This is a genomic window from Streptomyces sp. NPDC057307 (genome assembly GCF_042667665.1).
In the GTDB taxonomy this organism is placed as follows: Bacteria; Actinomycetota; Actinomycetes; order Streptomycetales; family Streptomycetaceae; genus Streptomyces.
The window spans coordinates 1-57,671 of record NZ_JBHUZM010000016.1; the positions used below are offsets into that span (position 1 = coordinate 1).

Annotated in this window: 46 protein-coding genes (1 of these 46 running past the window's edge); 21 read left to right on the plus strand and 25 right to left on the minus strand. The window is 71.6% G+C overall.

The genetic code is table 11. The annotated features are described in order from the left end of the window. Positions 1-30: 30 nt before the first annotated feature. Positions 31-549: a hypothetical protein gene (locus ACFUN8_RS09235; protein WP_383633820.1), complete on the minus strand. Its 519-nt coding sequence runs from the start codon at positions 547-549 to the stop codon at positions 31-33. A 142-nt stretch (positions 550-691) separates the two neighbouring features. Between ACFUN8_RS09235 and ACFUN8_RS09240 the strand changes: the two genes are divergently transcribed. Together ACFUN8_RS09240 and ACFUN8_RS09245 are read left to right on the plus strand one after the other, a co-directional pair. Then, entirely contained in the window at positions 692-3,868 is a 3,177-nt protein-coding gene (locus ACFUN8_RS09240; protein WP_383633822.1) for an alpha-N-acetylglucosaminidase TIM-barrel domain-containing protein, read from the plus strand. A gap of 758 nt (positions 3,869-4,626) precedes the next feature. Continuing rightward, the gene (locus ACFUN8_RS09245; protein WP_383633824.1) at positions 4,627-6,585 is read left to right on the plus strand and encodes a hypothetical protein; all 1,959 of its coding nucleotides are present in this window, start codon (positions 4,627-4,629) and stop codon (positions 6,583-6,585) included. A 22-nt stretch (positions 6,586-6,607) separates the two neighbouring features. On the opposite strand, the gene ACFUN8_RS09250 is transcribed toward ACFUN8_RS09245, so the two are convergent. Next, the gene (locus ACFUN8_RS09250; protein WP_383633826.1) at positions 6,608-7,039 is read right to left on the minus strand and encodes a hypothetical protein; all 432 of its coding nucleotides are present in this window, start codon (positions 7,037-7,039) and stop codon (positions 6,608-6,610) included. Positions 7,040-7,091: 52 nt separating this feature from the next. Here ACFUN8_RS09250 and ACFUN8_RS09255 point away from each other — a divergent pair, with 52 nt between their 5' ends. Next, the gene (locus ACFUN8_RS09255) at positions 7,092-7,841 is read left to right on the plus strand and encodes a TetR/AcrR family transcriptional regulator (RefSeq protein ID WP_383633828.1); all 750 of its coding nucleotides are present in this window, start codon (positions 7,092-7,094) and stop codon (positions 7,839-7,841) included. Between the two features lie 60 nt (positions 7,842-7,901). On the opposite strand, the gene ACFUN8_RS09260 is transcribed toward ACFUN8_RS09255, so the two are convergent. The 9 genes from ACFUN8_RS09260 to ACFUN8_RS09300 form a co-directional block, all read right to left on the minus strand. Further along, on the minus strand, positions 7,902-8,546 hold the full coding sequence (locus ACFUN8_RS09260) for a DUF4230 domain-containing protein (RefSeq protein ID WP_383633830.1): 645 nt from the start codon (positions 8,544-8,546) through the stop codon (positions 7,902-7,904). 230 nt (positions 8,547-8,776) lie between these two features. Further along, complete coding sequence (locus ACFUN8_RS09265) at positions 8,777-10,813, minus strand: ATP-binding protein (protein ID WP_383633948.1); 2,037 nt, start codon at positions 10,811-10,813, stop codon at positions 8,777-8,779. A gap of 109 nt (positions 10,814-10,922) precedes the next feature. Further along, on the minus strand, positions 10,923-16,265 hold the full coding sequence (gene pulA / locus ACFUN8_RS09270; protein ID WP_383633832.1) for a pullulanase-type alpha-1,6-glucosidase: 5,343 nt from the start codon (positions 16,263-16,265) through the stop codon (positions 10,923-10,925). A gap of 167 nt (positions 16,266-16,432) precedes the next feature. After that, the gene (locus ACFUN8_RS09275) at positions 16,433-18,139 is read right to left on the minus strand and encodes a carbohydrate-binding module family 20 domain-containing protein (RefSeq protein WP_383633834.1); all 1,707 of its coding nucleotides are present in this window, start codon (positions 18,137-18,139) and stop codon (positions 16,433-16,435) included. Between the two features lie 261 nt (positions 18,140-18,400). Next, on the minus strand, positions 18,401-19,477 hold the full coding sequence (locus tag ACFUN8_RS09280) for a LacI family DNA-binding transcriptional regulator (RefSeq protein ID WP_383633836.1): 1,077 nt from the start codon (positions 19,475-19,477) through the stop codon (positions 18,401-18,403). Next, positions 19,462-21,138, minus strand: a complete 1,677-nt coding sequence (locus tag ACFUN8_RS09285) for a glycoside hydrolase family 13 protein (RefSeq protein WP_383633838.1) — start codon at positions 21,136-21,138, stop codon at positions 19,462-19,464. The genes ACFUN8_RS09280 and ACFUN8_RS09285 overlap by 16 nt, the downstream gene beginning before the upstream one ends. 142 nt (positions 21,139-21,280) lie before the next feature. Continuing rightward, positions 21,281-22,162, minus strand: coding sequence for a sugar ABC transporter permease (locus ACFUN8_RS09290; RefSeq protein ID WP_383633950.1), 882 nt, complete (start codon positions 22,160-22,162; stop codon positions 21,281-21,283). After that, on the minus strand, positions 22,156-23,169 hold the full coding sequence (locus ACFUN8_RS09295) for a carbohydrate ABC transporter permease (protein WP_383633840.1): 1,014 nt from the start codon (positions 23,167-23,169) through the stop codon (positions 22,156-22,158). The genes ACFUN8_RS09290 and ACFUN8_RS09295 overlap by 7 nt, the downstream gene beginning before the upstream one ends. Before the next feature lie 29 nt (positions 23,170-23,198). Beyond that, positions 23,199-24,470: an extracellular solute-binding protein gene (locus tag ACFUN8_RS09300; RefSeq protein WP_383633842.1), complete on the minus strand. Its 1,272-nt coding sequence runs from the start codon at positions 24,468-24,470 to the stop codon at positions 23,199-23,201. A gap of 382 nt (positions 24,471-24,852) precedes the next feature. On the opposite strand from ACFUN8_RS09300, the gene ACFUN8_RS09305 reads away from it, so the two are divergent. Next, complete coding sequence (locus ACFUN8_RS09305) at positions 24,853-25,932, plus strand: LacI family DNA-binding transcriptional regulator (RefSeq protein WP_382559901.1); 1,080 nt, start codon at positions 24,853-24,855, stop codon at positions 25,930-25,932. Between the two features lie 74 nt (positions 25,933-26,006). Beyond that, positions 26,007-27,113 carry a phosphatase PAP2 family protein gene (locus ACFUN8_RS09310; protein ID WP_383633844.1) on the plus strand — a complete coding sequence of 369 codons (1,107 nt, stop codon included), beginning with the start codon at positions 26,007-26,009 and terminating at the stop codon, positions 27,111-27,113. 70 nt (positions 27,114-27,183) lie between these two features. On the opposite strand, the gene ACFUN8_RS09315 is transcribed toward ACFUN8_RS09310, so the two are convergent. Further along, a complete protein-coding gene (locus ACFUN8_RS09315; protein WP_383633846.1) occupies positions 27,184-30,258 on the minus strand; it encodes a bifunctional [glutamine synthetase] adenylyltransferase/[glutamine synthetase]-adenylyl-L-tyrosine phosphorylase in 3,075 nt (1,024 codons plus the stop codon). A gap of 200 nt (positions 30,259-30,458) precedes the next feature. On the opposite strand from ACFUN8_RS09315, the gene ACFUN8_RS09320 reads away from it, so the two are divergent. From ACFUN8_RS09320 to ACFUN8_RS09330, 3 genes are all read left to right on the plus strand, one after another. After that, on the plus strand, positions 30,459-30,971 hold the full coding sequence (locus tag ACFUN8_RS09320; protein WP_383633952.1) for a pyridoxamine 5'-phosphate oxidase family protein: 513 nt from the start codon (positions 30,459-30,461) through the stop codon (positions 30,969-30,971). 106 nt (positions 30,972-31,077) lie between these two features. Continuing rightward, positions 31,078-31,491 (plus strand): hypothetical protein, encoded by a 414-nt coding sequence (locus ACFUN8_RS09325; protein ID WP_383633848.1) that lies wholly within the window; start codon positions 31,078-31,080, stop codon positions 31,489-31,491. A 14-nt stretch (positions 31,492-31,505) separates the two neighbouring features. Continuing rightward, positions 31,506-32,264: a sulfite exporter TauE/SafE family protein gene (locus ACFUN8_RS09330; protein ID WP_383633850.1), complete on the plus strand. Its 759-nt coding sequence runs from the start codon at positions 31,506-31,508 to the stop codon at positions 32,262-32,264. 69 nt (positions 32,265-32,333) lie between these two features. Here the strand turns inward: ACFUN8_RS09330 and glnA are convergent, their stop codons facing one another. The 4 genes from glnA to ACFUN8_RS09350 all read right to left on the minus strand — a co-directional run bounded on the left by glnA (position 32,334) and on the right by ACFUN8_RS09350 (position 35,154). Beyond that, complete coding sequence (glnA, locus tag ACFUN8_RS09335; RefSeq protein ID WP_354607893.1) at positions 32,334-33,695, minus strand: type I glutamate--ammonia ligase; 1,362 nt, start codon at positions 33,693-33,695, stop codon at positions 32,334-32,336. A gap of 198 nt (positions 33,696-33,893) precedes the next feature. After that, a complete protein-coding gene (locus tag ACFUN8_RS09340) occupies positions 33,894-34,280 on the minus strand; it encodes a VOC family protein (RefSeq protein ID WP_383633852.1) in 387 nt (128 codons plus the stop codon). After that, positions 34,277-34,570 (minus strand): ArsR/SmtB family transcription factor, encoded by a 294-nt coding sequence (locus tag ACFUN8_RS09345; protein ID WP_383633854.1) that lies wholly within the window; start codon positions 34,568-34,570, stop codon positions 34,277-34,279. The genes ACFUN8_RS09340 and ACFUN8_RS09345 overlap by 4 nt, the downstream gene beginning before the upstream one ends. 56 nt (positions 34,571-34,626) lie before the next feature. Beyond that, a complete protein-coding gene (locus ACFUN8_RS09350) occupies positions 34,627-35,154 on the minus strand; it encodes a MarR family winged helix-turn-helix transcriptional regulator (protein ID WP_383633856.1) in 528 nt (175 codons plus the stop codon). A 159-nt stretch (positions 35,155-35,313) separates the two neighbouring features. On the opposite strand from ACFUN8_RS09350, the gene ACFUN8_RS09355 reads away from it, so the two are divergent. The 3 genes from ACFUN8_RS09355 (at position 35,314) to ACFUN8_RS09365 (ending at position 37,147) form a co-directional block, all read left to right on the plus strand. Further along, on the plus strand, positions 35,314-35,748 hold the full coding sequence (locus ACFUN8_RS09355; protein ID WP_383633858.1) for a hypothetical protein: 435 nt from the start codon (positions 35,314-35,316) through the stop codon (positions 35,746-35,748). Positions 35,749-35,828: 80 nt separating this feature from the next. Beyond that, positions 35,829-36,476 carry a DUF3105 domain-containing protein gene (locus tag ACFUN8_RS09360; protein WP_383633860.1) on the plus strand — a complete coding sequence of 216 codons (648 nt, stop codon included), beginning with the start codon at positions 35,829-35,831 and terminating at the stop codon, positions 36,474-36,476. Further along, positions 36,473-37,147, plus strand: coding sequence for a DUF305 domain-containing protein (locus ACFUN8_RS09365; protein ID WP_383633862.1), 675 nt, complete (start codon positions 36,473-36,475; stop codon positions 37,145-37,147). The genes ACFUN8_RS09360 and ACFUN8_RS09365 overlap by 4 nt, the downstream gene beginning before the upstream one ends. A 69-nt stretch (positions 37,148-37,216) precedes the next feature. Here the strand turns inward: ACFUN8_RS09365 and ACFUN8_RS09370 are convergent, their stop codons facing one another. Continuing rightward, entirely contained in the window at positions 37,217-37,711 is a 495-nt protein-coding gene (locus ACFUN8_RS09370; RefSeq protein WP_383633864.1) for a DUF5990 family protein, read from the minus strand. 111 nt (positions 37,712-37,822) lie between these two features. Between ACFUN8_RS09370 and ACFUN8_RS09375 the strand changes: the two genes are divergently transcribed. Together ACFUN8_RS09375 and ACFUN8_RS09380 are read left to right on the plus strand one after the other, a co-directional pair. Continuing rightward, entirely contained in the window at positions 37,823-38,242 is a 420-nt protein-coding gene (locus tag ACFUN8_RS09375) for a CBS domain-containing protein (RefSeq protein WP_383633866.1), read from the plus strand. Positions 38,243-38,367: 125 nt separating this feature from the next. Then, entirely contained in the window at positions 38,368-40,128 is a 1,761-nt protein-coding gene (locus ACFUN8_RS09380; RefSeq protein WP_383633868.1) for an NAD+ synthase, read from the plus strand. Positions 40,129-40,138: 10 nt separating this feature from the next. Here the strand turns inward: ACFUN8_RS09380 and ACFUN8_RS09385 are convergent, their stop codons facing one another. The 3 genes from ACFUN8_RS09385 to ACFUN8_RS09395 form a co-directional block, all read right to left on the minus strand. Continuing rightward, positions 40,139-41,170 (minus strand): endonuclease/exonuclease/phosphatase family protein, encoded by a 1,032-nt coding sequence (locus tag ACFUN8_RS09385; RefSeq protein ID WP_383633870.1) that lies wholly within the window; start codon positions 41,168-41,170, stop codon positions 40,139-40,141. Between the two features lie 193 nt (positions 41,171-41,363). Then, positions 41,364-42,089 (minus strand): TetR/AcrR family transcriptional regulator, encoded by a 726-nt coding sequence (locus tag ACFUN8_RS09390; RefSeq protein ID WP_383633872.1) that lies wholly within the window; start codon positions 42,087-42,089, stop codon positions 41,364-41,366. Positions 42,090-42,179: 90 nt separating this feature from the next. Continuing rightward, positions 42,180-43,820: a DHA2 family efflux MFS transporter permease subunit gene (locus tag ACFUN8_RS09395; RefSeq protein ID WP_383633874.1), complete on the minus strand. Its 1,641-nt coding sequence runs from the start codon at positions 43,818-43,820 to the stop codon at positions 42,180-42,182. A 175-nt stretch (positions 43,821-43,995) separates the two neighbouring features. Here ACFUN8_RS09395 and panB point away from each other — a divergent pair, with 175 nt between their 5' ends. From panB to ACFUN8_RS09410, 3 genes are all read left to right on the plus strand, one after another. After that, positions 43,996-44,856 carry a 3-methyl-2-oxobutanoate hydroxymethyltransferase gene (gene panB, locus ACFUN8_RS09400; RefSeq protein ID WP_383633876.1) on the plus strand — a complete coding sequence of 287 codons (861 nt, stop codon included), beginning with the start codon at positions 43,996-43,998 and terminating at the stop codon, positions 44,854-44,856. A gap of 164 nt (positions 44,857-45,020) precedes the next feature. After that, a complete protein-coding gene (locus ACFUN8_RS09405) occupies positions 45,021-46,055 on the plus strand; it encodes an ATP-binding cassette domain-containing protein (protein ID WP_383633878.1) in 1,035 nt (344 codons plus the stop codon). Further along, positions 46,052-46,912: an ABC transporter permease gene (locus tag ACFUN8_RS09410; RefSeq protein WP_383633880.1), complete on the plus strand. Its 861-nt coding sequence runs from the start codon at positions 46,052-46,054 to the stop codon at positions 46,910-46,912. Before ACFUN8_RS09405 ends, ACFUN8_RS09410 begins: the two co-directional genes overlap by 4 nt. 70 nt (positions 46,913-46,982) lie before the next feature. Here the strand turns inward: ACFUN8_RS09410 and ACFUN8_RS09415 are convergent, their stop codons facing one another. Further along, on the minus strand, positions 46,983-50,435 hold the full coding sequence (locus ACFUN8_RS09415; protein ID WP_383633954.1) for a BTAD domain-containing putative transcriptional regulator: 3,453 nt from the start codon (positions 50,433-50,435) through the stop codon (positions 46,983-46,985). Positions 50,436-50,855: 420 nt separating this feature from the next. Here ACFUN8_RS09415 and ACFUN8_RS09420 point away from each other — a divergent pair, with 420 nt between their 5' ends. Continuing rightward, complete coding sequence (locus tag ACFUN8_RS09420) at positions 50,856-51,656, plus strand: site-2 protease family protein (protein WP_383633882.1); 801 nt, start codon at positions 50,856-50,858, stop codon at positions 51,654-51,656. 22 nt (positions 51,657-51,678) lie between these two features. On the opposite strand, the gene ACFUN8_RS09425 is transcribed toward ACFUN8_RS09420, so the two are convergent. Then, complete coding sequence (locus ACFUN8_RS09425; protein ID WP_383633884.1) at positions 51,679-51,933, minus strand: hypothetical protein; 255 nt, start codon at positions 51,931-51,933, stop codon at positions 51,679-51,681. A 12-nt stretch (positions 51,934-51,945) separates the two neighbouring features. Then, a complete protein-coding gene (gene npdG / locus ACFUN8_RS09430) occupies positions 51,946-52,656 on the minus strand; it encodes an NADPH-dependent F420 reductase (RefSeq protein ID WP_383633886.1) in 711 nt (236 codons plus the stop codon). A 170-nt stretch (positions 52,657-52,826) separates the two neighbouring features. Here npdG and ACFUN8_RS09435 point away from each other — a divergent pair, with 170 nt between their 5' ends. Together ACFUN8_RS09435 and ACFUN8_RS09440 are read left to right on the plus strand one after the other, a co-directional pair. After that, complete coding sequence (locus ACFUN8_RS09435; RefSeq protein ID WP_383633888.1) at positions 52,827-53,492, plus strand: hypothetical protein; 666 nt, start codon at positions 52,827-52,829, stop codon at positions 53,490-53,492. A 43-nt stretch (positions 53,493-53,535) separates the two neighbouring features. After that, positions 53,536-54,870 carry an MFS transporter gene (locus ACFUN8_RS09440; RefSeq protein ID WP_383633890.1) on the plus strand — a complete coding sequence of 445 codons (1,335 nt, stop codon included), beginning with the start codon at positions 53,536-53,538 and terminating at the stop codon, positions 54,868-54,870. A gap of 147 nt (positions 54,871-55,017) precedes the next feature. Here the strand turns inward: ACFUN8_RS09440 and ACFUN8_RS09445 are convergent, their stop codons facing one another. Beyond that, complete coding sequence (locus tag ACFUN8_RS09445) at positions 55,018-55,245, minus strand: hypothetical protein (RefSeq protein ID WP_382559964.1); 228 nt, start codon at positions 55,243-55,245, stop codon at positions 55,018-55,020. 70 nt (positions 55,246-55,315) lie between these two features. Between ACFUN8_RS09445 and map the strand changes: the two genes are divergently transcribed. Both map and ACFUN8_RS09455 read left to right on the plus strand, forming a co-directional pair. Then, complete coding sequence (gene map, locus ACFUN8_RS09450) at positions 55,316-56,173, plus strand: type I methionyl aminopeptidase (protein WP_383633893.1); 858 nt, start codon at positions 55,316-55,318, stop codon at positions 56,171-56,173. A 182-nt stretch (positions 56,174-56,355) separates the two neighbouring features. Further along, on the plus strand, positions 56,356-57,021 hold the full coding sequence (locus tag ACFUN8_RS09455; protein ID WP_383633895.1) for a heme oxygenase (biliverdin-producing): 666 nt from the start codon (positions 56,356-56,358) through the stop codon (positions 57,019-57,021). A gap of 64 nt (positions 57,022-57,085) precedes the next feature. On the opposite strand, the gene ACFUN8_RS09460 is transcribed toward ACFUN8_RS09455, so the two are convergent. After that, on the minus strand, positions 57,086-57,671 hold the 3' portion of the coding sequence (locus ACFUN8_RS09460) for a PhzF family phenazine biosynthesis protein (protein ID WP_383633956.1). The gene runs 74 nt beyond the window's last position; 586 of the gene's 660 nt are visible here — the last part of the coding sequence; its start codon lies beyond the right edge, outside the window; its stop codon occupies positions 57,086-57,088.

Consider the following 57,671-nt stretch of genomic DNA (forward strand, 5'->3'; position numbering starts at 1 on the left):
GGCTCAGAGCCCGGCCGGCGCCGCTCGTTGTCAGCTCTTCTTCGGGTGCCCCGTGTGCCCCTCGGTGCCGTGGTCCTCGCCGCCGGTGCCGTGGTCCTGACCGCCCGAGCCGTGGTCCTCGCCGCCGGTTCCGGAGTCCCCTCCGCCCGAGCCGTGCGCCGGGGCCGTCTCGACCGTGCCGCCCAGCCGGCCGCGCAGCGACTCGACCACCTTCGCGTCGCCGCTGGCGACCCACTTCCTGCCGACGAGGTAGGAACCGCCGTAGTCGTTGGCCTCGTTGATCCACTCGCGCAGACCTCGGTCGGTCGCGAACGTGGTGAGGATGTATCTGCCGTAACCCGTCTTGCAGTTGGCCTGGCGCAGTTCGTCCGCGTCGGTCTGCACGTTCGGATCACACTCGGCCTTCTCGGCCAGCTGTTCGAGGCTCCCGGTCGCCGTCCTCGGCGCCTCGGGGGCCTCGTCGTCATTGGCTCCGCAGCCGCTCAACAGGGCCAGGGCCAGGGCCAGGGCCGGCACCACCAGTGCCACTCGGGGTCGCTCGGTACGCATTCGGCCATCGTGCCCTCTCCACAAGCCCCCGCGCGGGTGAACGACGCATCACATCGTTGCCCACCCCCCTCCTCGTCATTAGCGTGCGCTCCGCACGCACCTGTTGTCACCCCCCCCCGTAACCGAGGACAGAGGACCGCTGATGCCCGAGCTGCCGAGTCCCATCCCTCCTGCCACTCCAGCCGCCCTCGCCACTCCCGCCGCTCCCTCCCGGCGCGCGGTGCTGGCCGGTGCCGGTGCGATCGGCGTCGGTACGGCGCTGACCGCGCACTCCCCCGCGGCGGCCCGGCCCGCCGCGCCGCCGGCCACCGCCCGTGCCACCGACGCCGCGGTCACCGAGGCCGCGGTCACCGCCGCCGCCCGCGCCGCCGTGGGACGGCTGCTCCCCGGCCACGCCGACCAGTTCCGTTTCCGGGTGGTGCGCGGCGCCGAGCGGTTCCGGGTCGCCGGGTCCGCCGGCCGGATCGAGGTGTCGGGCACCGACGCGGGAGTCCTGCTCACCGGGGTGCACTGGTATCTGAAGTACGAGTGCGGCGCCCACCTCAGCTGGTCGGGCAGCCAACTCGACCTCCCCGCCACCCTGCCCGCGCCCCGCCGCTCCCTGGAGCGCTCGGCGACCGTACGGCACCGGTTCGCCTTCAACGACACGCACGACGGCTACACCGCCCCGTACGCCGACTGGCCTCGCTGGGAGCGGATGCTCGACCTCCTCGCCCTGCACGGCTGCAACGAGGTCCTCGTCACCACCGGCCAGGAGGCCGTCTACCACCGGCTGCTGACCGGCTTCGGCTACTCCGACACCGAGGCCCGCACCTGGCTCCCCGCGCCCTCGCACCAGCCGTGGTGGCTGCTCCAGAACATGAGCGCGTACGGCGGCCCGCTCTCCCCCGAGCTGATCGCCGCACGCGCCACGCTCGGCCGGCGGATCACCGACCGGATGCGCGAGTTGGGCATGTCGCCCGTGCTGCCCGGCTACTTCGGCACCGTCCCGGACGGCTTCGCCGCCCGCAACCCCGGCGCGCGGACCGTGCCGCAGGGCGACTGGAACGGTCTGCCGCGCCCCGACTGGCTCGACCCGCGCACCCCGGTCTTCGCCGAGGTCGCCGCCGCCTTCTACCGGCACCAGGGCGACCTCTTCGGCGAGGTGAACCACTTCAAGATGGACCTGCTGCACGAGGGCGGCAGCGCGGGGGACGTCCCCGTGCCCGACGCGGCCCGCGCGGTCGAGACCTCCCTCCACACGGCCCGCCCCGACGCGACCTGGGTGATCCTCGGCTGGCAGACCAACCCCGTACCGGCCCTGCTCGACGCCATCGACACCGACCGCGTGCTGATCGTCGACGGCCTGTCCGACCTGGACTCGGTGACGGACCGCGAACGGGACTGGGGCGGCGCGCCGTACGCCTTCGGCACCATCCCCAACTTCGGCGGCCGTACGACGCTGGGCGCCAACACCGACCGCTGGACGGCACGGTTCACCGCTTGGCGCGACAAGCCCGGCAGCGCGCTCGTCGGCACGGCGTACATGCCGGAGGCCGCCGAGCGCGACCCGGCCGCCTTCGAGCTGTTCAGCGAACTGGCCTGGCGGGAGGAGGCGGTCGACCGCGAGAGCTGGTTCCGGTCGTACGCCGATCTGCGCTACGGCGGCGAGGACGGCGCCGCGCGGGACGCCTTCGGCGTGCTCGCGGCGACGGCGTACCGGCTGACGACCGCCGACGGCCGCCCCGTCGACTCGCTCTTCTCCCGCCGCCCGTCCCTCACCTCGTCCGTCGGAACCGCCTTCGACACCGCCGAGTTCGACAAGGCCCTCGGCTCGCTGCTCGACGTGGCGGCGGGGCTGCGCGGCTCCGACGCGTACCGGCACGACGTGACGGAGCTGGCCAGGCAGGCGCTCGCCAACCGCTCCCGGCTGCTGCTGCCGCAGTTGCGCGGCGCCTTCCAAGGAGGCGACGCCGTCACGTTCCGCGCGCTGGCCGCGCTGTGGCTGAAGCTGATGCGGCTGAGCGACACGATGGCGGGCTGCCACCGTTCGTTCCTGCTCGGGCCGTGGCTGGAGGACGCCAAACGGCTCGCGACCAGCCCGGCGGAGGCCGCGACGCTGGAGTGGACGGCGCGCACGCTGATCACGACGTGGGCCGACCGATCGGCCGCCGGACAGCTGAGCAACTACGCCAACCGCGACTGGCAGGGCCTGCTCGCCGACGTCCATCTGCCGCAGTGGCAGACCTATCTGGACGAGCTGGCCGACGCCCTGGCCACCGGGCGGGAGCCGAAAGCCTTCGACTGGTACGTGGACGAGGAGGCGTGGACGCGGGCGCGCGGCGGCTATCCGGTGCGGGCGACGGGTGACGCGTACCGGACGGCCCTGCGCGTACGGGACACCCTGGCCGCCGCCCCGTACCAGGGCACCGTCACCGTCACGTCCGACCCGCTCGCCTTCACCCCGGGCGGCACGGGCACGGTGAAGGCCGACTTCCGGAACGTCAACGGGCTGCGCGGCACCGGCCCCGTCGACTTCGCCCTGACCGGCCCCGCAGCCCGGCCGGACGGCCCGACGCGCCTGCCGTCCGTCGACCCGGCCGGCACCGGGTCCGTCTCCTGGTCGGTGACGGCCCCCGCCGACCCGCTCACGACGCCACTGCGCCCGCTGCCGTACGCGCTGGCGCTGGAGTACGGGCCGAGCGGCGAGGAGCGCGTGAGAACCGCCCAGCGGGGCACGGTGTACGTCGCCGGGCCACTGGCGCCGGGCTGGCGCACGTACAGCAACAACGGCGCGGTGTTCGGGCAACTGGACGACCGCTTCGCGGTCAACGGCGGCGGCCAGGACCTGTGGCGGGGGACCACGCAGTTCGGCACGGCCTTCAAAGAAGGCGCGCTCGCGGACGGTGTGAGCGTGACGGTCCGGGTGGACGCGCAGGAGAACACGGGCGCGTGGGCCCGCGCGGGCCTCATCGCCCGCGACACCCTCACGACGCCGGGCTCCCCGGGCATCGTCAACCTGGCGGTGACGCCGTCCAACGGGGTGGTGCTGTCGTACGACACGTCCGGCGACGGCACGCTCGACACCTACCGGCGCATCACCGGCGTCACGGCCCCGGTACTGCTGCGACTGACCCGGGCGGACGGCCTGTTCACGGGCGCGTGCTCGACGGACGACGGAACGACCTGGCGAACGGTGGCCTCCGTTCCGGTCCCCGGCGCGTCCGGTGTCCAGGACGTGGGCCTGTTCATGAGCGCGACGAACGGGAGCAGCGGGCTACGGGGCACGGTCGAGTTCAGCGGGTGGGGGGTGTCGGGCGAGGGCACGTCCGGCAAGTAGCGCGGTCGGCTGGTGGCGGGCCGGGGGCAGGCGGCGTCGCGGGGCGCGTGCCCGGGGGCAGGCGGCGTCGCGGGGCGCGTGCCGCGCGCGTGAGCGTGCCTGTCGGCTCGCGCGAAACGCCCCGGCAGGGGGTCCGCCGCCCCCAGGGCGTGTCCGGCGGGCCGGGGCGGACGCGCGGCGAGCGACGTCGCGGGGCGCGTGCGCCCGCGTGAAGCGGCCGACGACAACGTCGTGTACGCATCTGTCGCGTCGCACGCGAGGCCCCCGGCGGACACGCCCCAACGGGTGTCTGGCCGGCCGGCGCGGAGGCGAGCGGCGCCGCGGGGCGCGTGCCACGCGCATGCGCAGCCGACGACCACGCCGTGAACGCGCGTGTCGCGTCGCACGCGAGGCCGCCGGTGCACCCTGTCTGGCGGGCCGGCGCGGAGGCGCGCGACGAGCAACGGAGGAGTCGCGGGGCGTGCGCCCGCGTGAGCGGCCGACGACCACGCCGGGAACGGGCCTGTCGCCCCGCGCGACACGCCCGGCAGGGTGTCCGCCGCCCGCAGGCCGGGGCGCGCGTCCGTCACGGAGCGGCTGTTGTCACGTCGCGTCGCGAGGCGACGACCCGTCCCCGCGAGGTCCAGGCGTCGCGGGCCCGGCGTCGTCCTGCGGGGACTCCGGGCGCAGCCGTGAAGGCGCCCGTGTGGCAAGGGAGTTGTGGGCCCCGGGTCGCGCCGTCGGGGTGACCATCCGACGAATCGATCGTTCTGCTGAACGTGCCCCCACCCGACGCCGCCACGGCCCCCGCGCCCACCTCCGCTCCCGCCCCCATCGACGTGGAGCAGGCCGAGGCCGCCCTCGTCGAGCACTATCCGCGGCTGGTGCGGATCGCCTATCTCGTGCTGCCTCCCGCCCTCGGCCGCAACCGCCGCGTGCTGACCGCCCACGCCGTCGTCCAGCGCTCGCTGCCGCGCAACCGCACAGCGGCGACGCCGGACGACGGATACGCCTACGTACGCGGCCGGGTGCTGCGGCAGGCGCTCGACGCGGGGCGGTCCCTGCGGCGCGCGGCGTGGCCCCGGCGGGCCCAACTGCCGCCGCTGCTGCCGCACGTGTGGGGCCTGCGGCTGTTCCCGCGCTCGGGCGGCGCCGACGAACTCGCCTTCGACCGGCGTCTGTCGGGCCTCTCCGGCGGCGCCAGGGCCGCCTTCGTACTGAGGGGGCTGGAAGGGCTGCCCGACAGGGACGTACGCCGGCTGCTCACCGCCGCCGGGGTCGAGGACCCGCACGCGGCGCTCGTGGAGGCCGACGGCATCGGTACGGAGGGCGTGGCGCTGCTGGAGTCCCCCGAGTACGACCCCTGTTCGCTCCAGGCCCGCCCCACCGATCTGCTGCGCCGGCGCCAGCACGTGCGCGCCGCCGTCGCGGGTGTCGCCGCCGTGGCCGTCTGCGGCGCGCTGCTCGGGCTGCCCGGCGACGGCTGGGGCGCGAACGGCGCCGCCGCCCCGTCGTACGCGCGCAACTCGGCGGCGGAGGCGGCGCTGGACCCGGCGAAGGTGCACCGCGTCCCGGAGGACGCCTGGCGGGCCTCGGCCCGTACGGACTTCTCCGTGTGGCCCACGCGCGGCGCGCTGGCCGGCGACCGGCCGCTGCTGCGGCGGGCGCTGGCGGTGTGGGCCAGGCCGGGATCGTCGGTGCGGGTCTCGTCGACCCCGGCCACACCGGTGGGGCCGCCGATGGGACCGGCGCAGCTGCTGTACGCGGGCGAGGTCGACCGGGCGCGGGTGGTGCTGCTGTACGACGGGCTGCGGATCGCCCGGTACGCGGAACCCCGCACCGGTACGGGCTCCGTGGCACTGGACTTCGCCCGGGTCGACGGGGCGTCGGCCGACACCGCGCCGGGCGCGGCCCCGGCCACGTACGCGCTGGTCGCCGGGCGCACGGACGGCAACGTGCGGTATCTGACGGCGCCCTGGGTGGGCGAGACGGCCGTACGTGATCTGCTCGACCCGACCGGTGCCGCGCGGCCCCTGCGGCGCGGCGCGGACGGTGTGACGGATCCGCTGCCGATGCCGGGCGCGACGCGGGAGTGCGGGGCCTGGGACGTGCTGGAAGTGGCGGAGAGCGGCGGCGGGGACGGCGCCGTGAGGCTGCTGTCCGACCTCGGCGAACTCACGCCCGCCCGGCTGACGTCGGGCCCGCCCTCGGCGCCCTCGGACGTGTCGGGGGGCGCGGCGCGCGCCGCCTGGGCGCGTACGGCGTGCCTGCTGCCCGCCGTACGCTCGCACGGCGTGCGAACGGTGAACTCCTGGCAGTACGCGAGCCAGAGCCTGCCCGAGTCCAACGGCGACGCGCGGTGGGTGTGCACCCGCGCGGAGACGTGGCGGGGCACGGAGAGCAGGGTGCTGGCGCAGTTCCAGCCGCCGTCGGCGAAGGCGGGGGCCAAGGCGAACGCGGGGGCGCCGAAGCCGGGGGCGATCGCGGCGCGCGCCGCGAACTCGTCGGCGTGCGGCGTACGGGAGCCGAGGGTGCTGGCGGGCGTGCTGTGGAAGTCGCGGGGCGGCCGGTGGTACGTACTGGCGGCCGGCAGCGACGAGTTCCGCTCCGTCCGTACGACGGGCGGCGTCAAGGGTGACGCACGGGGGCGGGTGCTCGCGGCACCGGCGAAGCCCGGTGACCGGGCGGAGCTGGACGGGCAACTGGCCGACGGCACCCGGGTGGGCGCGCTGCGGTGACGGGCGGGCCGCCCCCGGCCGGTCAGGGCAGGAGCAGCCAGTCCGTGGCGAGCGTCCCCGCGAGGCCGAAGCCGAGCACCCAGGTGGCGAGGCGGGTACGGCCGTTCCTGCTGAGTTCGATGACGACGCCGCAGAGGATCATCGCGAAGCCGTAGAGGCCGACGACCAGGACGGAGCTGCGGTTGGCGAGGCGTACGGCCAACAGGGCCGCCATGGTGACCAGAAGGACCGAGGCGACGACGACGCGGATACGGCGGGCCTGGCGTGGGGTGAGGGCGCTGTCGTCATGGCCGTCGGCGCCGCCGTCGTCGAGGTCGTCCGTGCCGTCGTCGGCGGGGTCGTCGGCGGGATCTTCCGCGACGGCCGGGACGGTGGCCGTCAACTCCCCCTCCGCCTCGGAGACCGGCCCCGGTTCCGGCTTTTCGGTGACCTCTTCCTGGTCAGATGCGCTCATGGTCGGCGAGCGTAACCGACAGGCCGAGGCAACCGACGGTTAGGCTGTTCATATGACGACCGGGGTGCGACGCAGAATGGGCGTCGAAGAGCGACGGCAACAACTGATCGGTGTCGCGCTGGAACTGTTCAGCCACCGCTCGCCCGATCATGTCTCCATCGACGAGATCGCGGCGGCCGCCGGCATCTCCCGGCCGCTGGTCTACCACTACTTCCCGGGCAAGCAGTCGCTGTACGAGGCCGCGTTGCGGCGGGCCGCGGACGAGTTGGCCGAGCGCTTCGTCGAACCGCGCGAAGGACCGCTCGGCGCCCGGCTGCTGCGCGTGATGACGCGCTTCTTCGACTTCGTCGACGAGCACGGCCCCGGCTTCTTCGCACTGATGCGGGGCGGTCCGGCAGTCGGTTCGTCCAGGGCCAACGCCATGATCGACGAGGTGCGGCAGGCCGCGTACGAGCAGATCCTGTCCCATCTCTCCATCCAGTCGCCGCCGCCCCGGCTGGAGCTGGTCGTGCGCTCCTGGGTGTCGCTCGCCGAGTCGACGGCGCTGCTGTGGCTGGACGGCCGCCGCATCCCGCGCGGCGACCTGGAGTTGCAGCTGGTGCACGACTTCGCCGCGCTGGCCGCGGTGAGCGCGGCGTACGACGAGGAGATGGCGCGGATCCTGCTGCCGGTCCTCGCCGACGAGCCGCCGGGCGGCCCGTTCGGCGATCTGGTGGCCCGCCTGACGGCCCTGGCGGCGACACTGCCGGCCGCGACGGCGCCTGCCGCGACACTGCCGCTGCCCGCCCCGCGTACGGCATAGGACGGCCTTAGGACGCAGGGCACGCAGGACACGCAGGACACACGAGGACAGTGGCGCCGGTCAGCCCGCCGTCCCGTAGACGACCGTCACTTCCTTGAAGCCGAGGGAGGTGAGCAGCCCTTGCAGCATGCTGGTGGTGTTCTTCTCCGCGCGCGTGGTCAGTCCGCTGTCCTTGGCGGCGTCCTGGATGTGCTTGGCGGCGAGCTTGTTGACGGCGCGCTCGTCGGCCGGGTTGTCGGAGAAGAAGTCACCGAGCCGGTCGAACAGCCCGCGCTGCTTGGACACGGCGTACGACCGGTCGGCGTCCAGCGTGGCCTTGCCCAGCTGGGCGTGCGGCAGCCGCAGCGTCGCGGTGGTGCGTTCCTTGTTGACCTGGACGTTCTTGTCGCCGATCCCGCCGAGATCCACGTACGACCCGACACTGCCGGCCCCCACGTAGAGCGTGCGGCTCCCCTTGATGGTGTCGGGAAGGAACTTGGCGTCCTTCTCCAGATCCACCACCACCTGGAAGTTCCCGGACGCCGCCTGGTACCGGCTGAGGTCCTGGATGGACTTGAGGAGGGTCGGTCCGGTCCGGTCGTTCGTCTCCTCGCCGAAGACGTCGTCGAATCCGGGCACGAGGTCGAGCCGGCTGCCGATGCCGAGCAGCACGACAAGCACCACGAGCCCGACGGGCAACTTGACCCACCAGGGCGCCCTCGACACGCGCGAGACGCGTGTCCTGCCCGGGCTCTGCGCGGGTTCTGGCTCTGGTTTCACGTCGGTGGACGTCATACCTACCGGGTTACCCGTCAGGCGGGGTTCACGCCACGACGAAGCCTGCAACAAGTTCGGGCAACTCCCGCGCATGATCGGGGCGTTGACGGTCCGGCCCCGGTCACGGCCGCGGGTTCGTCCCGGTCACGGCCCCCGTCACGGCGGCGGGTTCGTCCCGGTCATGGCATCGGCCCGCGCAGCGCCTTCTCCAGGCTGTTCGCCCTGTCCTCCGCCAGGCCCCGCCCGAACGCCGTCTCGTACGCCGGGTCGCCCACCGACTCGCGCGCGCTGCGCTCGCACTCCGCGCGGACCGCCGCCAGTTCCGGCGTGCCGCGCTGGGGGTGGCCGACCATGCGCCAGTAGGCCTGGCCCGTGCCGTAGACATGGGCGGCCCGTTCGCCGTCGCCCTGCGCGGCGACCGCCGCCGCCAGGAGGTCGAGACCCAGCGCGATGCCGAAGCTGTCGCGCAGTTGGTGCTTGCCCGCGAGCATCGAGCGGGCGTGGGTCTCCGCCTCGTACGCGTGGCCGCTCAGCAGATGGACCAGGGAGAGCTGGTAGTCGGCGTACGAGCGGGTCCAGCATTCGCCCCGTTCCGCGCACTCCTCGCGGAGGGTCGCCGCCTCCCTGCCCGCCTCTTCGAGCCGGCCGAGGCCGGTGAGGGCGAAGACACGGACGAGGCGGCAGCGCAGTTGGGAGGGGTAGGAGAAGCCGTCGCCCCCGACGGCGCTCAGCGCGCGGTCGGTCACCGTGTGGCCGGCCTGCGCGCGGCCCATCATCAGTGAGGTGAGGCCGAGGAGGTACGCCGCCGAGAGCATGGACTCGGGGTCCTTGTCCTGCCAGGCGGCCATGCTGCACTTCTCGCCGAAGCGGTGCGCGGCCTCGTGGTCGCCCTGGAGCATGACGGTCAGGCCCAGCGCCCACAGCGTGCGGGTGCGGTCCGGTCCGGGCGCGTCGTGGGCGGCGAGGGTGCGTTCCAGATAGATCCTGGCCTCGTGGAGGTGGCCGCAGCAGGTCCAGAAGAAGCCGACGCGGCCCGCCATCTCCTGGGCCGCCGCCGGGTCCGTGGCGAGGAAGTGGTCGAGGGCGTCGCACAGGTCGGAGTGGCTGTCGGCGATCCTGCCGTACCAGGCGATCTGGTCCCGGCCGAGCCATCCGGCGTGCGCCTCCCGGACGAGCGCGGCGAAGTGCGTGGCGTGGCGGTCGGCGAGTACGCGCTCCTCGCCGAGTTCGGCCAGCCACAGGGCGCCGTACTCGCGCAGCGTGTCGAGCATCCGGTAGCGGGTGCCGTCGCGCCGGAGCACGGAGCGGTCGGCGAGGCCGGTCAGGGCGCGGGTGACCTCGTCGGGGCCGAGCGGTCCGCCGGCGCAGACGGCCCGCGCGTCGGCCTCCTCGATGTCGCCGCTGAAGACGGAGAGCCTGGCCCACAGCAGCCGTTCCAGCGGCGCGCACAGTTCGTGGCTCCAGCCGATGGCGGTGCGCAGCGCGCGGTGGCGCCGGGGCCAGGCGGTCTGGTCGGTGAGGACGTCGAGGCGGGAGGTGAGCCGTTCGGCGATCTCCTGGACGCTGTTCTCGCCGAGGCGCGCGCAGGCGAGTTCGAGGGCGAGCGGGATGCCTTCGAGGCGGCGGCAGATCTCGTCGGCGGCGGCCGCGACGGCGGGTTCGTCGAGTGGGACGCCGGGCGCGGCCGTCGCGGCGCGGTCGCGGAAGAGGGCGAGCGCCAGGCCCTTCTCGTCGGGGCCGTCGAGCGGCAGGGGTGCCACTTCGACGCGTTCCTCGGCGGGGGTGCCGAGCGGCTGCCGGCTGGTGGCGAGGACGGTGAGGCCGGGTGCGGCGGTGAGGAGTTCGCCGGTGAGCCGGGCGCAGGCGTTCACCAGCCGTTCGCAGCAGTCGAGTACGAGCAGCAGCCGCTTGTCGGCGAGCCATTCGCTGAGTGCCTCGACGGGCATCCGCAGGGTGTGGTCGGCGAGTCCGACCGCGTCGGAGACGGTGATGAGGAGCAGTCGGTCGTCGGCGAGCGGCGAGAGGTCGACCCACCACACGCCGTCGGGGTACCGGTCGACGGCCCGGCCGGCGGCGCGCAGCGCCAGTCTGCTCTTGCCCACGCCGCCGGGGCCGGTGAGTGTGGTCAACCGGTTTGTCTGTAACGCGCGTTCGACTTCCGCCAGCTCGCCGGTGCGTCCTACGAAGCTGGTCGTCTCGTCGGGAAGATGTCCCACCACGGGGACAGTCTGGCCCAGTTGGGGACCAGGACCGCCGCCCATGGTGAGAATCAGTCAGAAAGGGACTTGTTTGATCACTGCCGGGTCGGGCCCGTGCCGGGGCCCGTCACCCGTCGGCCCGGAACACCGCCACCGTCCGGCCCGGCACCGCGAAGGTGCCCGAACTCGCCTCGTACGACGCCTTCTTGACCGTCGCGTCCGAGCCGCCGGCCTGCACCGGATGCAGCTCGTACGGCCGACCGGCGAGCGCCGTGATCCGCTGCCGCGAGGTGTCCGGGGTGGCGTTGAAGACCACCACCAGCTCCCCGAGGCGCATCGTGATGACGCCCGGTGTCTCGTCGGGGCCGGACAGCGGGAAGGAGAGCGCGGACTGGACGGCGCCGGTGGAGGAGAGGCGGAAAGCCGCCTCCGTGGTACGGATCCTCAGCAGATCCTGGTACGCGGCGGAGGCGCCGGTGATCTCCGGGCAGCCGGGTGTGATGCCGGGTGTCCCCAACAGGGGCTTGGCGTAGGGCCACTTGTCCTCGTTGTCGGCGGCGGGCGGCAGACCGCGCCCGAAGCCGTTGCCGTCCCGGCAGTCCCAGTTGATCGCGTTGAACCAGTCGCCGCTGTCGTACGAGTTGCGGTCCAGCGACTTGGAGCGGAGCAGGTCCGTCCCGGCCTGGGAGAGCGAGGGCCCCTGGGTGAGCGCCGCAGTGGCCATGGCGAGCACCTGCGCCCTGGCCCGGTCGGCGGCCGGGGTGGTGCGCGGGAGCTTGAACGCCAGGGTGTCGTAGAGGCTTTCGTTGTCGTGCGCGTCCGCGTAGGCGAGCGCGTCGCCGGGCGCGGCGGCGTAGCCGGCCGGGGCGCCGTTGTAGTCGACCTCGGAGCCCTTGACGGTGCGGCCCGCGCTGTCGGTGAAGGAGTAGTCGGCGAGATTGCCGGTGAGTCCGACCTTGATCAGGTCCTGGTAGTGCAGCAGCCTGGCCCGCTGCTGCGCCGGAGTGCCGTTCGCCGCCGAGGAGTTGGGGTCGGTGTAGAGCCCCGTGGCGAACCCCTGGACCCCGGGGTCCTCGTCGAAGGGGCCGCCGCCGCGTACCGCGTCGCGCGCCCGGTCGGAGAAGGTCGCGATCCCGGTGCCGGCCATGTTCTTCTGTGTGGCCTGGACGAAGCGGGCGTCACCCGCGATCTCGCCGAAGTCCCAGCCCTCGCCGTAGAGGACGATCGCCTTCCCGTCGACGCCGTCCTTGGCGACGGTCAGCGCGTCCAACGCCTCACGTACGGCGAGGATGTTGGCCTTGGGGTGATGGCCCATCAGGTCGAAGCGGAAGCCGTCGACCTTGTACTCCTTCGCCCAGGTGACGAGCGAGTCCACCACGATCTTGCCCATCATGGCGTTCTCGGGCGCGGTGTTGGCGCAGCAGGTGGACGTCGCCACGGTGCCGTCGTCGAGCAGCCGCTGGTAGTAGCCGGGCACGATCCGGTCCAGTACGGACTTGGGGTCCTGACCGGCGGCCACGGTGTGGTTGTAGACGACGTCCATCACGGTGCGCAGGCCGGCGCCGTTGATGCCCTGCACCATCCGCCGGAACTCCACGGTGCGCTTCGTGCCTTCGGGGTCACTGGCGTAGCTGCCCTCGGGCACCGTGTAGTGCAGCGGGTCGTAGCCCCAGTTGAAGCCGTCCTTGGCCGCCGCCTTCGCGACGCACGCCTGCTGCTCGTCGGAGTCGGGGGCGTACACGGACAGGTCGCAGGCCGGTTGCTGCTGGTCGGAGGGCTTCTCCGGGATGGTGCCGATGTCGAAGGCCGGCAGCAGATGGACGTAGGACGTTCCCGCGTCGGCCAGTCGGGCGAGGTGTTTCATGCCCTGGGACCCGGTGTCGGTGAAGGCCAGATAGCGGCCGGGGTGGTCGGAGGTGCGGTCGGCGATCGAGAAGTCGCGGACGTGCAGCTCCTGGATCTGGGCGTCGCGCATCCGGACGGCGGCGGGCTTCTTCAGCGTCGACCAGCCCTTGGGGGCGAGCTTCGGATCGGTCAGGTCGACGGCGAGGCTGCGGGCCGAGTCGGTGGTCAGGGCGGTCGAGTACGGGTCGGTGACCTTGTTGGTGACCATCTCGCCGACACCGGGTGCCCAGACGTCGACCACGTACCGGTACGGCTTGCCCGTCCAGTCGCGGGCGCCTCGCACGGACCACACGCCGCTGCGGTCGTCGCGCCGCATCGGCACGCTCCGGCCGTCGAGTTCGAGCGCGACCCGGCGGGCGGTGGGCGCCCACACCGACAGGATGGGGCGGCCGTCGCGGAAGACGGGCCCGAGCGAGGCGCGGGTCGCGTCGGTGGCGTACAGGTCGTCCAGAACTCCCGGAATCTGTACGCCGGTCGCGTCGAGCAGCGCCCCGTTGGCCGCGCGTTGGGTCGCGATGAGCTGGCCGCGCAGCGACTCCCTCACCCTGTCCCGGTCGCGCGGGTCGACGGTGAAGGCCGGAAAGTCCTTCAGATGCGGGTAGGTGGCCTTCTGCGCGTCGGTCAGCGTCCCGGGGGCGAGCCGCAGCCACTGCCCGGCCTTGGACAGCGCGCCGTTCTCGACGGTGATGCCGCCGTCGGGGGCGTAGACGAGCTGCTGGCTGGTGGCCCCGGTGGCCTTCACCTTCCATACGACGGTGTCGCGGTCGATCCACTGCGCCTCGGCCTTGCCGAGATCCGGCGTGGGTACGGCGCCGGCGGTCGGCAGCAGATACTTCGGCCGGCCGCCGAGCATCCAGACCTCGTTGCCGTATGTCGCCAGGTCGAGCGACTGGTCGGACGGCAGGTCCTTCTCGTCGCCCTTGTGCAGGATGTAGCTGAGCGACGTGGCGCCCTCGGCGAGCGGCACCTCGTACGTCACGCCGTACGCGTCCTCCTTCACCGGCAGCAGCGGCTTCGCCCAGTCGGTCGGGTCCTTGGCGCCGGTCCAGGTGTGCAGGCCCCAGCCGTCGTAGTCGCCGTCGGCCCGCTGGTAGTGCAGGACGGCCTTGGTCCTGTCCTGCGGCGGGTAGGCGCCGTCGGGTGCCTGCTCGCTCTGGCCGTCGGCGCCCTGCTCGATCCAGACCTCGCCTGTCTTGGCGAGGTCGACGGTCCGCTCGGGGCCGTCCGGTGTCCCGTCCTTGACGACGGTGTACGGGACGGCCGAGGCGCCCTCGGTGACCTCGACCCACGCGAACGCGCCGTACGCGTCACGGCCGGTGAACTGAGCTGTCCTGTCACCGGACTTGAGCTGCCAGCCGTCGTACTTCCCGTCGGGGCGCCGGTAGTGCACGATCGCGTGGTCGCGCTCGACCGCCGTGGGCGGCTGCGGCGCGGGCGTCTGTCCGGCGGTCGAGGAGGCGAGGTCCGAGGCGGTACGGCCCCGGCTGTCGACCACAACAGCCTTGTAGCGCAGGGGTGTTCCGGCGGCGACGTCGGCGTCCAGATACTGGGTGACCCGGTACGGGGCGTGGTCGGCGCTGCCGAGGGTGCGCCACTTGCCGTTGCCGGTCTGGGCGGCGAAGACGACGCGGTTGAGCTGTCCGCCGTCGACGTCCGCGCCGATCTCCACGGTGCCGGTGGCGCCCGCCTCGGGGGCCGTCAGGGTGATCGACGGCCTGGCGGCGGGCGGCGCGAGCGGTTCGGCGGCCCGCAGGACGAGCGACGACAGGGCCGGGACGGTGACCTCGATCGTGGTGTCAGCGCCGCTGCGTACGGTGTCGCCCGTGCCCGAACCGCCGTACAGGGTACGGAAGTCGGCGCGCGCCGATCCGGTCGGCACCCGCACGGTCTTCGGCGTCGCGGCGTTGTTCACGGCCACGACGTACTCGTCCTTCTTCCGCGCGTCGGTGCGGGAGAACGCGTACACGGAGTCCGCCGCGTAGCGCTCGGTCTGTACGCCGTCCCGCAGTGCCGGGTGGCTCTTGGTGAGCTTCGACAGTTCGGCGACGGACCGGTAGAGCGGGTGCGTGGGGTCGTACGCGTCGGAGGCGTGCGTCCGGTCGGTGCCGAGCTGGTCGTCGTCGAGATAGTCGGGGGTCGTGGAGGCGAAGAGGCTCTGGCGGGCGTCCTTGTCACCGCCGGGGCCGGTGAAGCCCTGCTCGTCGCCGTAGTAGATGACCGGGTTGCCGCGCGAGAAGAACATCAGCTCGTTGGCGAGGCGGGCGCGCTTGACCAGTTCGGCGTCGCCGGCGTCCGGGTTGTCCTGCTTGAGGAAGGTGCCGATGCGGCCCATGTCGTGGTTGCCGAGGAACGACACCTGCTCGTAGGCGTTGGCCTTGTCGGTGGTGTAGCGGTAGTCCTCGGCGAAGACGTCCGCGAGCCGCTCGGCGGAGGCGCCTTGGGAGGCGTAGGCGCGCGCCGCGTCCTGGAGGGGGAAGTCGAGCGTGGAGTCGAGCCGCCCGCGGGTCACGTACGGGGAGGTGACGGCGGTGTCGGCGGAGTAGACCTCGCCGAACATGAAGAAGTCGTCGCGGCCCCGCTTCGCGGCGTAGTCGTCGAGCGCGGTGGCCCACCGGGTCCAGAAGTCCAGGTCGACGTGTTTGACGGTGTCGATGCGGAAGCCGTCGATGTCGAAGTCGCGGACCCACTTCTGGTAGATCTCCGCCATCCCGTTGACGACCTCGGGCCGCTCAGTCCACAGGTCGTCGAGTCCGGAGAAGTCGCCGTACTCGGAGCTCTCCCCCGCGAACGTCGAATCACCCCGATTGTGGTACATCGTGGGGTCGTTGAGCCAGGACGGGACCTTCTTCTCGCCCGCCTTCGGGGCGGGGGTGTACGGGAACGCGTCCGTGTCGACCCGGCCGACGCCCTCGCGGTCGTCGAAGGGGCGGCCGTCCTTGTCGAGGTACGGATAGGCGCCCTTGGGGCGGTAGTTGTACGTCTTCTCCGCGTAGTCGACGGTGTCGGCGGTGTGGTTGGTGATGACGTCGAAGAAGACCTTCATGCCCTTGTCGTGGGCCTTGTCGATCAGCCTCGAAAGCTCCGCGTTGGTGCCGAAGTGCGGGTCGACCTGGGTGAAGTCGGTGATCCAGTAGCCGTGGTAGCCGGCCGACATGTCGTCGCCCGTGCCCTGCACCGGCTTGTTCTTGAAGATCGGCGCCATCCAGATGGCGGTGGTGCCGAGGCCCTTGATGTAGTCGAGCCGATCGGTGATCCCCTTGAGGTCGCCGCCCTGGTAGAAGCCCTTGTCGGCGGGGTCGTACCCGGTCTTCGTACGCGAACCGGTCAGCCCGCCGCGGTCGTTGGACCGGTCGCCGTTGGCGAAGCGGTCGGGCAGCACGAAGTAGAACTGATCGCGCGTCAGATCGTGGCGGGCGGGCTCGTCGGCGAGCCGGGCGTCCGACGGCGGGGCCGGGGCACGGGCGGCGACGGCCGGCAGCGCGGGCACCAGGGCCGCGCACAGGGCCGCGGCCACGACGGCGACGGCCGTTCTGCGCGGGAGCGCGGGCAGGGGCGGGCGTTTCACGCGGGATCTCCTCGGGGTACGGGAGGGCCGGCCCGGCGACGACGCGGGGGCATGGTGCCGGGTGCGCGTCGCCGGGGCGGCCGGATGGTGCGGGGGGTGCGGTGGTGCGGTGGGTGCGGTGGGTGCGGTGGTGCGGGGGGGCTTGGCCAAGAGGCCGCGGGGGCGGGTCAGTTGCGCCAGGTGTCGTTCAGCGTCAGTCCGCCGGAGGTGGAGTTGGGCACGGTGGCCGTGCGGTTGGCGCCGCTCTCCCACGTCACCGCGCCGGCCGCGTCCTTGCGGATGTACTTGTACGCGAAGGACGTACCGGCGGGCAGCGGCACGTTGAGCTTCCACACCGGGTAGGCGGCCGGGTCGAGCTTGAGCGCGGCCCCGGTGTTCCAGTTGCCGAGTTCGGCCCGGTCACCGGTGACGTAGATGTTCTGGCCGAGCTGCGTCGTCGCGTTGACGCCGAACGTCACCCCGGACTGCCCGGTCGGCGGGTTGCCGCCGCCCCCGCCGCAGGTGCGGGCCCCGGCGTGCAGGGCGACCGCCGTGTTGGCGCCGAGCGTCGCCGTGAACTGGCCCGAGCCGTTCACGGTCACGCCGTTGCCGCTCTGGACGTCGCAGTAGTCACCGGCCGGCAGCGACGTCCGGAAGGTGCGGCCGAGCGCGGAGCCGGTGTAGTTGATGGCGACGTACGCCTTGGAGCCACGCCCGAAGGCGATCTGGTCGCCGCCGTTGTCCCACCAGTCGGTGACGGCCTGGCCGCGCGCCGCGTTGCGGAAGCCGACCATGGAGGAGATCTCGCGCCAGTCGTGCTGGCACTTCCAGCCGTCGGCGTAACAGGCGTTCACGGTGCCGCCGTTGGGCGGTCCGGCGTCGTGGTCGCTGAACTCGTAGCCGGAGTGCACGTCGGGCGAGCCGTAGGGGTAGGCCAGCATGAACACGTTGGCCAGCGTGTAGGCGGCGCCGTTCTTGTAGTTGAGGGTGTCGCCGCCGCGCTCGGTGTCGTGGTTGTCCACGAAGACGGCGGACCTGCCGCTCTCCATGAAGCCCCAGCCCTCGCCGAAGTTCTTCAGGTTGGCCAGGTTCTCGTTGGTGAAGACCTGCTTGAGGCTTCGCCCGTACCGGAATTCCTGTACGTCTCCGGTGCCCAGGTACTCACTCGGCGACACGGCCTCGCCGCCGCCGTAGATGGCCTCCTGCTTCCAGTACACGCCCGGATTGCCCAGCCGGGACTTGATGTTGGCGAGGTCGGCGGCCGGCATGTGCTTCGCGGCGTCGATCCGGAAGCCGTCCACACCGAGCGAGAGCAGGTCGCCCAGGTACGTGGCTATTCGGCCGCGTACGTAGTCCTCGCCGGTGTCGAGGTCGGCGAGGCCGACGAGTTCGCAGTTCTGGACGTTGCCGCGGTCGCCGTAGTTGCTGATCTGCGAGCGGCAGTCGTCCATGTCGGCGCCCGAATAGATGCCGGGGTACTCGTACTTGGCGTACGAGGTACCTCCGGTGCCGGTGCCGGAGCCCGCCGACATGTGGTTGATGACGGCGTCGGCGACGACCTTCACCCCGGCGGCGTGACAGGTGTTGACCATGGACTGGAAGGCGGCGCGGTCGCCGAGCCGGCCGGCGATCTTGTAGCTGACGGGCTGGTACGAGGTCCACCACTGGCCGCCCTGGATGTGCTCCTGGGGCGGGGACACCTGGACGTAGCCGTACCCGTCGGGGCCGAGGCTGTCGGTACACGCCCTGGCGACCGAGTCGAACCGCCACTCGAACAGCACGGCGGTGACGTCCTTCTCGCCGGGAGGCGCCGCCTGGGCGGGGCTTCCGGGCGCCACGAGGGCCGCCGCGCCTGCCACGAGGGCGAGCGCGAGGGCGGGAGCTCTGCGGGCCATGTTTCCTCCTGCGTAAGGGGAGGTGCGGGACGACGGGAGAGACCTCGCAAGGCAACACGCCCTGCCCTCAAGGCCCTTGAATGTTCTTGCTGCAAGAAAGCAAAAGCTTGTCGCGGAGCAGACCGTACGAGCCCCGTCGGCCCCGGTCAACCCTCTGGACACCACGGGGTAACACCCGGGAAATATCGGCACGATGACCTGCAAGTGCTTCCGCAAAAGATTGCGCCCGGTGGCGGGCACGACGGCGGAACCGGTCCGTCCTCACCCGTCGGACGGGCCGCCGACGCAGCTCGCCGTCGACCCCCGTACGACCAGCTCCGGCTGGAACACATACTCCGTACGCTGCACGGGACTTCCCGCGATCTCCTCCAGCAGCGCGCCCACCGCCGCCCCCGCCATCGCCTGCACGGGCTGCCGTACCGTCGTGAGCGGCGGGTCGGTGAAGGCGATCAGCTGCGAGTCGTCGAAGCCCACCACCGACACGTCGTACGGGACCCGCAGCCCCCGCTCGCGGGCCGCCCGCACCACGCCCAGCGCCATCATGTCGCTGCCGCAGACGATGCCGGTACAGCCCTGGTCGAGCAGCGCGCCGGCCGCCACCTGGCCGCCCTCCACGCTGAACAGCGTGCTGCACACCCGCTGTTCGGCCTCCTCGCGGGAGAGCCCCAGCGAGCCGCCCAGCGCGTCGATGAAGCCCTCGCGTTTGCGCGCCGACGGCACATACCGCAGGGGCCCGGTCGCCAGGCCGATCCGCCGGTGCCCCAGATCGGCCAGATGCCCGACGGCCATCCGCATGGCCGCCCGGTCGTCCAGGGACACGAACGGCGCGCTGACGCGCTCGTTGCAGCCGTTGATCATGACGAACGGCACCCCGCGGTCGATGAGCGCGGCGTAGCGCGACGGGTCCGCCGAGCTGTCCGCGTGCAGCCCCGACAGGAAGACGATGCCGCCGACGCCACGCTCCACGAGCTGCTCGACCAGCTCGTCCTCCGTCGCCCCGCCCGGCAGTTGGGTGCAGAGGACCGGTGTGTAGCCGTGCCCGGCCAGGACCTGTTCGACGGCCTGGGCGAACGCCGGGAAGATCGGGTTGATCAGCTCCGGGGTCACCAGACCGATCAGCCCGGCGCTGCGCTGCCGCAGCCGTACGGGACGTTCGTACCCGAGGATGTCGAGCGCGGCGAGCACCCGCTGGCGTGTGCTGTCCGCGACACCGGGCTTGCCGTTGAGCACTCGGCTCACCGTCGCCTCGCTGACCGATGCCTGTCCCGCGATGTCCGAGAGCCGTGGCGTACCGGCTCCGGTCGTCCTGGGGAGGGGCAGCGTCACACCGTCCACCACGCCGTGGTGTCGGCGGGCAGCTCGGCCTCGGCTCCGTCCGCGGTGACGGGTCCGCTGGCCAGCAGCAGGCTGCCGCGCACCGGGATCCGGACCGGCGCGCCGGTGGTGTTGACCGTGCAGAGGAAGCCGGGGCGGGCGAAGACGAGCACGCCTTCCGGGGCGTCCAGCCAGTCGACGGACGCCCCGGCGCCGAGCCCCGGGTGCGCGCGCCGGGCGGCGATGGCCGCGCGGTACAGCTCCAGGCTGGAGCCCGCCACACCGGTCTGCGCCTCGACGCTCAGCGCGCCCCAGCCGGCCGGCTGGGGCAGCCAGCTGCCGCCGGAGCCGAAGCCGTACGACGAGCCCTCGCGGCTCCACGGGATCGGCACCCGGCAGCCGTCGCGGAAGCCGTCCTGGCCGGCGGCGCGGAAGTACGAGGGGTCCTGCCTGGCCTCGTCGGGGAGGTCGGTGACGTCGGGCAGGCCCAGCTCCTCGCCCTGGTAGAGGTAGGCGGAGCCGGGCAGGGCGAGCATCAGCAGCGTCGCCGCGCGGGCCCGGCGCAGACCGAGTTCCCGGTCGCCGGCCTCCCTGAGCTGGGTGCCGAGGGAGACGGGGTGGGCGAAGCGCGTGGTGTGCCGGGTGACGTCGTGGTTGGAGAGCACCCAGGTGGTCGGGGCGCCGACGGGGCGCATCGCGGCGAGGGAGGTGTCGATGACGTCGCGGAGCGCGGCGGCGTCCCAGAAGGTGCTCAGATACTGGAAGTTGAAGGCTTGGTGCATCTCGTCGGGGCGCACGTAGTTCGCGGTGCGCTCGACGGTGGGTGTCCACGCCTCGGCGACGGCGATCCGGTCGCCGGGGTACTCGTCGAGGATGGTGCGCCAACTGCGGTAGATCTCGTGCACGCCGTCCTGGTCGAAGAACGGCATGATGTCGTTGCCCAGCAGCTTGACCTGGCCGTCGCTGCCGATGTCGGGCAGTCCGGCGGCCTTGACGAGTCCGTGGGCGACGTCGACGCGGAAGCCGTCGACGCCCATGTCGAGCCAGAAGCGCAGGATGGAGCGGAACTCGTCGGCGACGGCCGGGTGGTCCCAGTTGAAGTCGGGCTGCTCGGGCGCGAAGAGGTGCAGATACCACTCGCCGGGGGTGCCGTCCGGGTCGGTGGTCCTGGTCCAGGCGGGGCCGCCGAAGATGGACTCCCAGTCGTTGGGCGGGAGTTCGCCGTCGGCGCCCTTGCCGGGGCGGAAGTGGTAGCGGTCGCGCAGCGCCGATCCGGGGCCGTCCTTCAGGGCGCGGCGGAACCAGTCGTACTGGTCGGACGAGTGGTTGGGCACCACGTCCACGATGACGCGCAGGTCCAGCTCGTGCGCGTCGCGGATCAGCGCGTCGGCGTCGAGGAGCGAGCCGAACATGGGGTCGATGGCGCGGTAGTCGGCGACGTCGTAGCCCGCGTCGGCCTGCGGCGAGGCGTAGAAGGGGCTGAGCCAGACGGCGTCGACACCCAGCGCGCGCAAGTACGGCAGCCGGCTCCGTACGCCTTCGAGATCGCCCATGCCGTCACCGTTGGAGTCGGCGAAGCTGCGCGGATAGACCTGGTAGATCACCGCGTCCTGCCACCAGCCGGAGCGGTGGCCCGGGGCGTCGTCGGACGTGCCGGTGGAAGGGGCAGCGAGGTGCTGGGTCATGTCGTCCCTGGGGGGTCTGGGTGGGAGCGGCGCCGGGGACCCGGTGGGGCCGCGCGGCGCCGCTGTCACTGTCGCTGTCGTAACGGGTGGTGCGAGTGGTACGGGTGGGGGCGGAGGCGCCGTCGGCGCTCGTCGGGCTCCGTCAGCCCTTCACGGCCCCGGCGGAGACGCCGGTCACCAGATGGCGCTGCGCGAAGAGGAAGACGATCGCCGCGGGTATCGCGATGAGCACGGACGCCGCTGTCATCGGACCCCACTGGGCGCCGTACTGGTTGACGAACTTCTGCAAACCGCCCGCGAGGGTGAGGTTCTCGTCGCCGACCATGAAGGCGGAGGCGTACGCCACCTCGCCCCACGCGGTGACGAAGGAGTAGAACGCGGTCACCGCGAGCCCCGGCTTGGCGAGGGGCAGGATCAGCCGCCAGAAGGTGCCGAAGGGGGTGAGCCCGTCGACCATGCCCGACTCGTCGATCTCGCGCGGGATGGTGTCGAAGAAGCCCTTCATCATCCAGGCGCAGAACGGCACGGCGATCGTGAGGTACGTGATCACCAGTCCGGCGGCCTGGTTGAGCAGGCCCAGGCTCGACATGATGTTGTACAGCGGCACGATGAGCACCGCCATCGGGAACATCTGCGTGATCAGCAGGGTCCACATCAGACCGCGCTTGCCCGGGAAGCGGAAGCGGCTGACGGCGTAGCCGGTGGTGGCGGCGGTGAACACACCGAGCACGGTGGTGAGTCCGGCGATGAGCAGCGAGTTGCCGAACCAGGTGAGGAACGGCGTGTCGTTGAGCAGCTTGGTGTAGTTCTCGAACGTCGTCTCTTTGAAGAAGTCCGTCGTCGTCGCGTACGCGGCGGGCTTCAGCGACGTCAGCAGGACCCACAGCACGGGGAAGACGGCGATGACGGACGCCACGATCAGGGTGGCGTGCAGGCCGACGGACGCGGCCCTGGAGCGTTCGCCGCGGCGCCGTACCTTCGTGGTCGGCGGGTTCGTCTGCGTACCGGTCACGGCGGTCACCAGGTATCTCCCTGCTTGCGGAGGACTCGTTGGTAGACCACGGCGAAGATCATCAGGAGTACGAGGATCAGCACGCCCCAGGTGGACGACAGGGCGTAGTCGCGTGGGCTGATCTCGAAGGAGAACTTGTACGCCTGGGTCACCAGGATCTGGGTGGCCTCGCCGGGACCGCCTCTGGTCAGCAGGAAGATCACCGGGAACATGTTGAACGTCCAGATGGTGCTGAGCAGGATCACGGTCGTGCTGACGGACCGCAGGCCCGGCATGGTGATGTGGCGGAAGCGCTGCCAGGGCCCCGCGCCGTCCATCTCGGCGGCCTCGTACATCTCCCCCGGGATGGACTGGAGTCCGCCGAGCAGGGCCACGAGCATGAAGGGCACGCCGAGCCAGATGTTCACGGCGATGACCGAGAACTTGGCCCAGGTCGGGTCGTTCAGCCACGGCACGGCGTCGATGCCGCCGCCGGCGAGCAGCTTGTTGAGGAAGCCGCGGTCCTCGTTGTAGAGGAAGCGCCAGGCGAAGACGGAGACGAAGCCCGGTACGGCCCACGGGAGGATGAGCATCATCCGGTAGGCGGAGCGGCCGGCGATGCGGCGGTTGAGGATGTTCGCCAGACCCAGGCCGAGGGCGAAGGTGATACCGACGCAGGAGACCGTCCACACCAGCGTCCAGCCGAGCGTGGACAGGAACTGATCGCCCGTCAGGGCGTCGGCGTAGTTGTCCAGTCCGACGAACTCGTAGGTGGCGGGCAGGTGGTTGACGCCGATGTTCCGCTCGACGTTGCGTTCGTTGGCGTCGGTCAGCGACAGATAGATGCCGCGGAGCAGCGGGTACCCGACGATCACGCCGATCACGGCCACCACGGGGGCGACCATGGCCCAGGCGTACCAGTGCGTCGAGACCGAACGGCGCAGCCCGCCGGGGGGTTTGCCAGTGCCGCGGCTCCGGCCGCGGGCGACTTCCGAGTCACCCGCGGCCTTCACCGCCGACTGGCCGGTGTGGACAGCCATCAGCCGGCCTGCCTTCCTCTCGCTCCGTGTTACTTCCAGCCCTTGAGCAGCTTGCGGTAGGAGTCGCCGGTCGCCTCGACACCCTTCTGCGGGGTGGTCTGGCCGGTGAGGACCTTGGTGTACTCGGTCACCAGCGGGGCGAACAGGCTGCCGGTCTCCGGGATCCAGGGGCGCTCGATGGCCTTGTCGACGACGGGCTTGAAGAAGCCGACGATCTCGTTCTTCGCGACCTCGGGCCGCGAGTAGACCGAGGTACGGGTCGGCAGCAGGTTCAGTTCGGTGGTGATCTTCGCCTGGGACTCGGCGGAGGACATGTACTCGACGAACGCGTAGGAGGCGTCGAGGTTCTTCGAGCCCGCGTAGACGCCGAGGTTGTGGCCGCCCTGCGGGGCGCCCTGGCCGGCCGAGCCGGCGGGCACGGGGGCGACGCCCAGGTTGGTCTTGTCCTTGAACTGCGGTCCGGCGTAGGTGTCGGCGATCGCCCACGGACCGTTGATCATCATGGCCACGTCGCCGCCCTTGAAGGCGGCCTGCATGTTCTCCCAGCCGTCGGTGGCGTCGGTCTTGGCGGCGCCGGTGTCGACCAGGTCCTTCACGACCTCCATGGCCTTGACGCCGGCCGGGCTGTCGACGGTGACGGTCTTGCCCTTGGCGTCGACCAGGTCGCCGCCCTCGCCGTAGAGGAACGACAGGAACCAGTACGCGTCGTCGCCGCGCAGGTACATGCCGGTCTTGCCGGTCTTGTCCTTGATCGCCTTGGAGACGGTCTTCAACTCGTCGATGGTCTTGGGCACTTCGACCCCGGCGTCCTTGAACAGCTTCTTGTTGTAGAAGATGCCGAGGGAGTCGATGACCTGCGGGACCGCGTACGTCTTGCCGTCGTACTTGGTGGAGGCGGCGGCCTGCGGGACGAAGTCCTTCTCGTCCTTCAGCGCGGCCGTGCCGTCCAGCGGCGCCAGGTAGCCGAGATCGGCGAACTCGGGCGTCCAGGCGACCTCGGAGCGGATCACGTCGGGCGCGCCGGAGCCGGATCCCGCGGCGTTCTTGAACTTGTTCTGCGCCTCGCCGAACGGCACGTTGACGTACTTGACGTCGACGCCCTTGTGCTGGGCCTCGAAGTCCTCGGCGAGCTTCTTGAAGACCTTGTCCTCGCTGCCCACGGTGGAGGTGTCCCACCACGTGACCGTGCCCGAGAGCTCTCCCGAGCTGGACTTGCCGCCGGTCTCCTCGTCGCCGCCGCAGGCGGTCGCCGCGAGCGCCAGGGTCGCGACCAGGGCGGTGGCCGTTATGCCACGTCGCATCTGAACTCCTTCAACTGCCGTACCGCTCCGTCGCGGCGCCGGGTCGACGTGAAGGTAACAAGGATGAAAGAAGGCCGAAAGAGCTTGCGGAAGATTTCTGCAAGCCACCCTGATCGTTACATTCACGTGTCCGCACAGTTGCCGCAAGGGCCCTTGACGGGGAGCGCGCGAGCTGGCAAGTACGGTACGTGTCGGCCGATACCGGCTCCGTGAGCGGTCGGAACACTCCGGCGGCGCCCTCTCGCAAGGTCTTGCAAGATTTTGCCGAGGGAGTCGTTGCAAGGCGCTGCAAGGTCTCCCGCCCGGACCGCCCCGTCGGCGCCCGTGGCTGAATCCGGAACATGGTGGGCAATCCGGCACACGCCCGGTACAGTCCACTTCCATGACCGCACGGCTAGCCGATATCGCAGTCCAGGCGGGGGTCAGCGAAGCGACGGTCAGCCGCGTACTGAACGGCAAGCCGGGTGTTGCCACGGCCACCCGTGAATCCGTACTCGCCGCACTCGACGTCCTGGGCTACGAGCGCCCCGTACGGCTGCGCAGGCGCAGCGCCGGCCTCGTCGGACTGATCACGCCCGAGCTGGAGAACCCCATCTTCCCGGCGCTCGCCCAGGTCATCGGCCAGGCACTGACGCGCCAGGGCTACACCCCCGTGCTCGCCACCCAGACCCCCGGCGGCTCCACCGAGGACGAGCTGACGGAGATGCTGGTCGACCGCGGCGTCTCCGGCATCATCTTCGTCTCGGGACTGCACGCGGACACCTCGGCGGACATGCAGCGCTACGAGCAACTGCGCGCCCAGGGCGTGCCGTTCGTCCTCGTGGACGGTTTCTCGCCGAAGGTGCGGGCGCCGTTCATCTCGCCGGACGACCGGGCGGCGATGCGGCTGGCCGTGACGCATCTCGTCTCGCTCGGCCACCGCAGGATCGGTCTCGCCGTGGGGCCCAAGCGGTTCGTGCCCGTCCTGCGCAAGATCGAGGGCTTCCGGGCCACCATGCGCGAGCAGCTGGAGCTGACCTCGGAGGAGACGGAGGAGCTGATCCAGCACTCCCTCTACACCCTGGAGGGCGGCCAGGCGGCGACGACGGCGCTCATCGGGCGCGGCTGTACGGCGGTGGTGTGCGCGAGCGACATGATGGCGCTGGGCGCGATCCGCGCCGCCAGACAGCTCGGCAAGGACGTGCCGCGCGACGTGTCCGTCGTCGGTTTCGACGATTCGCCGCTCATAGCGTTCACCGATCCACCGCTCACCACGATCCGCAAGCCGGTGCCGTCGATGGGCCAGGCCGCGGTCCGCACACTGCTTGAGGAAATCGGTGGTACGCCCGCTCCGCACAGCGAGTTCGTCTTCATGCCGGAGCTGGTGGTCCGCGGTTCCACGGCCTCCGGTCCGGCGCCCGGGCCCCTGGGGCGATCCCTGGGAGAAAACGGGCGGAAGTCGGGGTCGCACGCTCGTCCGTAGGGCGTAGCGCATGCGGTCAGGACCCACCCGAGGGATGATCGGTCGAGAGCGGAAATCTGGCAGACTCTCTCTCCATGGGTGATACGACCGTGAAGATTCCGGAAGGCACGACGGCCACGCCGACACCCCTCGCGGGTGCGACGGCCGACGAGTCCGGCCCGGTGTCCCGCACCGGTCGGCTGCGCCGGATGCGATCGCCACGACGCCCTCGTATCTGGTTCGAAATCCTGCTGATCGCGGTGAGTTACTGGACGTATTCACTGGTCCGTAACGCGGTACCCGAGCAGAAGACCGAAGCCCTGAAGAACGCGGACTGGATCTGGCACGCGGAGCGTTCGCTGGGCCTCAACTTCGAGGAGGCCGTCAACCACGCCGTGAATTCGGTGACATGGCTGGTCGTCTCCATGAACTACTACTACGCGACGCTGCACTTCATCGTCACGATCGCCGTGCTGGTCTGGCTCTACCGCAGTCATCCCGGCCGTTACGCGGCCAGTCGGCTCATTCTCTTCGCGACCACCGCTGTGGCACTGCTCGGTTACTATCTGTATCCGCTCGCGCCGCCCCGGTTGATGAACGGGGGGAATTTCATCGACACGGTGCAGGTCCACGAGACCTGGGGGTCGATGGCGTCGGGCAACTTCAAGGCGGTGTCGAACCAGTACGCGGCGATGCCCTCCATGCACATCGGCTGGTCGCTCTGGTGCGGGCTGACCATCTTCGCGCTGGCCAAGGCGCCGTGGGTGAGGATCCTGGGGCTGCTCTACCCGACGGCCACGCTGATCGTGATCGTCGCCACCGCGAACCACTTCTGGCTGGACGCGGTGGGCGGCATGGTCTGCCTCGCGTTCGGGTTCGCCGTCTCGTACGCCTGGTACCGCGCGCTGCCGCACCAGCTACCGCGGTACGTCGAGGACGACCGCCGCCCGAAACGGCCGCGGTGGCTCCGCCGCCCCGGTGCCTGGGGCAGGCGGGCGACATCGCCCGAGCCGGCCGGCCAGGCCGCCCACAGCGGACCTGTCGAAGAGGCCGCGTCGACCGGACGGACGGCGGCGGGCGCGCAGGCGACCCGGAGCGCGCCGTTCACGCGGAGTGCGACGGCTGTACGGCGGAGTCCGCGGTCCACCTCGCGGCACAGACCGTCCCCCCGGAGCACGCCGTCCTCCCAGCCGGCCCCGTAGCCGGGCCGGCCGAGAGGCCCGGCCGGCCGGGCGGATCGGCGGACTGACCCGGTTCGGCCGGCCGACCGGCTCAGACAGCCCCGTAGAACAGCTCCTCCATCACCGCGCGCGCCCGTCGGGTGGTCCTTCGGTAGTCGTCGATCATGTCGCCGCTGTGTCCGTTGTACGGGCTCGGTCCTGGCGCCACCGATCCGGGGCCGTAGCCCAAGTAGCGCCCCATCGCGGCCAGTTCGCGGCCGTCCGACGGGAACGTGTCACCCGCCCTGCCGCGTACGAGCATCACGCCGTTGCGCACCCGGGTCGCCAGCACCCAGGCTTCGTCGAGGATCTGGGTGTGCTCCGTGGAGATCAGGCCCGCGGCGTGCGCGGCGGCCAGCGCCTCGCGCGTACGCGTCGTCCGCAGACCGGGCACCTCCCAGGCGTGCTGCATCTGGATCAGCTGCACCGTCCACTCGACGTCCGAGAGCCCGCCCCGGCCCAGCTTGGTGTGCAGGGTGGGGTCGGCGCCGCGGGGCAGCCGTTCGGTCTCCATACGCGCCTTGAGCCGGCGGATCTCCCGTACGGCGGCGTCGCTCAGCCCGTCGGCGGGATAGCGCAGCGGGTCGATCAGCTCGATGAAGTCGCGTCCCAGCTCCGCGTCACCCGCCATCGGTTCGGCGCGCAGCAGTGCCTGGCTCTCCCAACCCAGCGACCAGCGGCGGTAGTAGGCGGCGTAGGAGGCGAGGGTGCGTACCAGCGGGCCGGTCTTGCCTTCCGGGCGCAGATCGGCGTCGATCATCAACGGCGGGTCGGCCGTGGGCAGTTGGAGGAGTCTGCGCATCTCGGACACGACGGTGCTCGCGGCCCGTGACGCCTCCTGGTCGGCGACTCCCTCGCGCGGCTCGTACACGAACAGCACGTCCGCGTCGGAGCCGTACCCCTGCTCGTGGCCGCCGAAGCGGCCCATGCCGATGACCGCGAACCTGGCGGGCAGGGTGTCGCCCCACGTCTGGCGCACGGCGGCGCGCAACGCGCCCGACAGGGTCGCGGAGTTGAGGTCGGTGACGGCGTTGCCGACCCGGTCGACCAGCTCGCCGGGGTCCTCCTCGGCGGGGTTCTCCTCGGTGCCGTAACTGCCGATGATGTCGGCCGCGGCGGTCCGGAACAGCTCGCGGCGGCGCACCCCCCGGGTGACGGCGACCGCGATCTCGGCGGTCTCCGCGCGTCCGACGGCGGCCAGTACCTCCAGCTCCAGATGCTCGCGGTTACGCGGTTTCAGTCCGTTCGGGTCGCCGAGGATGGCGACCGCCTCCGGGGCGCGCAGCAGCAGGTCGGGGGCGAGGCGCCCGGCGGACAGCACCCGGGCCAGATTCTCGGCCGCCGCCCCCTCGTCCCGCAGGAGCCGCAGATACCAGGGGGTCTTGCCGAGCGCGTCGGACACCTTGCGGAAGCCCAGCAGGCCGGCGTCCGGGTCGGCGGAGTCCGCGAACCAGCCCAACAGCACGGGCAGCAGCGTCCGTTGGATGGCGGCCTTGCGGCTCACACCGGACGACAGCGCCTCCAGATGCCGCAGCGCCGCCACCGGGTCCGCGTAGCCGAGGGCTTCCAGACGCTGGCCGGCCGCCTTCGTACTGAGCCTGATCTCGCCGGGGGCGAGCTGGGCGACGGCGTCGAGCAGCGGCCGGTAGAAGATCTTCTCGTGCAGCCGCCGGACCATCGAAGCGTGCCGTTTCCAGGCCCTGTTGAGTTCGCTGACCGGTTCGGTGCGCAGCCCGAGGGAGCGTCCGAGACGGCGCAGGTCGGCGTCGTCGTCGGGCACCAGATGCGTGCGCCGCAGCCGGAACAGCTGGATGTGGTGCTCCATGGACCGCAGGAAGCGGTACGCCTCGTCGAGCTGGGCCGCGTCGGTCCTGCCGACGTAGCCGCCGGCCGCGAGGGCGCGCAGGGCGACGAGCGTGGTGCCGCTGCGGATCGACGCGTCGCTGCGGCCGTGCACCAACTGGAGGAGCTGTACGGCGAATTCGACGTCCCGCAGCCCGCCGGGACCGAGCTTCAGCTCGCGGTCGATCTGGCCGACGGGGATGTTGTCGACGACCCGGCGGCGCATCTTCTGCACGTCGGGCACGAAGTTCTCGCGGTCGGCGGCCTGCCAGACCATGGGCGAGACGGCGGCCACGTACTCCTTGCCGAGCGCGATGTCCCCGGCCACGGCGCGGGCCTTGAGCAGGGCCTGGAACTCCCAGGTCTTGGCCCAGCGCTGGTAGTAGGCGAGATGGCTGGAGAGGGTGCGTACGAGCGGGCCGTTGCGGCCCTCGGGGCGCAGGTTCGCGTCCACGGGCCAGATGGTGCCCTCGGCCGTCGTCTCGGAGCAGATCCGCATCATGTGGGCGGCCAGCCGGGTGGCGGCCTGGACGGCCTTGCCCTCGGTCTTCGACGCGTCGGCGTCGGTCTCGTCGTCGGGGGACGCGTGGTCGTGCGCGGGGTTGTGGGCGGGCTCGCCGACGAAGATGACGTCCACGTCGGAGACGTAGTTCAGTTCCTGGCCGCCGCACTTGCCGAGCGCCACGACCGCGAGCCGGCACAGCGCGGCGTCCTCGGGCGCGGCGGCGCGGGCGACGGCGAGCGCGGCGCGCAGCGTGGCGGTCGCCAGGTCGGCCAGTTCGGCGGCGGTCTGGGCGACATCGGTGGTGCCGCACACGTCGCGCGCGGCGAGGGACAGCAGACAGCGACGGTAGGCGACGCGCAGCGAGTCGACGTCGTGCGCCTCGGCGAGACCGGCCTCGAACTCGGCGACGCCGGGGTGCAGATCGGCCGACTCGTAGGTGACGAGCACCTGCCAGTCGGCGGGGTGTCTGGCCAGATGGTCACCGAGGGCCTCGGACGCCCCGAGCACGCCCAGCAGCCTGTCCCGCAGCGGCTTGGCGGCGATCAGCGTGTCCAGCAGGAGCCGGCGGTCGTCGGCCTCGTGCGCCTCGACCAGCCGGACGAGGGCGCGCAGGGCCAGATCGGGGTCGGCGGTGGCGCCGAGCGCGTCGAGGAGGACGGAGTCGGTCCGCACGGACGCCATCTCGGGCAGATCGAGCAGGCGCTCCGCCGCCGACGGGTCGGTGAAGCCGTGCCGGAGCAGGCGGGTGAAGGTACTGCTCCTGCGTCCCTGCACCGTCATTCGGCCTTTCGTCTGTCCGATCAAGGTCCGGGGCCGAGCCTAATACTCCGCCGGTCGCCCGGGGCCGGGCCACTCCTCCGGGGCCCGATTGTGACCTCGACCGATGACTCCTGGTGTCGCGGCCGGTCATCACTTACGGAAGGGTCGTGAGCGTACTCCCGCTCACGGCCGTACAGGACCTCTCCCGGAAGGACCGCGCCATGGCGCACAGAGAACCGGCCAGCACCCGCCTGGACGACCGTTACAGCGACCCGAGGGCCGTGGCGGAGAGCTGGGCCGACGCGGTGCCGCGGCTGGCCGCGGCGGAGATCTTCTGGCTGTCGACCGTACGGCCCGACGGCCGGCCCCATGTCACGCCGCTGCTGACGGTCTGGTGGCGGGACGCGCTGTATTTCTCCTCGGGCGAGCGGGAGCGGAAGGTCCTGAATCTCGACGAGAACCGCGAGGTCGTCCTCACCACCGGCACGAACGCGCTGAACGAGGGCCAGGACCTGGTGATCGAGGGCGAGGCGGTCCGGGAGACGGACGACGCGCGGCTGCGCGAGGTGGCCGCCCTGTGGGAGCGGAAGTACGGGCCCGACTGGCACTTCGACGTCAAGGACGGCGCGTTCGCGGCGAAGTGGGGCGCCGCCCCGGTGTTCGGGGTCGCGCCCCGTACGGCCTTCGGCTTCGCGAAGGCCCCGTACGGCCAGACGCGCTGGCAGTTCGCCTGACGGCGGCCGTACCATCTCGCGCATGAGCCGACGCCGTTCGCGGGGACCCACGGGATTCCGGTAGCTCCGCCAGGAGATACCTGGCGGTGTGACCGACGGAGTCCCCGTGGCACGCACCGCACATCACGTTCCCCTGTCCCGCGCCGGCTCGGCGGGTGAGTACGACCACCGTCCTTGGCGTTCCGTGCGGTTGTACGGCCTCCGGTACAGCGCCCGCGCTCTGGCGGACGCGGCCCGTGCCTCGCGGCGGCCGGTGCCGGAGGCCGTACGGCGACGTGTGGACGTCCGCACCTGGGCGCGCGCGGACACCCACGACCGCTCCGTGTCGATCCGGGCGGCTCTCGACGAACGCCGGGACAGACAGCGGCTGCGCGCCCGGCTGACGGCTCTGCGCGGGCTTGTCGACGCTCCCGGCGGCGTCGCGGCGCTCGAAGCGGCGGACGCCGTGGACGTGGCGCCGGCCCGGCACCGGCGCTGCGCGGTGTGGCTCGCCCGAGGCCGTCCGGACACGTGGTCGTAGCATGGGTCATCGCCATGGACACGATCAGCATGTGGGAATTCGTCGCGCTCGCCGCCGCGGCGGCGCTCGTCGGCTTCTCCAAGACGGCGGTCAGCGGCGCCAACACGGTCAGCCTCGCGGTGTTCGCGGCCGTGCTGCCGGCCCGTGAGTCGACCGGTGTCCTGCTGCCGATCCTGATCGTGGGCGACACGATCGCCGTCCTCACCTACCGCCGTCACGCGCACTGGCCGACCCTGTGGCGGCTGTTCCCGGCGGTCGCCGGGGGTGTGGTGATCGGCACCGTCTTCATGCTGTGGGCGAACGACGGAGCCGTACGTGTCTCCATCGGCTCGATCCTCCTGCTGATGGCGGGCGTCACGATCTGGCGGCGGCGCTACGCACCGGAGGAGGACACCCCGGAGGAGACGGCGTCGCTCAAGGGCCGCGTCAAGGCACGCTCGTACGGGGTGCTCGGCGGCTTCACCACGATGGTCGCCAACGCGGGCGGCCCCGTCATGTCGCTCTACCTGCTGTCGGCGGGTTTCCGGAAGCTCGGCTTCCTGGGCACGTCCGCGTGGTTCTTCCTGATCGTCAACACCACGAAGGTGCCCTTCAGCGTGGGCCTCGGCCTGATCGACCGCGAGTCGCTGCTGCTGGACGCGATGCTGGTGCTCTTCGTCCTGCCCGGCGCCCTCATCGGGAAGCTGTGCGTGGACCGGATCGACCAACGGGTCTTCGAACGGCTGGTGATCGGCGCGACGGTGCTGGGCGGCCTTCAACTACTGCTGCGCTGACCCGCCGGAGCGACGCTCGGGCCGACGGTGCGACACCGTCGGCCCGAATCCACGCACAGGGGCCTGCCGTTACAGCACCGGCAGCAGGTTCTTCAGCTCGAAGGCGGTGACCTCGGAGCGGTACTCCTCCCACTCCCGCTTCTTGTTCCGCAGGAAGAAGTCGAAGACGTGCTCGCCCAGCGTCTCCGCGACCAGTTCGCTGCGCTCCATCAGCGAGATCGCCTCGCCGAGGTTCTGCGGCAGCGGCTCGATGCCCATCGCGCGGCGCTCGGCGTCGGACAGGGCCCAGACGTCGTCGTCGGCGCCCGCCGGGAGTTCGTAGCCCTCCTCGATGCCCTTGAGGCCGGCCGCGAGGAGCACCGCGTAGGTCAGGTAGGGGTTCGCGCCGGAGTCGATGGAGCGGACCTCCACGCGCGCGGAGCCCGTCTTACCGGGCTTGTACATCGGGACGCGGATCAGCGCGGAGCGGTTGTTGTGGCCCCAGCAGATGTACGAGGGGGCTTCGCCGCCCGAGCCCGCCGTGCGGGTGGAGCCGCCCCAGATGCGCTTGTAGGAGTTGACCCACTGGTTGGTGACGGCCGAGATCTCCGCGGCGTGCGTGAGCAGGCCGGCGATGAAGGACCGGCCGACCTTGGAGAGTTGGTACTCGGCGCCCGACTCGTAGAACGCGTTGCGGTCTCCCTCGAAGAGGGAGAGGTGGGTGTGCATGCCGGAGCCCGGGTACTCGCTGAACGGTTTCGGCATGAAGGACGCGTGGACGCCCTGCTCCAGCGCGACCTGCTTCATGACCAGGCGGAAGGTCATGACGTTGTCGGCGGTGGAGAGCGCGTCGGCGTACCGCAGGTCGATCTCCTGCTGGCCGGGGGCGCCCTCGTGGTGGCTGAACTCCACGGAGATGCCCATGGATTCGAGCATGGTGATCGCCTGGCGGCGGAAGTCCATGCCGACGTTCTGCGGGGTGTGGTCGAAGTAGCCGGAGCTGTCGGCGGGGGTGGGCCGGGTGCCGTCGACCGGCTTGTCCTTCAGGAGGAAGAACTCGATCTCGGGGTGGGTGTAGAAGGTGAAGCCGAGGTCCGAGGTCTTGGCGAGCATCCTCTTCAGGACGTAGCGCGGGTCCGCGAAGGACGGTGAGCCGTCGGGCATCAGGATGTCGCAGAACATCCGTGCGGTGCCCGGGGCCTCCGCGCGCCACGGCAGAATCTGGAAGGTCCCCGGATCGGGCTTGGCGATCATGTCGGACTCGTACACCCGGGCGAAGCCCTCGATGGCCGAGCCGTCGAAGCCGATCCCCTCGTCGAACGCCTGTTCAAGCTCGGCGGGGGCGACGGCGACCGACTTGAGGAAGCCGAGCACATCGGTGAACCACAGGCGTACGAAGCGGATGTCGCGTTCCTCAAGGGTCCGGAGCACGAATTCCTGCTGCTTGTCCATGTCTGCTGTCCTACCCATCCTTGCCGGTCAGGCCGCCTGCTCCCACGCTGCCGAGTACACCGGGGCACCCGAGCATGACACCACAGGATTTCCGGAAGGTTGCACACCGGCGTACTAAAGCATTGTCGGACACGCGACGCGTGCGGCGCGCGTCCGGGTGCCCCGACGGCGGACGGAGGCAGGCGGGCGGCCCCGGGATCAGGCGGTGTGGGTGATCTGGATGAGATTGCCGCAGGTGTCGTCGAAGACCGCGACGGTCACCGGGCCCATGTCGGCCGGCTCCTGCGTGAAGCGCACACCGAGCGCCTGAAGGCGCGCGAACTCGGCGTGGACGTCGTCCACGGCGAAGGAGGTGTACGGGATGCCGTCCGCGACCAGCGCGTCCCTGAAGGGCTTCACGGCGGGGTGCCCGGACGGTTCGAGCAGCAGCTCGGTGCCGTCGGGATCGGCCGGGGACACGACGGTGAGCCAGCGGTCCTCGCCCACCGGAACGTCGTTCTTCGTCTGGAACCCGAGCACCTCCGTATAGAAGCGGTGCGCCTGGGCCTGGTCGTTGACGAAGACACCGGACAGATTGATCTTCATGGGGATTCTCCTGATTGTTCTGGCACGAGCCAGCGGTCGGTGAGATGTTCCAGCGGCCCCGTGTCGAGGTGGTGGAACTTGTAGCGGCCGTCCCGCCGGGTCTCCACGAGGCCGGCGGCCTCAAGGAGGGCGAGATGCTGCGAGACGCCCTGGCGGGTCGTGTTGAGCCCGTGTTTCGTCAGCAGCCGTCCGCAGATCTCGAACAGCGTCTGGCCGTCGCGTTCGGCCAGCTCGTCGAGGATCGTGCGGCGGGTGTGGTCGGCCAGGGCCTTGAATACATCATCGGACACGACGCCACTATAGGCAAGCGTTTCCTTGCCTATCAACCCGCGCCGTCGACCGCCTCTCAATGAAGCGGTGCCGCCGTGTCCGACCAGCCCAGCGGGTACGGCTCCCCGTCGTCCCCCGGCATCGGCCGCTCCCCGCCCGCCTCGGTGAACGCCGTGAGGGCCTCCACGAGCGCCGTACGCTGCTCGGGAGCCAGCCGCTCGACGATCGCCGTGATCTCACGTCTGCGCGCCGCCGAGACGTCCGCCACGAGCGTCCGGCCCTCGTCCGTGAGCCGCAGCACCGTCTCGCGGCGGTTGCCCGGGTTGATCCCGCGTTCGGCCAGCCCGGCGGTGATGAGCCGGTCGACCATGCGCATCGCGGTGGACGGGTTCACCCCTAGCCGTTCGGCCAGCGACACGAGGTTCGCGCCGCCGTGGGCCGAGAGGACCTTCAGCAGCCGGAACTGGGGCAGGGTGACCCGGTCCTCGACCGTGGCCAGGGAACGGACGGACAACGTGACGAGCAGCCGTGAGGCGATCAGCACCGCCCGGGTCACGGCGTCGACGTCGGGTTCGCGCGGCTGGGGTTCCGGAGGGTCGGCCATGCCTCTTTGTACCGCGCCCGAGCCACCGCGGACCCGCTCCGTACCGCCGTCCGTACCGCCGTCCCCCGCGTCACGGACCCCGCCCCACAGCCACGTTCCGGACTCGGTACCCCCGGCGCACTCCTGCTCGACCACCTGTACGGACTACGATCTGCGCCCATGGGGGGACGACGCCACATACGCGACGCGCGTCCCACGGCCGTGCTCAGCGCCGTGGCGACGCTGCTCGCCGCGCTCTACGTCTGTCTGGGCCCCGGCGACACGCACCATCAGGCACCCTCGCCGACAGTGACGGCGCAGGCCACGGCGCACGCCGACAGCGCCGGCATCACCCTCCGTACGGATGTGACGGGCACGGCCGCCCGGCCCGCCTCGGCCCCCGAGTACACCTGCCCGTACGACCGGAGCGGCTGCCGCTTCATCCCGCACCTCAGTCCGGCCGTGCTCACCGCGCCGCTGCCCGCCGATCCGCTCGGCACCGACGACGTGGGTCCCGCGCGCCTCGCACTCCCGCCCAGCACCGGCCAGGTGTCCCGCTCCGGCGCGTTTCCCCGCGCGCCGGATCTCCACGTCCTCCAAGTACTGCGGACGTAGCCGGGCCCGCGCCCCCACCGGGTTCCCGTAACTCCCCCACCCCCGTTCCGCAGGTTTTCGAGAAGGACGACACAGACACCATGGCTTCCAAGACCCAGAGCAGCGAGCGCAAGGCCCGAATAGAGCAGATGCGCAAGGCCGAGCGCGCGCGTGAGCGCCGCAACCGCATCATCACGATCACGGCGAGCACGGTCGTGGTCGTGGCGCTCGTCGCTTTCGGCGCGTTCGTGCTGAACAAAGAGTCCGAGGACCAGAAGAAGGAGGAGCAGGCCGCCGCGAAGCCCGTCAAGGGCGAGAAGTCCTGGGACGCCAAGAAGCTGGGCCGTGACCATGTCGCCGAGGCGGTCAAGTACCCGCAGACCCCGCCGGTCGGCGGCAACCACAACCAGGTCTGGATGAACTGCGCCGGCGACGTCTACAAGGACGCGGTCCCGGACGTGAACGCGGTGCACTCGCTGGAGCACGGCGCGGTCTGGGTGTCGTACAACGACAAGGCGCCCGAGGGCGACGTGAAGGCGCTCGGCGACCTCGTGGGCAAGACGCAGTACTCGTTCATGAGCCCCGTGAAGGAGCAGGCCGGGGCGATCATGCTGACCGCGTGGGGCAAGCAGGTCACCGTCGACAGCGCGAAGGACCCCCGGGTCGACCAGTTCTTCGCGAAGTACGTGCAGGGCACGCAGACGCCTGAGCCGGGTGCGGCCTGCACCGGCGGAATGGGCGCCCAGTGACGCGCACGAACTGGGCCGCCATCACCGCGGTCGTCCTGGCCCTGCTGTTCGCCGGGGCGGCCACCGTCGCCTCCGCGGGCCCCGACGACTCGCCCCGCGCGGCGGCCACACCCACGGCGGACTCGGCCGAGGCGGGCTTCGCGCGTGACATGGCGGTCCATCACCAGCAGGCGGTGGAGATGTCGTTCCTCGTGCGGGACAGCACGGACGACGAGGAGGTGCGCCGCCTCGCGTACGACATCGCCAACACCCAGGCGAACCAGCGCGGCATGCTGCTGGGCTGGCTGGACATGTGGCAGCTGCCGAAGGTCGCCACCGGCCAGAAGCCCATGGCCTGGATGGAGCAGGACGAACACGCGGGCATGGACGGCATGGCGGGCATGGATCACGGCGGCCACGAGGTCCGTGACGGCTCGCTGATGCCGGGCATGGCGACGAAGACGGAGCTGGACACGCTCAGGTCCGCCAAGGGCAAGAAGGCGGAGATCCTGTACCTCCAGCTGATGACCGACCATCACAAGGGCGGCGTCACGATGGCCCAGGGCTGCGCCGAGTTGTGCGAGGTCGACACCGAACAGGCCCTGGCCGAGGGCATGGTGACGGCCCAGCAGTCCGAACTGGGCCTGATGGCCGACCTCCTGAAGGCCCGGGGCGCGAAGCCGCGCACCTGACAGCCCGACGGTGGGACACACCGCCGCCCCCGTCCGCGGAATCACCACCGCGGGCGGGGGCGGCGCCGTTCAGGCTCCGGTACGCGCGGCCGCCGCCCAGGTGATCGCCGGCGGGCGTACGGCCGCGCACAGCGGCAGGCCCGCCGCGTCGGTCAGCCCCAGCGGGGTCTCGACGGTGCCCGCGTCCAGCAGTTCCCCCGGCACATCCGCGAGGAAGATCTTCGCCCGCCGGAACATCTCGAAGTCGCCGCCCGGCGGCAGCTCGCCCCACGTCAGATAGACGAAACGCGCACCGCGCCGCCCCTGGACGTACGGCCCTCGGAAGTCCGGCGCCGCGACGGGCGGCTCCCCGGGCGCCTCCCCGTCCGCGGAGCCCGCGGAGCGCGCGGAACCGACCGCCGTGACCGTCTCGACCGGGATCTCGAAGACCGCCCCGGCCGCGCCGGCGGACACCAGCTGGTCCGGCTCCCCGCCCCGCTGGGTGCCGACGTGGACATGGCGGAATTCGCCGCAGTCCGCCCCCGGCAGGTCGTGGCCCAGAATCCGCAGGGTCAGCAGCGCCATGCCCCTCACCTCTCCATTCACCCGTACGGGTGACAGCGGTCGCGTACACCCGTACGGCCCCATGACGATGGGGGCGCTCGGGGCGGACGGCATTCAGGAGGAACGAACCCCATGACCACCGCCAAAGACATCATGCATCCCGGCGCCGACTGGATCCCCTCGCACGAGACCCTGGACCGGGCCGCGCAGCTCATGCGGGACCTGGACGTGGGCGCCCTGCCCATCGCCGACACCGAGGAGCGGCTGACCGGCATCCTGACCGACCGCGACATCGTCATCGGCTGCGTGGCGATGGGCCACGACCCGGCGAAGGTCACCGCCGCCGAGATGGCCCACGGCACGCCGCGCTGGATCGACGCGGGCGCGGACGTGGACGACGTGCTCCACGAGATGCAGGAGCACCAGATCCGCCGGCTGCCGGTCATCGAGAACAAGCGCCTGGTCGGCATGATCAGCGAGGCGGACCTGGCGCAGCACCTGAGCGACGCGCAGATCGCCGCGTGGGTGGAACGGGTCTACGCGAGCGGCTGAGCCACCGCACAGGCGCCGGCAGACCCGGGCAGAGGTACGTGGGCCGCCGCCCCGTGGCGCGGCCCACACACCCGCGCCCAGCCTCACCCACCCCATCGCGTCAGAAAGACGATTACAGTGGGGGCGTGCCTCAACTACGTCTCGCCCTGAATCAGATCGACTCGACCGTCGGCGATCTCGCCGGAAACGCCGAGGCGATCGTGCACTGGACCCGGCACTCCGCCGAACAGGGCGCGCATCTCGTCGCGTTCCCCGAGATGGTGCTGACCGGCTACCCCGTCGAGGACCTGGCCCTGCGGTCGTCGTTCGTCGAGGCGTCCCGCGACGCGCTGCGCGCGCTCGCCGCGCGGCTCGCCGCCGAGGGCTTCGGCGAACTGCCCGTCGTCGTGGGCTATCTCGACCGGTCCGAGCGGGACCGGCCCCGGATCGGCCGGCCGGCCGGCTCCCCGCAGAACGCCGCCGCCGTGCTGCACCGGGGCGGTGTGGCGCTGACCTTCGCCAAGCACCACCTGCCCAACTACGGCGTCTTCGACGAGTTCCGCTACTTCGTGCCCGGCGACACGATGCCCGTCGTCCGGGTGCGCGGCATCGACGTGGCGCTCGCGATCTGCGAGGACCTCTGGCAGGACGGCGGCCGGGTCCCGGCCACCCGTTCCGCCGGGGCGGGCCTGCTGCTCTCCATCAACGCCTCGCCGTACGAGCAGGCCAAGGACGACACCCGGCTCGAACTCGTACGCAAGCGCGCCCAGGAGGCCGGCTGCGTCACCGCGTATCTCGCGATGATCGGCGGCCAGGACGAGCTGGTCTTCGACGGCGACTCGATCGTCGTCGGCAAGGACGGCGAAGTCGTCGCGCGCGCACCGCAGTTCGCCGAGGGCAGTGTGGTCATCGACCTCGAACTGCCCGCGGCCGCCGCCGAACCGCCCGGCGGCACCGTGGACGACGGTCTGCGGATCGACCACGTCGTCCTCTCCGAGGAGCCCGTCCCCGCCTACGAGCCGGAGCTGACGGGCGGCTACGCGGAGCGGCTGGACGACGACGAGGAGGTCTACTCCGCGCTGGTGGTGGGCCTGCGGGCGTACGCCGCCAAGAACGGCTTCGGATCCGTCCTGATCGGCCTCTCCGGCGGCATCGACTCCGCCCTCGTCGCCGCCATCGCCTGCGACGCGCTCGGCGCCGAGCACGTCTACGGCGTCTCGATGCCGTCCAAGTACTCGTCGGACCACTCACGCGGCGACGCGGCCGACCTGGCCCGCCGTACGGGGCTGAACTTCCGCACCGTCCCCATCGAGCCGATGTTCGACGCGTACATGGACGCGCTCGCCCTGACCGGACTCGCGGAGGAGAACCTGCAGTCGCGGCTGCGCGGCACGATGCTGATGGCGCTCTCCAACCAGGAGGGCCAGATCGTGCTCGCGCCCGGCAACAAGTCCGAGCTGGCGGTGGGGTATTCGACGCTGTACGGCGACTCCGTCGGCGCCTACGGCCCGATCAAGGACGTCTACAAGACGACGGTCTTCCGGCTCGCCCGCTGGCGCAACCGCGCCGCCGAGGAGCGCGGCCAGACCCCGCCGATCCCCGCGAACTCGATCACCAAGCCGCCGAGCGCCGAACTGCGCCCCGGCCAGGTCGACACGGACTCGCTGCCTGACTACGACGTGCTGGACCGGCTGCTGGCGATGTACGTCGACCGCGACCAGGGCAAGGACGCGATCGTGGCGGCGGGCTTCGACCCCGAGACGGTGGCGAGGACGCTGCGCATGGTGGACACGGCGGAGTACAAGCGGCGGCAGTATCCGCCGGGCACCAAGATCTCCGCGAAGGGCTTCGGCAAGGACCGGCGGCTGCCGATCACGAACCGCTGGCGGGAGTCGCCGACCGCCTGAACCGCGTTGATCAGTCGGAGAGTTCGATACGGGCGGCGATCGGCAGATGGTCGCTGCCCGTGCGCGGCAGCGTCCACGACGACATCGGCTCGACGCCCTTGACCATGATCTGGTCGATGCGCGCCATCGGGAACGCGGCCGGCCAGCTGAAGCCGTAACCGTCGCCGGCGGCGCCCTGGGTGGAGCGCATCTGCGACGTCACGGCGTTCAGGGAGCGGTCGTTCATCGTGCCGTTGAGGTCGCCGAGCAGCACGACCCGCCGGATGTCCTCGTCGGCGATCGCCTCGCCGAGGGCGTCGGCGCTGTTGTCACGCTGGTTGGCGGTGAAGCCGGCGTGCAGTTTCACACGTACGGACGGCAGGTGCGCCACGTAGACGGCGACCTCGCCCCGCGGCGTCGTCACCGTGGCGCGCATCGCGCGGGTCCAGCCCATCCGGATGTCGACGGAGCGGCTGCCGGTCATCGGGTACTTGCTCCAGAGCCCCACCGTGCCCTGCACCGAGTGGTACTTGTACGTCGCGGCGAGTGCCTTCTCGTACGTGGGAACCGCCGACGCCTTCAGCTCCTCCAGCGCCACGACGTCCGCGCCGGACTCCACGATCTCGCGCGCGGTTCCCTCCGGATCGGGATTCTCCGCGTTGACGTTGTGCGTGGCGACCATCAGATCGCCGCCGCCGCCTGACTTGTCGAGGATCAGCCCGCCGAAGAGATTGACCCAGACGACGGCCGGGAGGAGCAGCGCGATCAGCGCGGTGGCGGAGCGCCGTACCAGCGCGGCCACCAGGATCACGGGGACGAGCAGCCCCAGCCACGGCAGGAAGGTCTCCATGAGACTGCCCAAGTTGCCGATGCGGTTGGGGATCTGGGCGTGCAGGATCATCACCAGCGCCGTCAGGACGGCGAGCGCCGCGAGGACGACACCGCGCCGCCAGATGCCGCGGTCGCCGCGCCAGCGGTCGACAAAGGTCCGGAACCGGCCGGTGGGAGGGTTGTTGTCCTCGGCGCCGTCCACCCGGGACTCAGCCGTGTACTCCTGCGTCATTCCGCTGCCCTCACTGCCTTGCCGTGCACGCCCGCCATCGACCCTAGGCGATGACGGGCGCTTTCTCCGCCGTCCCCCGACGGCCGTACGGGCTCAAGGACGAGCAACGAGGGGCGGCGGGTTCCGGGCAAGGGGCCGCTACCGGGCCGCTGTGACGCAACACGCATGATCGGCGCGGGCGCGCGGCGGCCGGTCAGCTCCCCGTGTCCCGGGCCGGATCCACGTCCGGATCCGCGTCCGGACCGCTGTCCGGATCCCCGTCCGTGTGGGCGGCTGTGTCGGCGGCTGTGGTCCCGGGCGCGTCCCTGGGGAGCAGACCTTCGAGCACCGCGCGGACGATGCGTTCGGAGAGGTCGTCGTCCAGCGGCGAGTCCTTGCGGTGGACGGTGCGCAGGAGCATGGGGCCGACGAAGAGTTCCTCGATCAGCTCCGCGTCGATGTCCGGGCGGAGTTCACCCGCGGCGACGGCGCGGCGGACGGCGGCCGTGACCGCGACGCGCCGTGGCTCGATCACCGTGCTCTGGTAGGCGCCCCACAGCTTCGGGTGGCTCTTCATCTGCGCGAAGACGTTGTAGAGCAGGGCCGAGTTGCGTTGGGCGAGACCGCGGCGGCGCATGGACTCCAGGGAGACGAGGATGTCGGCGAGACCCGAGGTGCCCGACAGGGCGGGCTCGGGCGGCTCGATGTGGCGCAGGACGTCCACGAAAAGCTCTTCCTTGTCGCTCCAGCGCCGGTAGATGGTGGCCTTGCCGACGCCCGCCGTCCGCGCGATGCGCTCGATGGAGAGCCCGGAGAGCGGCTCGCCCTCCTCAAGAAGCCTCACCACGGCCTGGAGGATCGCGCGTTCGGCCGCCTCGCTGCGTGGCCGGCCCCGCCTGGGCTCCCGGCCCCGGTCCTGCTCCTGCGCCTTCCCGTGCAATGCCTCACCCTTCGCCCTGCCCCGACCATGTCGTGCGGCCCGCACCCGCGCGCCGATTCTCGCCGACGGCGGCGGGTGCGGTCGACCGTCTCAGTCGCGTACGGCGGGTGCGACGGGTACGGGCCCCTCGGCCGGCCGCTCGGCGTCCCGCTTCGGTACGGGCCCCTCCGGAGCCGTACGGCCCGGCATGAAGAGTGCCACCACGACGGTGCCGATCAGCGCGACACCGGCGGAGCCGAGGGCGGTGACATGCATCGCGGTCAGGAAGGCGTCGTTCGCGGAGGAGATCAACGGGCCGCCGGCGGGGCCGAGTTTCTCGGCGACGGCCATGGTCGCCTCGATGGACTCCCCCGCCGTGTCGCGCGCGGCGGCCGGGACGGCGCCGAGGTGACCCTCGATCTCGCCGCGGTAGGTCGAGGAGAGCAGCGAGCCGAGTACGGCGACGCCGAGCGCCCCGCCGACCTGGCGGAAGGTGTTGTTGATGGCCGATCCGGAGCCGGCCTTCTCGCGCGGCAGGGCCTGCATGACGGCGACGGTGACCGGCGGCATGATGTGGGCCATTCCGGCGCCCTGGACGAAGAAGACCACGCACAGCACCCATACGGGTGTGGTGGCGTCGAACAGGGCGAACGCGGCGAGACCCGCGGCGACGAGCAGCATGCCGGCGGTGCAGACCGCGCGGGCGCCGAACCGGTCGACGACGAGCCGGGCGCGCGGCGCGAAGACCATCTGGGCGACGGCGAGCGGCACGATCAGCAGGCCCGAGTCGAGCGCGCTGTACCCGCGCACGCTCTGGAGGTAGAAGGCCGAGAAGAAGGTCACGCCCATCAGGGCGAAGAAGACCAGCGCGATGGCCGCGACGGCGGCCGAGAACGCCGGCTTCTTGAAGTAGGACATGTCGATGGACGGATGGTCGCTGCGCTTCTCGTGCACGACGAACGCGGCCAGGACGGCCACACCGCCGAGGGTCGAGGCCAGCACCGTAACGTCGGTGAAGTCGGCCAGCTCGCCCGCGCGGATGATCCCGTACACGAGCAGGACGAGGCCGACGATCGAGAGCAGCACACCCACCGGGTCGACCCGGCCCGGGTTCGGGTCCTTGGAGTCCGGCACCAGGAGCCACATCGCGATCAGCGCGACGATCACCACGGGGACGTTGACCAGGAAGATCGAGCCCCACCAGAAGTGTTCGAGCAGGACGCCGCCGGTGATCGGCCCGACGGCGATGGCGAGTCCGACGCCGCCCGCCCAGATGCCGATGGCCTTGGGCTGCTCGTCGCGCTCGAAGACGTTCATCAGGACGGCGAGGGTGGCCGGCATCACAAAGGCGGCGCCGAAGCCCATCAGGGCGCGGTACGCGACGAGTTCACCGGGCGATCCGGACATCGCGGCGAGGGCGGAGCCGATGCCGAAGACGGTTATGCCGAAGAGCAGTACCTTCTTGCGGCCGACGCGGTCGCCGAGCAGGCCGGAGGTGAAGAGGAGGCCGGCGAAGACGAGGGTGTAGGAGTTGATCGCCCATTCCAGCTCGCTCTGGGTGGCGCCGATCCCGACGGGCTCCGGGCTCGCGATGGTCTTGACCGCGACGTTCAGGATCGAGTTGTCGAGGACCACGATGAGCAGGCTGAGCATGAGGACGCCGAGGATGGCCCAGCGGCGCTTGTGGATGGCTTCGGGGACCCGGGGCGCGGAGTCGTGGACGCCGGACGGCGCGGGTGACGATGTGGACATGGCGAGAAGCCTAGGCCAATTTCAATACGGCACCGTCTCGTATTGTAAATTCTTTACCCGGTGGCCTCCGACAGCGGAGCAGCCCCACTTCCCGTCGACGGCCCGGAGATGCCACCATGGAGACGGTCCGGGGACGCCGTCAGGGCGCCTCGAGATGACGAAGGAGTCGTAAGCCATGACGTTCGAGGCTGCGCCCAATCCCTCCCGCGATCCCAAGTCGCTGTACGGCGGCACGGGCACCCGCCGCGTCACCGTCCATGACATCGCCGCCGCCAAGCGACGCGGCGAGAAGTGGCCCATGCTCACCGCGTACGACGCGATGACCGCGTCCGTCTTCGACGAGGCCGGTATCCCGGTCATGCTCGTCGGCGACTCGATGGGCAATGTCCACCTCGGCTACGAGACGACCGTGCCGGTCACGCTCGACGAGATGACCATGCTGTCCGCGGCCGTCGTACGGGGCACCAAGCGCGCCCTCGTCGTCGGCGACCTGCCGTTCGGCTCGTACCAGGAAGGCCCCGTCCAGGCCCTGCGCAGCGCCACGCGGCTGGTCAAGGACGCCGGGGTCGGCGCGGTCAAGCTGGAGGGCGGGGCGCGCTCGCTGGCGCAGACGGAGCTGATCGTCCAGTCCGGCATCCCGGTCATGTCGCACCTCGGGCTGACACCGCAGTCCGTGAACACCCTGGGCTACCGGGTGCAGGGCCGCGGCGACGAGGCCGCGCACCGCCTGCTGCACGACGCCAAGTCGGCGCAGGCGGCGGGCGCGTTCGCGGTGGTCCTGGAGCTGGTGCCCGCCGAGGTCGCCACCGAGATCACCCGGTCGCTGGACATCCCGACCATCGGCATCGGCGCCGGTCCGGACACCGACGCGCAGGTGCTCGTCTACACCGACATGGTCGGTCTCACGGACGGCAAGGTGCCGCGCTTCACCAAGCAGTACGCGAACCTCCGGCAGACGCTCGGCGACGCCGCGAGGGAGTTCGCGGACGAGGTCGTCGGAGGAACGTTCCCGCAGGAGGAGCACACCTTCCACTAGCCCGTCCCCGCAGCCACTGCCGCAAGAGAAGACAGCCCGCCGACATCCCCCATCGGCGGGCTGTCGGCGTTCCCCCGCGTCCCGCCGCGTTCTCCGGGCGCGTGTCGGCGGCCTGTCGGTCGGCTGTCGGTCCGTTGTCAGCGGCGGCTGCCAGGATCGACGGCATGACGCGAATCGACACCATCCCTGCCGACGGCACCACGGCCGTCACGGTACGGGGCCTGGTCAAGCACTACGGTGCGACCAAGGCGCTGGACGGCGTGGACCTGGACGTGCGTGAGGGCACGGTTCTCGGTGTCCTCGGCCCCAACGGCGCCGGCAAGACCACCCTCGTACGCTGCCTGTCCACCCTGATCCTGCCCGACGCCGGTACGGCCGTCGTCGCCGGCTACGACGTGGTGAAGCAGCCGCGGCAGCTCCGCCGCACCATCGGCCTCACCGGTCAGTACGCCTCGGTCGACGAGAAGCTCTCCGGCTGGGAGAACCTGTACATGATCGGGCGACTGCTCGATCTGTCCCGTACGGCCGCCCGCAGGCGCGCGGACGAGCTGCTGGAGCGGTTCTCGCTCACCGAGGCGGCGAAAAAGCCTGTGCTCCAGTACTCGGGGGGTATGCGCAGGCGCCTGGACCTCGCGGCGTCGATGATCGGACAGCCCTCGGTGCTGTATCTGGACGAGCCGACGACGGGCCTCGACCCCCGCACGCGCAACGAGGTGTGGGCCGAGGTCCAGCGGATGGTCGCCGACGGCGTGACCGTCCTGCTCACCACGCAGTACATGGAAGAGGCCGAACAGCTCGCGAGCGAGCTGACGGTCATCGACCGCGGCCGGGTCGTCGCGGGCGGCAAGGTCGACGAGCTGAAGGCGAGGGTCGGCGGCCGGACCCTGGAGATCCGCCCGAGCGACCCCGGCCAACTGCCGGAGATGGCGCGGGCGTTGAGCGAGACGGGCCTGGACGGCGTCGCGGGGTCGCAGGTGCAGGACGGCATGCTGTTCGTGCCGATCCTCGCCGACGTACAACTGACCGCCGTCATCGGCCTGTTGGCCGGGCGCGGGTTCGAGATCGCGCACATCGGCACCCATCTGCCCAGCCTGGACGAGGTGTTCCTGGCGATCACGGGCGAGAAGGCCGGCGAACAGGGCGACGACACGAACGACGACGCGCGGGACGACGCGCAGCTGAAGGGGGTCGCGGCATGAGTACGGCGACAACGACGAAAGTGACGGAGCCCATACCGTCCGTCCAGGACGGGAAGCCCGTCCGGGCCACGGCCGACGAGGGCCGGATCGGTCTGCGGGCCAATCTGCGGCACATCGGCGCCCTCGCGCGCCGTAACGCCCTCCAGATCAAGCAGGATCCGGAGTCGATGTTCGACGTCCTGCTGATGCCGATCGTCTTCACGCTGCTGTTCGTCTTCGTCTTCGGCGGAGCCGTCGCGGGCAAGGGCAACCAGTCCGAGTACGTCAGCTATCTGGTCCCCGGCCTGATGGCGATGATGGGGCTCAACGTCTCGATGGCCGTGGGCAGCGGGATCAACGAGGACTTCCAGAAGGGAGTCATGGACCGGTTCCGCACGATGCCGATCGCCCGGTCCTCGGTCCTCATCGCGAAGATCGTGGTCGAGGTCGGCCGGATGATGGTCGCCTTCGCGATCCTGCTGATCGTGGGCTTCGTGCTCGGTATGTCGATCGAGACCTCGCCGCTCGAAGTGCTGGGCGCGATCGGCCTGTCGCTGCTGTTCGGCGCGTCGTTGATGTGGATCTTCATCCTGATCGGTCTGACCGTGAAGACGGCGCAGGCGGTGCAGGGCGTGGGATTCCTGGTGCTGATGCCGCTGCAGTTCGGCTCCTCGATCTTCACGCCGCCGTCGACGATGCCGGGCTGGCTGCAGAACTTCACCGACTACAACCCGCTGTCGAATCTGGCCGACGCGGCGCGCGGGCTGTTCATCGGCGGGCCCGTCGCCCACGACCTGTGGATGACGCTGGCCTGGTCGGCGGTGATCACGCTGGTGACGGCGCCGCTGGCGGTGTCCAAGTTCCGCAAGAAGACCTGAGTCCCGCCCGCGAGAAGGGACCTGACCCGCGGCCTCGGAGGCCGGCCCGGGCTCCGGCTTCGGGGGCCGGTCAGACGCCGGCCAGGGCGAAAGCCTCGGCGAGGGTGAGCGCGCGACCCTCGGCGAGGGCCTTCTCGTACGCGGCGCCCGTCAGCCCCCCGGCGTGGACCGCCGCCTCCGCCGCGTCCCGGCTCTCGCGCTCCTGCGCGGCCCGGTAGTGGCCCCGCGGCAGGTGCTTCTCGTACGCGCCCACCAGGCGCGCCCCGTCCCGTACGTGCTCCGGGCCGCCGAGTCCGGCCAGCGACCAGCCCGCGGTCAGCAGATGGACGGCGGGCATCTGCGGGGCGACCATCCGCGACATCGGGTCGAGCGTCCGGGCGAGTGCCAGCCGTGCCTGGTCGAGCCCTTCGGCGTACCGGCCGTCGATGTTGTCCAGCCAGGCGAGCATCCCGAACACGAATCCCTCGAAGATGGCCAGGTTGGCGTGTTGGAAGGTCCCCAGCAGCCGGCCCAGTTCCTCGCGGCCCTCGGCGGCGCGTCCGCTGCGGCCCAGCCAGATCGACAGATAGAGGCGGGCGGCCGGTTCGGCCTCGTAGTCGCGCCGGGCGGTCTGCGCGAGGATCTCGCGCAGGATCACCTCGCCCTTGTCCCCGTCGCCCGTCTCCATCATCACGCCCGCCAGACGGGTGCGCAGGAGCGAGACCTGCGCCTCGGCGCCGAGCAGCCGGGTGTTCTCGATGGCGGCGTGGTAGTCCGCCGCGGACCGCTCGAACTCACCGTTGCGCTCGAAGGCTTCGGCGCGGGCCGACAGTGCCTCGGCGGCGCCCCACGCGTCGCCGAGCCGGGTGAAGATCTCCAGGCTCTCCTCGGCGTCCCGGCCCGCGTCGCCGACCCACTCGCTGCGGTTGGCGAGGATGTTGGCCCGCATCTGGAGGGCCGACGCCAGCTCCCACTCGTAGCCGAGGTCCCGGCACGCCCGGACCCTCGCGTCGGTGTACTCACGGAGCCGGTCGGCCTGTCCCGTCAGCATGATCGCGAAGAACCAGAGCGAGCCGGGCATACGGCAGGTCTGCGGCAGACCGGGCGAATATGCCTGGCCGACGCGGCCCAGCCACTCCATGCTCTCGGGCGTGGTCCAGGTGTCGAACTCGTGGTTCATGCTCGACAGATGGATCATGCGGACCCCGCGCCGTGCCTCCAGCAGTTGCTCGGGCGCCATCGGCGGCGGCGCGTCCGTGCACCGTTCGTACAGCGGCGGGGCGGGTGCGACGGGCGCGTCGAAGGGATCGGGACCCAGTTCGGCGGTGGCGTGCGCCCAGTGCCGCGCGTCGGCCCGCAGATCGCGGATCTGCCAGTACCAGGCGAGCGAGTGGACCAGGCAGAGCGCCTCGTGCTCGTCCCGGTCGGCGACGGCGTGCCGCAGGGCTGTACGCAGGTTCTCGTAGTCGAGCGTGATCCGCTCGATCCAGTGGACCTGCTCGGGGCCGCGCAGCTTCGGGTCGGCGAGCCGGACCAGCTCCCGGAAGTGCGTGAGATGGCGGCGCTCGGCGGCGGCACGGTCACCGGACTCGTCCAGCCGTTCACCGGCGTACTCCAGGACGGTCTCCAGCAGCCGGTAGCGCATCGCGCCGTCCGGGGCGGGGGCGGCGACCACGAGCGACTTGTCGACGAGCGAGCCGAGCAGTCCGAGCGCGTCGGGCCCGCACACGGCCTCGGCGGCGGCCAGGTCGCAGCCGCCCGCGAAGACGGACAGACAGCCCAGCGCGGTCCGCTCGGCGGAGTCGAGCAGGTCCCACGACCAGTCGACGACGGCGCGCAGCGTCTGCTGCCGGGGCAGTACGGTGCGGCTGCCGCCGGTGAGCAGCCGGAAGCGGTCGTCCAGACGGTCGGCGATCTGCCGGAGCGTGAGCATCCGCAGCCGGGCGGCGGCCAGTTCGATCGCGAGCGGCAGCCCGTCGAGCCGGCGGCAGATCTCCTCGGCGGCGGCCGGGTCGTCCTCCGTACGGAAGCCGGGCCGGGCGGCGGCGCCGCGGTCGGCGAGCAGCCGCAGCGCCATCGGTTCCGGCAGCGGGCCGACGGGGCGTACGACCTCGCCGGGCACGCCGAGCGGTTCCCGGCTGGTGGCGAGGACGGTCACGCCGGGGCACCGGACCAGCAGTTCCTCGGCCAGCCGGGCGGCGGCGTCCACGACGTGCTCGCAGTTGTCGAGCAGGAGCAGCATGCGACGGCGCGAGCAGTGCTCGACGAGCCGTACGAGGGGGTCGTTGGCGCCCGGGTCGACGGCCCGCAGGCCCTCGGCCCCGGCGCCGCGCAGCACGGTCTCCCGCGCCCCGAGGGCGACGAGGACGGCCTCGGGCACGGTCCCGGGATCGTCCACGGGTGCCAGCTCGGCGAGCCACACCCCGTCGGGCCACCCCTCGTGGTCGACCCCGGCGGCGACCTCCTGCGACAACCGCGTCTTCCCGGCCCCGCCGGGCCCGAGCAGCGTGACGAGCCGCGCGTCCCGGAGATCGGCCCGGAGGTCGACCAGGTCGGCGTCGCGGCCGACGAAACTGGTGATTCGGGCGCGGAGGTTGCCGGGGACGGCGTACGGCGCGGGAGCCGGGGCCGCGTCCGGGCGGGGCGGCGGGGTGTGGGCGCGCGCCGCGTCCCGGACACCGTTCGACGGAGAAGCGCCGCCGGGAGCGGCGGTACGGGGCGCGGATCCGTTGACCGAGGGGGCGTGGTCTGGCCGGGGCACGCCCTGCCGGTGGGCGGGCGCGTCCGTCGTCCCGTACGCCTCCGGGTTCAGCAACTCCTTGTGCAGCGCGCGCAGTTCCGGTCCAGGATCCATGCCCAGGCGGGTCGCGAGGTCGCGGCGGACCTCCTCGTACGCCGACAGGGCCTCCGCCGTACGGCCCGCCGCGCGCAGGGCGCGGATGCGCAGCGCCTGGAGCAGTTCGTCGATCGGGTGCTCGTCGCAGAGCGCCGTCAGCTCGGGCAGTGCGGCCTCGGCGTGGCCGAGTGCGAGCGCCGCCGTGAGGCGGGCGCGGCGGGCGCCCAGCCGGCGGGACTCCCAGCGCGCCGACTCGGCACGGTGGTCGGGCAGGTCGGACAGCGCGGGGCCGTGCCACAGCCCCAGGGCCTCGTCCAGCAGGTCGGCGGCCCGCTCGGGGCTGCCGGCCTCCAGGGCCTTGGTGCCCTCGGCCGTGAGCCGCTCGAAGCGGTAGAGGTCCACGTCGTCCGGTTCGGCGCACAGCCGGTACCCGCCGCTGTCCGAGACGACGGTCCCCGCCCCGAGCACCCGGCGGAGCCTGCTCACCAGCGCCTGGAGCGCGCCCGCCGCGTCCGCGGGTACGTCGCCGTCCCAGACCGCGTCGACGAGCGTGGCCGCCTGGACGGTCCTGCCGGGCCGCATCGCCAGCACGGTCAGCAGCGCGCGCAGCCTTGATCCGCCGACGGCGTACGGCGTGCCGTCGGCGCGCAGTGCCCGGGTGGGGCCGAGAAGCCGGTAGCGCACCCCACCATTGTCCGGTACGGCCATCCGGTCGGCCGCCCGCTCCCCAAGGTCCGTGGACCACATGTGCCGGTTCCCCCTCCGTACCTAGGTCCTGTCTTCAAAGTAGCGCCGTCCGCCCGCAGGGCGGGGCCTGCGCCCGCCGCGGAGCGGCTGATGCCTCGTCGGTGCGGTGCATCGCAAGGCGGAGGACCGGCGTTGTGGATGGCCCGGCCGTACTCGGCCGATTCCGACAACGCAGGGGGCACCTCCCGTGGCCCCCCGGGGCCTACGGGGGAGAGGCGCCGTGCCAGGCGTCGCAGGCCAGGCGGGACTTTGAAGACAGGGCCTAGGTCCGGCCTCGCCGGAACCCATCCCCCCGCGCGAGACGTTTTCGCCGTGTCGCCTGTACGGTCAGGCACGCCCCGCCGCCCTCACCGCCCGCCCGTACCCCTTCAGGAGCCGCGAATGACCACCGCACCCTCCCGTCGCGACCGGCGGATCAGTCCCGTCTTCCTCGGGATCGCCGCCGTCATGGCGGCCACCGGGTGGGCCGTGTGGACCGACTTCGCGGCGGACGCCCGTATCGCCGTCTTCCTCTTCGTCACGTCCGCGTGGATCGTCTCGCTCTGTCTGCACGAGTACGCGCACGCCCGCACCGCCCTGCACAGCGGTGACATCTCCATCGGCGCCAAGGGTTACCTGACGCTCAACCCTCTCAAGTACACGCACGCGTTGCTGAGCATCGTGCTCCCTGTGCTCTTCGTCATCATGGGCGGCATCGGTCTGCCCGGTGGCGCGGTCTTCATCGAGCGCGCCCGGATCCGGGGCCGGTGGCGGCACAGCCTGATCTCGGCGGCCGGCCCGCTGACGAACCTGCTGTTCGCCGTCGTCTGCACGGCGCCGTTCTGGCTGGGGCTGCTCGACGGCGTGCCGTTGGTCTTCCGCTTCGCGCTGGCGTTCCTCGCGCTGCTGCAGGTGACGGCCGCGATCCTCAACTTCCTTCCGGTGCCGGGACTTGACGGCTACGGCGTGATCGAGCCGTGGCTGTCGCACAAGTTCCGCGCGCAGGTGGAGCCGTTCGCGCCGTTCGGGCTGATCGCCGTCTTCGGCATCCTGTTCATCCCCGAGGTGAACCGCGCCTTCTTCGACGGGATCGACGCGATCCTCGGCGGGCTGGGCATCAGCGATCTCGAAACGTACTGCGGTCAGAGCTTCTACCGCTTCTGGACGACCCGCGACGAGCTGTGCCAGTCGTTCGTCGGCTAGGTCCGGGCGATCTCGCCGTGCGTCAGCCGGCGCCCTGCGCCGCCCTGGCCCTGCGCAGGTAGTACCACGCCATGTTCGACGACAGCCCGGCCAGCAGCACCCAGACGACGCCGAGCCAGCCGCTCCCCCGAGTGAAGGACAGCACGGCCGCGACGACGGACAGCAGGCAGACGACGAGGGCGTAGAGAGCGAGGCGGGGCATGGGGTCGGCTCCTGGTCCGGGGGCGTGCGGGGCGTGCGTACGGCGCCGCGCGAAGTCCCGTCCAGTGTCCCCCATGCCCCGGCCGCGTCAGACGTCGGTGACGCGCAGGCCCGCGTGCGCCTTGTAGCGGCGGTTGACCGAGATCAGGTTGGCGACGAGGGATTCGACCTGGTGGGCGTTGCGCAGCCGGCCCGCGAACACCCCGCGCATACCGGGGATACGGCCCGCCAGCGCCTGCACGATGTCGGTGTCGGCCCGTACCTCGCCGAGCACCATCACGTCGGTGTCGATCCGCTCGACCGCCGGGTCCTGGAGCAGCACGGCGGAGAGGTGGTGGAAGGCCGCGGTGACGCGGGAGTCGGGCAGCAGGGCGGCGGCCTGTTCGGCGGCGCTGCCCTCCTCCGGAGTCAGCGCGTAGGCGCCCTTCTTGTCGAAGCCCAGCGGGTTGACGCAGTCGACGACGAGCTTGCCCGCGAGTTCGTCCTTGAGTGATTCCAGCGTCTTGGCGTGGCCGTCCCAGGGCACGGCGACGATGACGATGTCGCTGCGGCGCGCGCACTCCGCGTTGTCGGCGCCCTCGACGCCGGCGCCGAGTTCGGCCGCCGCCGTCTCGGCGCGCTCGGCGGCGCGGGAGCCGATGATCACTTTCTGCCCGGCCCGCGCCAGCCGGTAGGCGAGCCCCCGCCCCTGGTCGCCGGTGCCGCCGAGAACGCCGACGGTCAGGTCCGAGACATCGGGAAGCTCCCAGGGGTCCTTGGCGGGAGGCTTCGGCGTGCTGCCACTGTCAGTAGAGGTCATGGCCCGACAGTACTTGTCGGTGCGGGAGCCACCCGGCACGGCCCTCACGGCCGCCGCCCGCCCTCCTGCCCGGCCCCTTGAGCGGCCGCCGCACGGCCGGAGTGGCCCGTTCGGGTGACTCCGCGCGGACCCCCGGCGCGGGGCGCGGCGCTGCGGCAGGATCCCGGCCCATGGATGCCGTACGCGTCGCCCTGCTCCGTGAGGTCCTGGCCGGTACGCGATGGCCGGCGGCGACCCGCCGGTTCGCCGCGTCCCTGCGGTCCTCCGTCGTGCCGCACGGCGGCGGCCTGCTGCTGGTCGGGACGCGGGCGTACGAGCCGTGGCACCTGGCCGCGCATCTCGTGGACGAGGCGGCGTGGTCCGGCCGCCCGGAGCTGACGCCGCTGCTCGTACGGCACCGGGTACGGCCCGGCGACCCCGCGCATCTGGCCGTCGGGCTCGGCAGGCTGGCGGGCGCGGGGCGAGGGAAGACGCTGCTGCTGGTGGCCCCGGAGAGGCCGGACGACGGACTGCTGGAGCGGGTGCACGACGCGCGGCGGGCCGGGGCGACGGTGCTGGCGCTGGGGAGCGGGGACCCGGAGGTGGTCGGTCTGGCGCACGACGCGCTCACGGTCGCCCCGCCGGCACCGGAGACCGCCTCGGACGGGGCGCCGGGCTCGGACGGGACGCCGGGCTCGGACGGGGCGTCGGGCATCGACCTCGACCTGGTCCAGCACCTGGTCAGCGCGGCGGCCGGGGAGAACAGCCTGCCGTCGACGCGCGGCAGGCTCCGCCTCCGGGACCGGCTGTCGCGGCTCGCCGACCAGTTGACCTCTCCGCCGCCCGCCCGCTGGTAATGGACTTGCCCGTCGTGACCGTCACGACGCAGCATGGCCTCTCGTGACCAAAAAGCTTTCCGCGATCCTGCCGGACCTCACCCCGCTGCGCACACTGCGCGAGTTCCGACTCCTGTGGATCCAGGGCCTGGTGACGTACTTCGGCAGTTCCATGGCCATGATCGCGCTGCCGTTGCAGATCAAGGACCTCACGAACTCACCGCTCGCGGTCGGCGCGATGGGCGCCGTCGAGCTGGTCCCGCTGATCGTCTTCGGCCTGTACGGCGGGGCGCTCGCCGACGCGGTCGACCGCCGAAAGCTGATCCTGCTCTCCGAGGCGGGGCTCGGGCTGCTCGCGGTCGTCCTGCTGATCAACGCGCTGCTGCCCAGCCCGGCACTCTGGCCCCTGTATGTCGTGGCCGCGGGAGTCTCCGCGCTCGCGGGCATCCAGCGGCCCGCGCTGGACTCCCTGATAGCGAGGATCGTGCCGCACGCCCAACTGACGGCGGCGGCCGCGCTCAACGCGCTGCGCTGGCAGACCGCGGCGGTCGCCGGCCCCGCGACGGCCGGTGTCGTGGTCGCGTTCTCGGGGACGGCGACGGCGTACGCGCTGACCGTGACCGGGTTCGTCGCCTCCGTACTGATGTGCCTGCGGCTGCGGCCGGCACCGCCTTCCAAGGAGGCGGCGAAGCCGTCGCTGCGCGGGATCGCCGAGGGCGCGCGGTACGCGTGGAGCAAGCCGGTGCTGCTGGGCACGTACGCGATCGACCTGAGCGCGATGTTCTTCGCCTTCCCGCTCGCGATCTTCCCGTTCCTGGCGGAGGACCTGGACGCGGAGTGGGCGCTCGGCCTGATGTACGGGGCGATTCCGCTCGGCTCCGTACTGATCAGCCTGACCAGCGGCTGGGCGTCGAAGGTCCGGCGGCACGGCCTGATGGTGGTGTTCGGCGCGGGCGGCTGGGGCCTGGCCATGACCCTGGCCGGGTGGATGCCGAACATCTGGCTGGTGCTGTTCTTCCTGATGCTGGCGGGCGCCGGCGACATGCTCAGCGGGCTGGGCCGCTCGACGATCTGGAACCAGACGATCCCCGAGGAGCTGCGGGGCAGGCTGGCGGGCCTGGAGGTGCTGTCGTACAGCGTGGGCCCGCAGCTCGGGCAGGTCCGCGCGGGCACGGTGGCCGGCTGGACGGGCACCCGCCCGGCGGTCTGGAGCGGCGGGGTGGCGTGCGTGGTGGCGGTGGGGCTGCTGGCTGCGGTGCTGCCGAAGCTGATGACGTACGACTCGGACACGGACGAGGACGCGTTGCGCCGGAAGGCCCAGCAGGAGGCGGAGCTGGCGGCCGAGGCCGCTGCCGACGCGGCTGCCGCCGAGGCCCCCGCGCCCGGGGCGGTGGCCTGACGGGGGGGCCGTCGCGGGGGGGGCGTCGGCTCTCCCCGTACCCGCCCCTTCCCGAAACCGGGGGCGGGCCCCCGGACCCCCGAGGGCGCGGGGTCGTCCGGGGTCGTCCGGGGTCGTCCTCAAACGCCGGACGGGCTGAGAGTGAGGTCAGCTCGCGGGTGGGTCGGTCGGTTTGTCGTGCCAGCGGGGGTCCGTCTCCCACTCCTGGTTGCGTTCCGCCGCCGTCTCCATCGCGTTCTCCGCCTCCTGCCTGGAGGCGTACGGGCCGAAGCGGTCCTTGGCCGGACAGTCCGGGCCCTCCTCGACCCGCTTGTGCTGGAGGCAGTAGTACCACTCGCCCGGCTTGCCCACCGTGCGCTTCTTGAACAGGGCCATCGTCGGCTCCTTCCTCTGAACGCCATGCTGCCCCACCGGCGGCTTCTCAACGCTGGTTAGACTCGCTGCCATGTCTGGCCAGTCACCGCTCGTACCCGGGGAGCTCTCTCCCGTCCGTTCCGTTCCCGGAAAGATCCGGCGCCCCGAGTACGTCGGGAAGCCTCTGCCGGCCCCGTACACCGGGCCGGAAGTGCAGTCCGACGAGACCGTCGAGCTGATGCGGATCGCCGGCCGGATCGCCGCCCAGGCGATGGAGGAGGCCGCGAAGCACATCGCGCCCGGCGTCACGACCGACGAACTCGACCGGGTCGCGCACGAGTTCATGGTCGACCACGGGGCGTACCCCTCCACCCTCGGCTACCGCGAGTTCCCGAAGTCGCTCTGCACCTCGGTCAACGAGGTCATCTGCCACGGCATCCCGGACTCCACCGTGCTGCGCGACGGTGACATCGTGAATCTCGACGTCACAGCCTTCATCAACGGCGTGCACGGCGACAACAACGCCACCTACTACTGCGGTGACGTCGACGAGGAGTCGAGGCTCCTGGTCGAGCGGACCCGGGAGTCCCTGAACCGGGCCATCAAGGCCGTCCGGCCCGGCCGGCAGGTCAATGTCATCGGCCGTGTCATCGAGTCGTACGCCAAGCGCTTCGGTTACGGCGTGGTCCGCGACTTCACCGGGCACGGCATCAACTCGTCCTTCCACTCCGGGCTGATCATCCCGCACTACGACAGCCCGCACGCGACGACCGTCATGCGGCCCGGCATGACCTTCACCATCGAGCCGATGCTCACGCTCGGCACCCACGAGCACGACATGTGGGACGACGGCTGGACCGTCGTGACGAAGGACCGCAAACGGAGCGCCCAGTTCGAGCACACGCTCGTGGTGACGGACGCCGGTGCGGAGATCCTGACCCTGCCCTGACCCGACGTGACCTGATTGCCGGGTGTCCCCCGCGCGATCAACGGGTACCTCTTTTACCGACAGGACGTCGGGAACCAGTTGACTTAGGTAAGCCTAAGTAGGAGGATCGGCGAAGGCAAGCGCCTGTGCTGCCGCCGGATCTCGGTCTGGTTTTCCGTCCCCCTCGGCCCCGGAGGCCCGCCTTGGACGCAACCGCCACCGCCACCCCCTTCTCCACACTGATCCGTGTCGCCTCGCACGAGAAGCACACCGAGGTGAACACCTCGACCTTCATGAGCGACCTGCTGGGGCAGCGGTTCGGAGTGGAGGCGTACACGCGCTACACCGAACAGCTCTGGTTCGTGTACCGGGCGCTGGAGAACGCCGCGGGGACGGTCGAAGGCGATCCGGTCGCCGGCCCCTTCGTCCGGCCCGAGCTGATGCGCGTCGACGCCCTGGAGCGCGACCTGACGCATCTGCGCGGTGCCGACTGGCGCGAGGGCCTTGAGCCGCTGCCCGCCACCGCCGCGTACGCCGCGCGGATCACCGAGTGCGCCCGCACCTGGACCGGCGGCTATGTGGCCCACCACTACACGCGCTACCTCGGGGATCTCTCCGGCGGCCAGGTCGTCCGCGACATGGCCGAGAAGACCTGGGGCTTCGCGCGCAAGGGCGACGGCGTGCGCTTCTACGTCTTCGAGGAGATCGCCAACCCGGCGGCGTTCAAGCGCGCCTACCGCGAACTGCTGGACGCGGTGCCGGCGGACGACCTGGAGAAGCAGCGCATCATCGAGGAGTGCCACCGGGCGTTCGACTTCAACGGGGCCGTGTTCCACGAGCTGGAAGGCGAGTTCCCCCTCAGCGCGTAGGCCCGCCGAGGTGATGGACCGCGTTCGGCGCGGCGGGAGCGGGTTCAGCGCGGCGGAAGCGGGTTCAGCGCGGCGGGAGCAGGCGGACGCGTCCGCCGATCTCGATCGAGCCGTCAGGGCCGGGGGCAGTGAGGATCTGCGACCCCCGGCCCTGCGTGATGTTCAGCGCACGTCCCAGCTCGGCGGTGAGCAGCAGCGCCGCCGCGCCGGTCGCCTCGTCCTCCACGATGCCGTCGTCACGGCGCGGGAAGGCCCGCGCCCTGATCCGGCCGGCCGACTCGTCCTGCCACGCCCACGCGTAGAGCCAGCCCTCGCCCGGCGGCGGCGCGGGGAGAGCGTCGACCTCGGCAACCGTCTCGTAGCGGCGCAGGGTGCGCGGCGGAGCCCATTCGGGGCGTGCCGTGATCCAGGTGAACTCGCCGTCCTGGCGCACCCACACCTCGCCCACGGGCGGGTTGACCACCTCCAGGTCGAGCAGCCACGCGGCCCCGACGAGCGGGTGTCCGGCGAACGGCAGCCGCAGGCCGGGGGTGTAGATGTCCACGATGCCGCGCTCGGGGTCGTCCACGAACACGGTCTCGCTGAAGCCGAGTTCGGCGGCGAGCGCCTGCCGGGACGCCTCGTCGGGGTAGTCGCGGCCCTCCCGTACG

Coding starts and splice junctions, on each gene's coding strand:
- ACFUN8_RS09350 (WP_383633856.1), bottom strand. CDS start 35,154: ATGGCCGACCCTCCGGAACCCCAGCCGCGCGAACCCGACGTCGACGCC.
- ACFUN8_RS09410 (WP_383633880.1), top strand. CDS start 46,052: ATGAGTACGGCGACAACGACGAAAGTGACGGAGCCCATACCGTCCGTC.
- ACFUN8_RS09240 (WP_383633822.1), top strand. CDS start 692: ATGCCCGAGCTGCCGAGTCCCATCCCTCCTGCCACTCCAGCCGCCCTC.
- ACFUN8_RS09370 (WP_383633864.1), bottom strand. CDS start 37,711: ATGGCGCTGCTGACCCTGCGGATTCTGGGCCACGACCTGCCGGGGGCG.
- ACFUN8_RS09235 (WP_383633820.1), bottom strand. CDS start 549: ATGCGTACCGAGCGACCCCGAGTGGCACTGGTGGTGCCGGCCCTGGCC.
- ACFUN8_RS09340 (WP_383633852.1), bottom strand. CDS start 34,280: ATGAAGATCAATCTGTCCGGTGTCTTCGTCAACGACCAGGCCCAGGCG.
- ACFUN8_RS09435 (WP_383633888.1), top strand. CDS start 52,827: ATGGATGCCGTACGCGTCGCCCTGCTCCGTGAGGTCCTGGCCGGTACG.
- ACFUN8_RS09420 (WP_383633882.1), top strand. CDS start 50,856: ATGACCACCGCACCCTCCCGTCGCGACCGGCGGATCAGTCCCGTCTTC.
- map (WP_383633893.1), top strand. CDS start 55,316: ATGTCTGGCCAGTCACCGCTCGTACCCGGGGAGCTCTCTCCCGTCCGT.
- ACFUN8_RS09305 (WP_382559901.1), top strand. CDS start 24,853: ATGACCGCACGGCTAGCCGATATCGCAGTCCAGGCGGGGGTCAGCGAA.
- ACFUN8_RS09320 (WP_383633952.1), top strand. CDS start 30,459: ATGGCGCACAGAGAACCGGCCAGCACCCGCCTGGACGACCGTTACAGC.
- npdG (WP_383633886.1), bottom strand. CDS start 52,656: ATGACCTCTACTGACAGTGGCAGCACGCCGAAGCCTCCCGCCAAGGAC.
- ACFUN8_RS09330 (WP_383633850.1), top strand. CDS start 31,506: ATGGACACGATCAGCATGTGGGAATTCGTCGCGCTCGCCGCCGCGGCG.
- ACFUN8_RS09285 (WP_383633838.1), bottom strand. CDS start 21,138: ATGACCCAGCACCTCGCTGCCCCTTCCACCGGCACGTCCGACGACGCC.
- ACFUN8_RS09375 (WP_383633866.1), top strand. CDS start 37,823: ATGACCACCGCCAAAGACATCATGCATCCCGGCGCCGACTGGATCCCC.
- ACFUN8_RS09310 (WP_383633844.1), top strand. CDS start 26,007: ATGGGTGATACGACCGTGAAGATTCCGGAAGGCACGACGGCCACGCCG.
- ACFUN8_RS09385 (WP_383633870.1), bottom strand. CDS start 41,170: ATGACGCAGGAGTACACGGCTGAGTCCCGGGTGGACGGCGCCGAGGAC.
- ACFUN8_RS09425 (WP_383633884.1), bottom strand. CDS start 51,933: ATGGGGGACACTGGACGGGACTTCGCGCGGCGCCGTACGCACGCCCCG.
- ACFUN8_RS09250 (WP_383633826.1), bottom strand. CDS start 7,039: ATGAGCGCATCTGACCAGGAAGAGGTCACCGAAAAGCCGGAACCGGGG.
- ACFUN8_RS09275 (WP_383633834.1), bottom strand. CDS start 18,139: ATGGCCCGCAGAGCTCCCGCCCTCGCGCTCGCCCTCGTGGCAGGCGCG.
- ACFUN8_RS09355 (WP_383633858.1), top strand. CDS start 35,314: ATGGGGGGACGACGCCACATACGCGACGCGCGTCCCACGGCCGTGCTC.
- ACFUN8_RS09445 (WP_382559964.1), bottom strand. CDS start 55,245: ATGGCCCTGTTCAAGAAGCGCACGGTGGGCAAGCCGGGCGAGTGGTAC.
- glnA (WP_354607893.1), bottom strand. CDS start 33,695: ATGGACAAGCAGCAGGAATTCGTGCTCCGGACCCTTGAGGAACGCGAC.
- panB (WP_383633876.1), top strand. CDS start 43,996: ATGACGTTCGAGGCTGCGCCCAATCCCTCCCGCGATCCCAAGTCGCTG.
- ACFUN8_RS09255 (WP_383633828.1), top strand. CDS start 7,092: ATGACGACCGGGGTGCGACGCAGAATGGGCGTCGAAGAGCGACGGCAA.
- ACFUN8_RS09360 (WP_383633860.1), top strand. CDS start 35,829: ATGGCTTCCAAGACCCAGAGCAGCGAGCGCAAGGCCCGAATAGAGCAG.
- ACFUN8_RS09405 (WP_383633878.1), top strand. CDS start 45,021: ATGACGCGAATCGACACCATCCCTGCCGACGGCACCACGGCCGTCACG.
- ACFUN8_RS09415 (WP_383633954.1), bottom strand. CDS start 50,435: ATGGCCGTACCGGACAATGGTGGGGTGCGCTACCGGCTTCTCGGCCCC.
- ACFUN8_RS09295 (WP_383633840.1), bottom strand. CDS start 23,169: ATGGCTGTCCACACCGGCCAGTCGGCGGTGAAGGCCGCGGGTGACTCG.
- ACFUN8_RS09395 (WP_383633874.1), bottom strand. CDS start 43,820: ATGTCCACATCGTCACCCGCGCCGTCCGGCGTCCACGACTCCGCGCCC.
- ACFUN8_RS09300 (WP_383633842.1), bottom strand. CDS start 24,470: ATGCGACGTGGCATAACGGCCACCGCCCTGGTCGCGACCCTGGCGCTC.
- ACFUN8_RS09315 (WP_383633846.1), bottom strand. CDS start 30,258: ATGACGGTGCAGGGACGCAGGAGCAGTACCTTCACCCGCCTGCTCCGG.